The sequence below is a fragment of the Pseudomonas sp. H11T01 genome (assembly GCF_048515765.1).
Taxonomy (GTDB): Bacteria; Pseudomonadota; Gammaproteobacteria; order Pseudomonadales; family Pseudomonadaceae; genus Aquipseudomonas.
In genome coordinates this window covers 1-57,671 of the sequence record NZ_JBLYED010000006.1, presented here as the reverse complement: position 1 = coordinate 57,671, position 57,671 = coordinate 1, and the positions used below count along the sequence as shown (strand labels likewise).

Here is a 57,671-nt window from a genome sequence, read left to right as displayed (position 1 = left end):
GATGATGGCTTTGCCTTCAGCGGCCAGCCGACGGATCAGAAAGATGATTTCGGTCTTGGCACCGATGTCGATGCCGGCGGTTGGTTCGTCCAGAAGAAGTACTTTGACGTTGCTGAATAACCACTTCGCGATTGTTACTTTCTGAGCATTGCCGCCACTGAGTTCGCTGACGAGGATGTCAGGTGAACTGGCCTTGATTGATAATTGCTGGATAGCATCCCAGCCACGGTTGAGTTCACTCTGTTCGTCAGGAAGGCAATTGAACCTGGACACTGAACTGAGGGCAGGAAGGGAAGTGTTGCGCCAAATCTCAAAGTCTGGCACCAGGCCCTGCTTGATGCGATCTTCCGGCACCAGGCCAATGCCCGCTTTGACAGAAGCCCCAGTGCTGCGGCCAACTTCCCGACCATTGAGTATGACTTTGCCTGAGGCATGCGGGTCAGCCCCGAATGCTGCGTGGAGCAGTTCGCTTCGCCCTGAGCCGAGAAGGCCCGCTATCCCGATGACCTCGCCCGCAGCGACTTTAAGCGATGTCGGGTGCAGCTTGCCCGAGGACGAGACGTTCTGCAGTTCCAGCACGGTTCGGGATGAATCGACGCAACTGCTGCGCTGAGCCGTCGCACGCGCCTGTTTGGCAATCGGTTTGCCGACAATGGCTTCGGCCAAAAGATTTTCGTTCAGATCACAGGTTTCGGCGCGCATGGCTGCGACCCCGTCACGTAGGACCGTGACACAGTCTGTCAGCGCCATCACTTCGTCGAGGAAGTGCGAGACGAAGAGGATCGCCTTGTTTTCTACTTTTGACAGGCGGCGCACTGTGTCATAGACGATTTCACGCTCCTCTGTAGCCAGAGAGGCAGTTGGCTCGTCCATGACAATCAAGTCCGCACCTGTAGCGAAAGCCTGATAAATCGCTGCCATTTGGCGCTGACCAATGGAGAGGTCGCAGACCTTGCAATCGGCATCCAACCTGTACCCGACACGCTGACAAAGCTCATCAAAGCGTTCACGCATCGAGTTAGGGTAGCGCCACGTGCCGTTCTTTCCGAGAAAGACGTTCTCAATCACGGAGAGGGTGGGCACGAGCGGTATATGTTGATGGATGGTGGCTACGCCCATGTCGTTGGCCACCTTCGGACTCGCCCACGTGACTGGCTTGCCACGCCAGACAATTTCACCGCTCGTGGGAGCATTTGCGCCAGACAGGATCTTGATCAGGGTCGACTTGCCGGCACCGTTGGCACCCAGCAAACCGTGAACCTTGCCTCGCTCAATGTCGAGATCGACGCCGCGCAGTGCGACAGTCCCGTTTGGGTATTCTTTAGCAACCCCTTGGAGCCGCATGAGAAGCGTTTCTTGATGAGTCATCTCGATAATCCGTTTTTGTTCTTCGTTATCGGCTTATATAAAGCGGCCTACCACTTATCGGGGCAGTCGTTGAGCGTGTTCTTGGTGATCAATGGCAGGTCGTACGTCACGTACTTGCCCTTTGGCGTTTCCGGATGGGTTACAGACTCATAAAGAGACTTGAACAGAAGTTCACCGAGCAACTTCGGACGCACGCACACCGACGCATTGATTTCGCCAGCTGCGATCGCAGTCGCCCCGACCTTGGAGCCACCTCCTGTTGCCACCAGAGCGATTTTTGAACCTTGGGCAACCAAGGCTCGTGCGCAACCAATGGCCATGTCTTCGGCCTGGCTAAAGATGAGGTCGAGGTCTGGATGGGCAGTCAACATGTTCTGGCAAACGCGCTCGCCCTGTTCAGGCGTCCAGTCGGTGGGCTGAGACGCGACAATTTCATATTTTGCGCCAGCTTTTTTCAGGCCCGTCTTGAAGCCTTCCGTGAGCTGCTTGACCACCGCATAGCCAGGTACGCCCTCGACGACCGCAATTTTCGCGACGCGGTCTTTAGGCAAAAGTGTGGCTGAGTGCTCGCCGGCCACTTCGCCAGCGCGAATGTCGTCAGTGGTGACCAAGGCAGTGAGCTGTTCGTAAGGCTTGTTGATCGCCCGCAATTGCGGGTCACCTACCATTACCGCAATCGCAGCCACCGGGATCTCGTGGTCCACGATCTTGTCGACGAAAGATTGCGCCACCACAGAATCCAGGGGCAGAAAACCGATAGCGTCGACGCGCTGCGCGATCATATCGTCAAGTGCATTGCCCTGTTTCTCAACACTGCCGCGAGGATCGATGATGACGGCCTTGACACCGGCGGCTTTGGCTGCGGCTTCGAAACCTTTAGCGGTCGATACGTTGTAGGGGTACGCCAGATTCCCTGGAACGTAGCCGAAAGTCAGCTCGGCCGCGTTACTGACGGTGGCGGTTAATGCCAGGAAGGCGGGGAACATGTGTTTGAAAAGCGCACGAACAGCGTGATTTGAGTTCTTGCTGAAAATCTTGGTCGGCATTTGTAGCTCCTGAAACTTGTCGAAACGTTGTTGTTTTTGTGTTTTGCGTCAGGTCTTTCTTGGTTTTGCCTTGGTAAAGCACGCATTTTTTCACCCGCCTCAGAGGTCGACCGCCGTGACATGCATGACGATGTCCGGCAGGCCGGTGGCTTTGCGCGAATGCCAGCCTGACCGGTTGGGAGGTGGGCTTCTCGCAAGGCACATCTGAGTCGATTTGCGCTGCTCAAAATCAACATATCCCTGATTGTGGGATTAAGCAACTGATTTTGATGTGGTCCTTTCCGGTGCACGTACCACCGTTTGTGCGGGTGCAGTGCAGCGCCGGAAGGAAGCCACATTGGTGCGCTGGCGTGTCGCTGCAGTAGGTTGGCTCAGTACGTACGCCACTCAGGCCGGGCTTTTGTCCTGTCAAGCCTTTGGAGCGGGCGCGCAATTGTATTTTTGGCTCAGGCTGGCGCATTAACAGCGCGCGCTCCATGGCGACTTGCCGCTCCTGCGGGCGCGCTGAGAATGAATGGGTGACGATGGCAACAATCTGTAAAGAGTTCATCGGCGCACGGATTTCGACGGCAACTCCTGAAGGTCTTTAAATTAATTAATCCCATTTATTGACACAATTTTTATTGTTCGATAGGGTTCTGGGTGACTGCAGGGCGACGCCACGCTTCGTTCGGTTGCCCGCGCAGGTCGCATCGCTCTAGCGTTTTTCATCTAAAAATAAAGAAAGGGCAGGCAGAACATGCAAGAGCTAAAGGCGCATCGCCTCGCTGACGATTTCGTCTTCCTTGAGGCGCCTCGGTGGTACGACGGGCGCCTTTGGGTGCCAGACGTCTTTGACTCGATCCTCTACCAGGTCGACGCGGACGGGCGTCGGCATGTGCTAAAAGACAATCTGCCACCGCGGCCAAATAGTCTCGGTTTTCTGGCTGATGGAACCCCCCTCATCGTGTCATCCGTTGCTCGCCAGATATTGAAGCTGGTTGATGGGGAGTTGCTTGTGCACGCCGATCTCTCAGCGTGGGCTACTGGGGATTTGAATGATTTTGCTGTGGCCGAGAATGGCTGTCTCTACGTTGGCAATTTTGGCTATGACCTGTTCATGGGCGAAGCGAAGCGCGAGACCTCTCTGCATATCGTTGAGCTGGACGGCACCGTCAGCCACGGTAGTGATGGCGTCGAATTTCCCAATGGCGCGGTCATTATCGAGGGTGGACGAAAGCTGGTGGTTGCAGAAACCTGGCGCGGTCGGCTGACGGCATTCGACCGCGCACTGGATGGGTCTCTGTCCAATCGGCGGCTATTTGCCGACATTGCCGGAAGAGAGCCGGATGGCATGTGCGCCGATGCAGAAGGCGGCATCTGGGTTTGCTCGTTCAACACAGGCGAGGTGTTGCGCGTCCTCGAAGGCGGAGTGATCACACATCGTCTGCATTTCCCCGGCAGCGCCGTTGCTTGCGAGCTTGGCGGTAATGATGGCCATACCCTGTTTATCACCACCTACGACGGTACGATCCCTGACCAACAAGCGCGCAAGCGACTCGGAGCACTTAACCAAGTTCAGGTCGACATTCCTCGTGCCGGATCCTAAACAACGAAGCCAGATCGGCTGCGGATAACAACGGTTTGTCATGGTAGGGACATCCCATGGTTGAGCCCGGGCAGGCATCGCCTGTTCGCTGCTACCAGGTTTGAAAGAGCGAGGAATAGGGTCAATGCAGATTTATGATTACATCGTCATCGGTGCTGGTTCTTCAGGCTGTCCGGTTGCGCGCGGTTTGTCAGACGATCCCCTGAACAAGGTCCTGCTAATCGAGGCGGGTCCCGCCGCGGATCGTTTCTGGGTCAACACGCCAGCGGGAATGGGTAAACTGTATTTCAATAAGCTGTTGAACTGGAACTTCCGCACCTCGCCAATGGAAAAGCTCCAGGGGCGCGAGATGTACTGGCCTCGTGGCAAGTTGTTGGGCGGATCAAGCTCCATTAACGGCATGGTATTCATTCGCGGGCATCAGAAAGATTTTGATGGCTGGCGTGCTCTGGGTAATCCAGGCTGGGGCTATGACGATGTGTTGCCCTATTTCAAAAAGATGGAGCACTTCGAACGGGGTGGCGACGAATACCGAGGGGCGAGCGGACCCTTGTGGATCAGCGATCCGGTGGTCAAGGAAAAGAGCAGTTACGACTTTATAGAGGCCGCGAACCATATCGGTATCCCAGTAACCGAGGACATGAATGGCGCTCTGCACGACGGCGTAGGTTTCATGCAGCACAACATCCAGGACGGACAACGGATGTCGACTTACCGGGCGTTTATCGAGCCGGTCATTGATCGGCCTAATCTGACAGTTCGCACCGGCTGCGAGCTGCAACGTGTGTTGTTCGAGGGGCTTACAGCCGTCGGCGTAGAGGTGTTGAAGGGCGGTCGCCTGGAAAAGATCTACGCGGCGCGTGAAGTGATTTTGTCCGCCGGTTCGCTAAAGACGCCACAGATGCTGATGCTGTCGGGTGTCGGTCCACGGGATGAACTGGAAAGGCATGCAATCCCTGTTGTTCTGGATTCCCCGGGCGTAGGACAAAACCTGCAGGATCACTTCTATATTCACACGGGGTTCCGTTGCACCCCCGACAGCTCGTACAACGCCAACCTCGTGGGCCTGCGTAAATATTGGGAAGGCTTTCGTTATCTGATGACGCGCAAAGGTTATCTCGCCCTCGGCTCTTCCCAGGTAGCGGCGTTCGTTAAAAGCAGCCCGAAAGAGGACTACGCGGATCTCCAGATCAGCTTTCGGCCTATGACCTTTCAATATTTTGCCGACGGCACGGTCGATGTTGAAAAACACCCTGGGCTCGGTGTGTCGGTTTATCAGTTGCGCCCCAGCACTACAGGAACGGTAAAGCTGCGCTCGACCAACCCTTCGGATCCGGCAGATTACACCCCGAACTTCTTGAGCAGCGAATACGACGTGAATGCGGTGATCAGTGGCGTGCGTTGGATACGCAAAATCATGAACAGCGAGCCCATCAAGTCGCGCGTGGTCGCTGAAGAAATGCCGGGGCCTCAGGTTCGTACCGATGAAGAAATTTATAACTACCTGGTAGAAAGCGGTAACTCGGCCCACCACCAGGGCGGCACCTGCAAGATGGGTAACGACGCCATGGCGGTCGTTGATGAGCGGCTGCGTGTTCGGGGTATCGAGCGACTGCGCGTGGTTGATGCTTCGATCATGCCATTCATCACGTCGGGTAATACCAACGCGCCGTCCATCATGATCGGTGTGAAAGCTGCCGACTTGATTCGTGAAGATGCGCTGGCGCGCCGCACAAGCAGCGCTCTGGCCGAAACCAATTGAGCGAGTCGGCGAATACCGTGTCGCCACTTGCAGAGGAAAATACCATGTCCACTGACACCCAGAATCACGTTTGCGGCGACGCCACGCATCCACGCGTCGGCCTGTTCATCGACGGTGAATGGATCTTTGATCGACCGTCTTGTTTCGACGTTCGCAACCCGAGCACTGAAACCGTGCTCACTACCGTACCCGGCGCCAACGCCGATGACCTCAAGCGGGTATTGGCCGCTGCAGAGCGGGGGTTCAGGATCTGGCGAGCGACGCCACCGGTTGAGCGCAACCTTATTATCGCTCGCGCCATCGCGGGCGTGCGTGAGCGCGCTGAGGAAATCGCGCAGATCATTACCCGTGAGAACGGCAAGCTGATCGCCGATGCCCGGGCCGAGGTCGAACGCTCGGCAAGTTTCTTCGACTGGGACATGGCTCAGGCGTTACGTGCTTACGGCACCATTGTCCCGGGCGAAGCGCAGATGCAAAAGTTGATTTTGCGTCAACCGATCGGGCCGGTGGCGGCTTTCACGCCGTGGAATGTGCCCCTCAGCGCGCCCGGTCGAAAAATCAGCGGCGCTTTATGTTCGGGTTGCTCGATTATCCTCAAGGCGCCTGAGGAAACACCGGGGGCCGCCGTCGCCATGGTTCAATGCTTCGAGCAGGCGGGCTTGCCCAAGGGAGTCCTGAACCTGGTGTTCGGCAATCCTGCCGAGGTGTCGTCGACGCTCATTGATTCTCCAGTGACGCGTATGGTGACGTTGACTGGCTCGGTCGGCGTTGGCAAGCATCTCAGCCGCTTGGCGGGAGCCGCCATGAAACCGGTGCTGATGGAACTTGGTGGTCACGCGCCGGTGATCATCTGCGCGGGTGTGGATGCGACCGAAATCGGCAAGATGGCGCTCAAGAGCAAGATTCGTATCAATTCCCAGTGGTGCGCCGCGCCGGGGCGGTTCCTGGTTCACGAAAGTCTTTACGACGAATTTGTCGCGGGGTTCGTTGCTGCGGCGCAGCAGGTGCGTGTCGCTGACGGCATGGATGTCCAGGCCGATATGGGCCCCGTTACCAGCGGCAGACGTCTGGCGGCCATGCAGCATTTCGTCGATGACGCACTCGAGCGTGGTGGCAAGGCCGCCGTGGGTGGTCATCGCGTCGGTGATCGTGGTTACTTTTTCGCACCGACCCTGCTGGTCGATACCCCACTCGACTGCGAGATCATGCGCGAAGAGCCGTTTGGTCCGGTCGCGGTAGCCGTTCCTTTCAAGACCCTTGATGAAGCGATCGAAATTTCCAACAGCCTGTCCGTAGGCCTAGCCGCATTTGCTTTCACCAATACGCTGGAGGAAGCCGAGCAACTGAGTCGCGAGCTGGACTTGGGGGTTTTGTCGATCAACCATTTTGGTGCGCCGGATCCCGATACTCCGTTCGGCGGCATGAAAGACAGTGGCATCGGTAGAGAAGGGGGGCCGTGGAGTCTGGAATCCTACATGGTCAGTAAAACAGTGCTGCAGAAGACGGTCCGCGTGTGAGCGAGTGGCCCGGTGCGTGAGCAGCGCCCGGTGCCGTAGTCTTAATTGCAGTGACGGGAGACTGTCTTATGTCAGAACGAATGTTCAATTCCAATCCTGTGGCCATAAGTGCCGACATCGTCCATCACTTTTCCGCCCTGGCGGCCGGGATGCGTTATGAAGACTTGCCTGAGGCGGCGCGCGAAGCTGCGAAGAAAAGTATTCTCGATACCTTTGGAGTAATGCTTGCCGCCAGTGGGATGGAGCCTGCGGTACTGGGTGTTATCGAGGTGGTCAAGGAATCTGCAGGTACCCCACAAGCTACGATCCTGGGCTTTGGGGGGCGTGTCCCGGCGACGATGGCGGCCCTGGCCAATGGCGCGCTCGCGCACTGCCTGGACTATGACGATCAAACCCCTTGGGGGCAGCACGCGGCGAGTTCGATCATTCCAGCGGTGTTCGCATTGGCTGAGCGCAAGGGTGGCGTGACCGGCAAGGACATGATTGCTGCCGTGGCTGCAGGGCAGGATATCTTCGCGCGGCTGCGCTGCAATGTCGGCTGGAAGAAAGACTGGAACCTGTCCACGGTGATGGGGGTGTTTGCTGCAACCGCCGCCGCCGGGCGCGTGATGGGCTTCAGTGCGCAACAGACCGCCAATGCGCTGGGCATCGCCAGCATGCAGTGTTCGGGCATCATGGAAATGGTGTGCGGCACGGGTAGCGACTTACGCGGGTTGTATGCAGGTTTTTCGGCCAAAGGCGCGGTGTTGGCGACGCTGATGGCGGAAAAGGGCGTGCCCGGTATCGATCGTCTTTTTGAAGGCGGCTACGGTTTTTTCAACACCTATTTCGATGGCCGTTACGATCGGGAAAAGATCCTTGAGGACCTCGGCGTCGACTACAAGGGCAGCGTGACCTTGTACAAGCGCTGGCCCTCGGTGGGCACTGCGCACAGCCATATGAAAGCGGTCATCGACATTGTTTCGCAGAACGACCTCGCGCCTGAAGACATCGCTGAAATCCGCTTGTTTGTGGGCGACTATCACGCGCTCATGTGCGAGCCGCTGGAGGTGCGCAAGGCGCCTGCAACGCTGGCGGATGCAAAGTTCAGTCTGCCGTTTCTGGTTGCGGTTGCAGCCGTGCGTCGTGGCATGAGTGTGTCGGATTTCACCGAGTCGGGTCTCCACGATCCAGAAGTGCTGGCGACCGCCAACAAAATCTCCTTGATTGCCGATGCGTCTCTGGATTGGAAACTCGAGTTACCGCTAGGGCGTGTCGAGGTGCTGGCGACGGACGGTCGTCATTGGGAAAGTTTCGGTACCGCGATACCGGGTAATGCGGACAACCCCATGACGTGGGCGGATCTCTGCTTGAAGTTTGCCGAATGCGCTTCTGTGGCTGTTAATCCCTTGAGCCTGGGCACCATAGAAAAGGTCCAGCGGTTGGTCCAGACGCTGGAAGGCGTTGAGGATGTTGCCGAGTTGATACGCGCGCTGAAATAAAAGGTTTAGTGCCTTGACCCACGTGTTTTGTAAAACCACAAAAATGAGGTTTATATGACGGAAAGAGTGCATTGCGTGGCTGTGACACTGGCCAAGCCAGAACATCTTGAAGCGGTGAAAGCGGCGCTTGAAGCGTTGATCGAGCCTGTTCACCAGGAAAAAGGCATGATCCAGTATGAAATGTATTGTGATCGTACCGAGCCGAGGCGCTTCGTGTTCATTGAACAATGGGAAACCTACGAGGATTTCGAGGCCCATGTGCATGCGCCTCATGTGAAAGAGTTTCTAAGAAAAACCGAAGGGTTGATCGAGGAAAACTTCTTTCATCCATTGTCATTCCATAAGTAGGCCAGCACGTCTGACGAGCCATTGACTTGGAAGCCCGATGATGTGAAATCTTCATTCCGGGCTTTCATGGTTGAAATCTTTTGTCTTATTCATAATGTGAGATTTTAATTTTCTGTATCTGTCGGTTTCTTGCTCGATCCTACAATTTGAGACTATGATCGGAAATCAAACGTACGCACTGCCGTACGTAACGCAATCTTGGTTTTCACGGGTGCCGAAGGTATTCCAAGGGAATCTTCAACGTAGGGTAAGCGGGTAATGGACATAGAAGCGCTTCAGGGGGAAAACCCAGCCGTTGAAGACGAGAGAGAAGAGCACGCTCGCGACGGTGCGAGCAGCCTTACCAAAATGCTCAGCATTCTTGATCTCTTCAGTTCCAATCAGGCTGTGTTGTCGACCACAGCCATTATCGAAGCACTCGAAACCTCTCGTTCTACAGGGTATCGCTACATCAAAGCGCTGCATTCTGCAGGCTTGCTAAGCACAGTTGGCAATGGCAACTACGTACTCGGTTCGCGCATCATCGAGCTGGATTTGCAAATCAGAAATACTGACCCGTTGCTGCAAGCCAGCAAGGGTGTATTGGAGGAGTTGGTCGGAACGATCGGTCACTCGGCACTGTTATGCACGGCGTTTCGTGATTCGGTGCTATGCATTCGCGAGCATCGTGCGCCGCTGAGTCCTGAGAATCGTTTTTGCCGCGGGCAGCGCAGACCGCTGTTTCAAGGGGCGGTCTCTAAAGTCATCCTCGCCTATTTTCCCCATCATCGGCTTAAAAGCCTTTATAGCCGTGCGCAATTCGATATACAGCGAGCTGGGCTAGGGGACACTTGGGAGGAGTTCCGCAGCACGCTGAGCAAAATCAAAAAAGACGGTTATATCATCACCAAGGGCGAATTCAATCCGGGTGTCTATGGTGTGGCCGCACCTATTATCAATGACAGCAACATGGTTTTAGGCAGTATTGGCGTTGCCTGGGATGAAAAGGAGCGTCGTGACGTCGATGTCAAACGTGCGGTAGTTTCAGTCAAGCGCGCGGCGCGTGAGATCTCCAGTCGCCTCGCTCAGGCCGATGCATCTGGCACGGACTGATCAAAGAGAGTGATTTTCCGATCAGGCATTGCCTCTTGCGCGTTATTCCAAACGCTTTAATTCGGCTGCCTGGTCGGATCGTTAGCTCCCAAGTGTTTGTTTTTACGCCATCTGTCGGTTTACCGGCTTTCCACTGATCTTCTTTCCCATTTTTGAGAACACTCGTCAGCAGTGTTCCAACCTCTGCGTACCCGCTATTCAGCATGCCCACACGCATTCCTTTCTTGCCTGAGTCTGTTAGCTGAATTCTTCAGCAATGGATTCATTGCAGGTTTATTGTTGATTTATCCCACCATGCGAGATAGTTTTATTTTGTTGTGCGGCATTTCAGCACACCTTTGCGAAGGTGCAAACCAGCAGAAAGGAGAATGGCAGTTGAAGACCTACGCACATTGGATTGACGGAGCTCACCAAGAGCCGGCGGGGCGCGAGTGGATGGACACGCAAGACCCTTATCTGGGCGAGGCGTGGGCGAGAATTCCCTTGGGAGTGGCGGTTGACGCGGATGCCGCGGTGTCCTCGGCCAAGCGTGCGATGACGTCCGGGCCGTGGGCAAGCATGAGCGCAACCCAGCGCGGCAAAATCATGCGTCGTATCGCTGACCTGACCTTGGAGAATGCCGATCGCCTGGCCGAACTTGAGGTGCGCGATAACGGCAAGTTATTCGCAGAAATGCGCGGCGCAATCAGCAACGTGGCGGAGATCTGGTACTACTACGCCGGTCTCGCCGACAAGATTCAAGGTTCCGTGATGCCGATCGAGAAAGAGGGCATCGTTGCGATGACTACCCGGGAGCCGGTTGGGGTGGTGCTTGCGTTGACTGCCTGGAACGCTCCCTTGAATTTTCTGGCGCTCAAGTGTGCGCCAGCTTTGGCGGCGGGTTGTGCAGTCGTGGTCAAACCCTCGGAATTTTCCTCGGTCAGCTCGCTGGAGTTCGCAGCGCTGACCAAGCAAGCCGGCCTGCCGGACGGTGTTCTGAACGTGGTTACAGGTGTGGGCCTTGGCATCGGTGCTCCACTTGTCGGGCACCCGGACGTTGCGATGGTCACCTTCACCGGATCTGACGCAACGGGCGCCAAAGTTTACGAAGCCGCGGCTCGCCATATGAAGCGGGTGGCCCTGGAGCTGGGTGGTAAATCGCCCAATATCGTCTTCGAGGACGCCGATCTGGAGCTGGCTGCTGCCGGGGCGGTCTCCGGCATCTTCGGCGGCGGCGGCCAGATGTGCACGGCCGGCTCCCGGCTGTTGGTTCAAAATTCTATCCTGGACGCTTTCACCGAGCAGTTAATTGCCGGTGCGCGTTCGATCAAAGTGGGCAACCCGATGGACCCGGCCACCCAGATGGGGCCCATGTCCACTGCTCCGCAATATCAGAAAGTGCTCGATTACATCGAAATAGCCCAGGCAGAAGGTGCGCGCTGCGTGTTCGGCGGCAAGCCCGCCAGTGGACCAGGCATTCGCGGCGGTCAGTTCGTCGAACCGACGATTTTCACTCACGTCTCCAACTCGATGCGTATCGCCCAGGAAGAGGTGTTCGGTCCGGTGCTGTCTGTCATCGGTTTTGAAGACGAGGCTGAGGCTGTCTCCATTGCCAATGACATCGCCTATGGGCTGGCAGCCGGCGTGTGGACCCGTGACATCGGCCGCGTGTTTCGCATGGCCAAGGCGCTAGAGGTCGGAACAGTCTGGGGCAACACCTATCGCACCTACAGCTACACGATGCCCTTCGGCGGAATGAAAAAATCCGGCATAGGCCGGGAGATGGGCATCGAGGCGGTGAACGAATTCCTCGAAACCAAAAGTCTGATGATTTCCATCGCGGATGCGCGCCCGGCGAATAATTTCATTCCGCGTTGAGCCGGCAGATAACAGCGTGAGTGAGAGACGACGTAAGCGCTCATGATCGCGGGTCCTTACAGAACAAAAAGGGATAACAATAAGATGACCGATAAGGCTTTTCATCAATCCAACAGCGCTCGCCTGGACGGACGGCGGATCGTGATCAGCGGCGCCGCCTCGGGTATCGGGCGAGCAACGGCTGAGCGCTTTTTAGCGGAAAGGGCGACAGTTGCGTTGCTCGACAGGAATGGCGAGGCATTGACCGCGGCGTTCGAGGGCAGGGGTCTTTGTTTTGCTGTCGATATCAGCGACGAGGAGGCCGTAGCGCAAGTCACTAAGCAAGCCGCGAGGGATATGGGTGGTATCGACGGTGTCGTCAACGCCGCCGGGATCATGGGCAAGGGCTCCATCCTCGACGTGCCCGCCGTTGAGTGGCGCAAACAGATCGAGATCAACCTGGTCGGCACCTACATCGTATCGCGCAACTGCCTGCGCTGGATGACGGGTGAACCCTTCGCAACCATCGTCAATATCGCCTCAGCTGCTGGGCTGCTGCCGAATGCGCCGGGGCTTAGCGCCTACGCGGCTTCCAAAGGTGGGGTGGTCAACCTGACACGGTGCATGGCGGCGGAGTTGGCACCACAGATACGGGTCAACAGCGTCTGTCCCGGCATGGTCGATACCCCGATGGCGGATGGTTACCGGGGCAACGTCAGCAATTACGCACTCAAGCGACTGGCCGATCCATCGGAGATCGCGGCGGCAATCCTTTTTCTGACTTCTAAGGAGTCCTCCTACGTGACTGGTACAGCCTTGGCCGTGGACGGTGGTCGTTCTTTCCATTGAGAGGCGGCGATATCAGGGCACGTTGATTTCGGCGAACACCGTGCCCGTCATTTGGATCGATCATCAAGTGAGCGAAATATCCCTGGATGTCGTCTTTCGCGATGGAAGGCGGCTGTCTTACGGTCATCACAAGGATAATAAAAATGGCAGGTACAGACTCCTTTGGCCAAGTGGCCGACTCGTCCCCTCATTACGCAACACTGCTTGAAGACCAGCAACATATCAGCACGGCGAAGGGAGGCTTGTCGGCTGAAAAGGCCCGCCGAAAATCATTGATTCGAGGCGTGTTGGGTGTCTCTTTCGAGTATTACGATTTCGTGGTGTATGCGACATTTGCGCCCTATTTTTCCAAATTGTTTTTCCCCGAGGACAGCGCGCTTGCAGCGTCGCTTAATGTACTCGGTATTTTCGCCATCGGGTTTCTCGCGCGACCGGTTGGGGCGATGCTGGCCGGCAGACTGGCAGACCGTTTCGGGCGCAAGCCAATCATGTTATCGGCGTTGATGCTTGCCACCCTCGGCAGTCTGGTCATCGCCTGCGCCCCGACGGCGAGTTCCATTGGTGCCGCCGCAGCGTTTGTGCTTGTGGTAGCTCGGCTGATGCAAGGTCTTGCCCATGGCATGGAAAGTATTTCGGCTTTCGTCTATGTGGGGGAAATGGCTGATCCGAAATGGCGAACGCTGCAGAGCTGCGCTTATCCCATCGGACTGATTCTTGGCATCATCCAGGGAACGTTGTTCGGCGTAATCCTCAGCTCGGTTCTCAGCGCCGAAGACATGCAAGGGTGGGGCTGGCGCATCCCCTTCGCGATTGGCGTTCTTTATGGGCTTTTAACCTTGTTCCTGCGCCATGGGATGAATGAATCGTCCACGTTCGAAGATTCCAGGCAACAGGCACAGCTCGAAGATAACGGTTATTGGCGAACGATCTGGCAGTACAAAAAAACGGTACTGATTTTGTTTCTGATCTGGCCCGCCAATTATGTCGCTTCATACACCATGCTCGTAACCTTCGGCGACTACGCCATCAGCATGCTTGGGGCCAAACCTAAGGACGCTTATTGGGCGGTTCTGGTCGCGCAGGTCATGTACCTGTTCATGTTGCCCATCTGGGCTTATATCTCAGATCGACGGGGGCGGCGCTTCAACTACACGGTTGGATTTGGTGCGATTTTCCTGCTTGTTTACCCGCTCCAGCATTTTTTGCTGGGCCCAGGCTTTCTCCAGATACTGTTGCCCATGGCGATCGGCTTGTTCTTTTTCGCAGCGGTGGCCTCTACTGAAGTCGCCTTCATGAGCGAGTTGGTTCCCAACCGAGTTCGCGCCCAAGTGATCAGCATTCCTTCGTCTGTTTCGGCAGTCATATTCGGTGGAACCGCGCCCTACCTCAAGTCGTGGTTGACAGCCTATGTCTCGCCCGACGCCTTTATCTTCTACTTCATGGCGCTAGCGCTTATGGCGGTGTTGGCGGTGCGGTGTCTGGTTAAAGAAACCCGCGGGCGGGATTTGGCAAACTGAACGGATGGGTAAGTTCTTGGGACGGTGGTGTATGTCAAAGACGCCTACGTCCCTGTGTTTTTATTCATTCACATCCAAAGCATGCAGGCCCAAACACTCCACTCCAAAAATAAGTACAGAGGTGTTGTTCCATGCAGAAAGCGACTTTAGTAGCCCTTGCGATAGCGTTGAGTTCCAGACTGTCACTGGCCAATAATTCTGACAGCATACCCACGCTGAATTACCCGACCCTGGGTCAACAGCTCCACGCTATACCCGCAGCGGAAAAGGATTTGCCAACAGTTATCGCGCAGCCTTGGTTCAAAGTCTCAGACCAGGCCTGGCAATTGGAAGGACCCGCCTTCGACCGTCAAGGTAATTTGTTGTTTGTGGAAGTACTAGGCGGGCAAGTACTGAAAATAGACGCTCAGGGCCAGCTTCATGTGGTGGTGGCGAAAAACGTGCGTGGTTCCGCAGGCCTCGCCATACACAAGGATGGCCGCTTGTTTGTCGCGGGGTTGGGTAACTACATAGATACAGGCAATCTTACGGTCTACGACGCAGACGGTAAAAACCCTGAGGTGATTATTGGCGCGGATAAGGGGCTGCTGGTCGATGATCTGGTATTCGACGCGAACGGCGGCTTCTACTTTACCGACCTTAAAGGCACTTCTACCGAGCCCACTGGCGGCGTATATTACGTGCCAGCCGATCACAAAAGCATCGTGCCCATTCTGCCCAATATGGCGAACGCCAACGGCATAGCCCTGTCCCCAGACGGGAAGAGATTGTGGGTGACAGAGTTTGGTACGGGTTTGCTGCACCGTGTTGAGCTCAAAGACGCTCAGTCAATTGCGCCATTCGGAGCGGTGGTGGTTTACCGTTTCCATGGGCCATCGCCTGACTCGATGCGGGTCGACGCAGATGGCAACGTTTATGTCGCGCAATACAGCCAAGGACGTGTACTGGTGATCAATCCCAACGGGCTGCCGATCGGGCAGATTCTGCTTCCGGGTAGAGAGACAGGGCACTTCTTGTTTTCGACCAGCATGGCTCTCAAGCCAGGCACCCGGGAAGTGTATCTTGTGGCGAACGACGGTGGTCGGGGGCAGGGTTCCGTTATTTTCCGGGCGCGGGGGGTAGCGGACGCACTTAAGCTATTTTCCCATCAGTAATGAGGGTTCATGGGCTGGAAGCGGCCATGTTGGATGTCCGCTTCCAGTCCGCCTAGCGCCGAAGGGAATGGGTAAAAAGTAACTCAGCGATGCTTCAGCGTGGGATGAAATTGTTACCCGGACGTGCATCTGCAATCGAGATCATGAGACTTTTCGTCTCCAGGAACTCGTCGACAGCTTCGATCCCCATTTCGCGACCGATGCCTGAACGCTTCATGCCTCCAAACGGCATCATGTAGCTGTAAGTGCGGTAAGTGTTGCCCCAGACTGTTCCGACCTCCAGCGCTTTGGACATTCTGAACAAGCGTCCGGTATCACGAGTCCATACACCGGCAGCCAACCCGTAAGGGGTGTCGTTCGCGATCGCAATGGCTTCGGCTTCGTCGTTAAACGCAATGACGGACAAGACCGGCCCGAACACTTCTTCCTGGGCGATACGCATACCGTTTGAAACACCGACAAAGATTGTTGGCTCGATGAATTGGCCTCCTGTAAGGCCGGGTCCGGTTGCGGGCTTGCCACCCAGAATGCAATGCGCGCCTTCGCCCTGGGCGATCTCGATGTATTCCAATACTTTTCGGTATTGTGGTGCGGTGGACATCGGACCCATTTGGGTGGCCGGATCCATGGGGTTACCGAGCTTCACGGACCGAGCGCTTTCCAGTAACCGCTCGGTAAAGGTTTCAAGGATCGAGCCCTGTACCAACAGGCGTGAGCCGGCCGTGCACATTTGACCACCGCCACCGAAGATTCCTGATACGGCTCCGGCAACAGCCAGCTCCAGGTCAGCGTCCTCGAAGACGATATTGGGTGATTTACCACCCAGCTCCAGGGCGACCCGTTTCATATGGCGTGCAGCAGTTTCGCACACTTTTGTTCCGGTCAGATCGGATCCGGTGAAAGTGACCATCGCGACATCCGGATGCTCGACGAGGGGCGCGCCAATATCCGAACCAAGCCCGGTTACCACGTTGAGGACGCCATCCGGCAACCCTGCTTGCCTGGTCAGTTGCGCAAATTCAAGGGAGCTGATCGAAGAGTACTCGGAAGGCTTTACGACCGCAGCGCAGCCGGCTGCCAACGCTGGGGCACATTTGAGTGCCAGGAAGTTCAACGGGGCGTTCCAAGCTGTCAGTGCCAGTACGACCCCCACCGGCTCACGGGTGCTCATTGCGACGACGCCTGTCTTCTCGATCGGCATCACGGAGCCCTGGATTTTGTCGGCGAGCCCCGCATAGTAGTACCAGATATCAGCGACGTTTTTTATTGCCCCTCGCATCTCGGCGAACAGTTTGCCGTTGTCACGTACTTCGAGTTCAGCGAGCAGATCAATGTTTTCCAGCGTGATGTCGCCAAGACGTCGCATGATTTTGCCTCGTTCGGTTGCGCTCATGCTTGCCCATGGGCCCACCGTCATGGCGCGTTTGGCAGATGCGACCGCAGCATCAGCGTCGGCAGCAGAACCTAGAGGGATTTTTGCCCACGGCTCGCCGCTATAAGGATCGACGCTGTTCATCCATTGCATGCTGGTCGGATTTCGATAACTGCCGTCAATCCAATGCGCGTAAGTTTTCACGGAAATCTCCTAACTGAGTGACGTTTCAGGCTGTACGGTCGGGACATATTTCGTGCGCGTTCGGTTGATAAAAAGCACGATTGCCACTGCGCTCAAATTTATGCCGGCCAGGATCAGCAGGCCCACGGTGAAATCACCGGTGCGGTCGCGGAAAAAACCCATGATGGCGGGACCGGTGAAGCCTCCCAAGTTGGCTATCGCATTAATGGCGGCGATCGCGCCGGCAGCGAATTTCGTGGGGATCTGGCTGAAGCACAACGACCAGAATGGCGATATCGAAGCCCAACAGCCTATCGCTGCGCAGGAAAATGCCGCCATCCGGGCAAGCGGATCGCTCAACAACGCCGCCGCGACTAAGCCCAGCGTTGCGAGTACTATCGGGGCGGCGGTATGAAAACGACGTTCTAGCCTGGCATCGGATCGTTTTCCCCACCAGATCATGGCCATTGCGGCCAGGGCATAAGGCACGGCAGAAATTAATCCGGTCTGCAGATCGCCAAGGCCAAACTCCTTGATGATCCTGGGAAGGAAAAAGCTCACACCATAGGCACCTACGACGATCGCGAAGTTGGCCAGCCCTAGCAGCAGAACCCGTGCGCTGGTCAATGCCCTAAGCAGGCTGTCATGCGGCAAGGGAGGGCAGGCGTCGGCATCCTCTGCCAGACGTGCAGTGAGTGCTTGTTTCTCTTGGGGGGATAGCCAGGTTGCGTCGTTGGGGCGATCGGTCAAATAGCGGAGGATGACGAACGAGAGAATAATCGCCGGCAACGCCTCGAGAAAAAACATCCAGCGCCAGCCGGGAATACCGAGGGTTCCGTCGAGCTCCAGAAGCACGCCGGAGACCGGGCCCCCGAGTGATAGCGATATCGGGGCGGCGCACAGAAACGTTCCCATAACGCGAGCGCGATAACGGGCGGGGAACCAGAGCGTCACGAAGTAAGTGATTCCTGGGAAGAATCCTGCTTCTGCTGCACCTAATAACAGGCGCAGAGCATAGAACTCAGTATCCGTGGTTACGAAGGCCATGGCCCCGGACATAAGGCCCCAGGTAAACAGTATTCTTGCGATCCAGCGTCGTGCGCCATAACGGGCCAGCATCAAGTTGGAGGGTATTTCGAACAAAAAGTAAGTCAGGAAAAACAGCCCGGCACCCAGCCCAAACGCGGCGGCGGTGAGGCCGATGTCCTGGCTCATGTGAAGTGCGGCAAACCCAACATTTGCCCGGTCCAGATAAGCGACGAAATAGCAGATAATAATTAACGGCATCAGTCGCCGAAACGCTTTTTTTGCCGCAGTGTCATCGGCAGTTGTCATGGTGTTCTCCCTTATTATTATTCAGCGTTGTTCTGCGTAGCGCCTGGTGTCGTTGTGGCCTACTGAGGCTTGTTTGGGGCCGCGACTCACATGCAGACTCTCGCCAGGCTGACGGCACTCTCCCTGCGTTTCTTTTAAAGCAACGCAACCGGGAGGTGCCGGCCTTTGCCCTGCGTTACACCGGCGGGATGCAGGCTGTCTGTCCTCCGTCGACGCTGACCACCGCTCCTGTCATGAAGCTTGCGTCATCGGTCAGCAGGAATGCCGCGACTGCTGCGATCTCTTCTGGTTCGCCTTCGCGACCGATCGCGTGCGCTGCACGAATGCGCTTAGTCTTCTCGGGGTCTTCGAACATATAGGCGGTAAACGGAGTGCGGATCATCCCGGGCGCAATGGCATTGACGCGGATTCCAAAGCTTCCGAGTTCCGCACCCATGGTGCGGGTGATGCCGGAAACGCCAAACTTCGACGCGACATAGGGCAAACGATTCGGAACGCCGAGGATGCCGGCACCCGAGGAAATGTTGACGATTGCGCGCGGGCTCTTGTCGTCTCGGACAGCGCGAGCGAAGGCTTGGCACATCAAGAACGTGCCATCCAGATTCACCGCCATCACTCTCTTCCAGTTTTCCAGATCGCAGTCGAGAACGTTGCCGACACCTTTGATCCCGGCACAATTGATCAGCCCATGCAGGTTGCCCAACTTGTTTTGAGCTTCAGCGACAAATGTTTTTGCCTGCTCGGGATCAGAAACATCGAGTGCCGCTGCGTAAACCCGCCCGGGCTCATCGAACCGAGCGGCTATATCGTTGATTCGAGCCTGATCGATGTCCGCGATTGCAACGCTTGCACCTTCGTCGTACAAGCGTTGCACGCAAGCCGCGCCAATCCCGCTGGCCGCGCCCGTTATCAGAACTGCTCTGCCTTCGAACCGTTTCATGAATGCACCTCTTATTGTTGGATGAATGGCTAAGTTTCAACGTTGGGAAAAAAGCAGCCGAACGTGTCCGGCTGCCAAGGGGGGAGCCTTCGCGGTTAGCTCAGGGCGTTCAGTAACTTGGCGCAGTCGTCCAGGGACTCCAGGTTTCGTGCCATCTGCACGGCAGCATCGATGGCATCGGGTGCCACAGGATGTGCAGCGACCGAAGCGCAGTCCCGGAATTTTGAAATCAGTCGATCCCAGGACAACGGCGTTTCCGGGCTGCCCGGGACGTTGTCGCCTTTGCGCTGCAGCCGCCGGCCATCGCGCATGAGGATTTCCAGGCGGCCGTCGGGAATCGTCACTTTCCAGTCCAGATCACTGTCTTCAATCGGAACGATTTTTTGTGCTAACGCAAGCACCTCTGGGTCGGCCAACGCTGCCGAACTGAAGTCGCCGATTCGAATTTCCCCGCGTGCCAGGGCCAAGGCAACGCAGTAAGGAAGACTGAATTTCGCATCTACGAGGGTTTTCGGGGCGCGACGCACGTCGAGGGGAGTACACATGCGCATATGGAAATCGCCAACGTAGGCATAGATCTGCTCGATCTCGCTGGCCTTGAGAGAGTGTTCACGCATCATTTCAATCGCTGCATGAATATAGGTATGCACGTTGCCGACCGCAGGCCAGGCTTTGTAGATCATCGAAGCGCCAAAATAAGTCTTGCCCAGTTCTTCAACCATTTTGGCGCGATCATATTCGCCGCCGAAGTAGACGTTGAAAATGCCGGCCTTGCCTTCGAACAGATCGTTGATTCCAGTTATCCCTCGCTCCGCCATCAGAGCCGCAAGCACTGCGCCTTGGGCTGTGAAGCCTGCGTACATACCTCGCAGATCACTGCCGATACCGAAGATGACTTCCATTGTCCCGGCAGACTGCATGCTCGCAATACCGAGGGCATGAGCAAGTTGTTGCGTATTCAGCCCCAGAATGTGACCGGCAGCTGCGGCGGCGGAAAACACCCCGAGGACTGAGGAGAGGTTCCAATCCTGCTTCCAGCGCACGTTGCATCGCAGGCGGACGAAAAGGTCCTCGCCCAGGGCTACCGCAGTGATCAGGTCCTTGCCGCTGACACCGCCCTTATGCTGTGCAATGGCGAGAACCGCAGGCACCACTGAACTGTCAGGGTGCGCGCCCCACGGGGTTTGGTTGTCATAATCCAGGCAGTGGGCCATTACCCCGTTTGCGAAGGCGGCCATCGGGGCGGGAACTTTGCTGTTGAATCCCAGAACGGAGCAGTCCGGGCGTCCGCCACCGTTCAGTACGATATCGGCTACACCTTGGACTGCAGGCTCCATCCCGCTACCGGCAAGGATGACTCCCAAGGTGTCCAGAATGGATTTTTTGGCTGCCTCAATGGCTTCGCCAGGTAGATTTTCGTAGCGGGCATTAGCGACATGTCGCGCAATTTCATGGCTTAAATCGATCGTTGACATAGTGGCGCTTTCACTCGGGGAAATTGTTATTGGGGGCTTCCTTGAGCACCTGTCCAGCCCGTCCGTGGGTTTGGTGAGCACCTTCAATCTGCCGGTGACACTTCCAATCAACAAGCGATGAATTGCGGACTATCATTAAGCAAAACTGGATAATCACAGGGTCGCCCAATGCCGCATCCACGTTTCACCCCGCGCCAGCTGGCTGCGTTCGTTGCAGTGGCGCAGGCAAGAAGTTTTCGCAAAGCCGGCGAGCAGCTGAGTCTTTCAAGCTCTGCGGTCAGCCAGTTGGTAGGTGATCTGGAGTTGGCTGTAGAGCTTCGTTTATTTGATCGAACGACGCGCAGCGTCGTCCTTTCCCCGGCAGGTAGGGAGTTTCTCCCTTCGGCCATGAGCGTTCTCAAGCACATGCAATTGGCACAGAACTCTGCGGACGACATCTGCAACAGGGCTTCAGGTGTCGTTCGGATTGCGGCTCCACTAATCATGGCCAGTTCGGTCCTTCCTGCGCTGATCAAGGAGTACACCCGGACGCGGCCCAAGCTTGTAATTCGTATACGCGACGCACCAGTGGATGGCCTGGTGGATATGGTGAGCAATGCAGACGCCGATTTTGCTATTGGCGCCGATCAGCCCGTGGGAGATGACATTGTGCGGATGGATCTTTTCAAAAGTCCTTGGGTGCTGTGGTGCTCGGCGAGCCATCCGCTTGCCGGATATAAAAACATCCCGTGGAGTCAGTTAAGGCAGCAACCGCTTGTGGTCGCGGGTCGCGACTATGAACGCACCGTCGCGCTCACTCACGGTGGAGAGTTCGAGCAGGGACGAATCATTCCCGTGGACATTGTCGAGAACGTCAGCACGGCGTTGGGGATTGCAGCGCAGGGTATGGCAGCCACACTGGGCCCGGCATACGTGGGATTACTGGCCCAACTACTCGGTTTGACGATGCGGCCAATTGTTCAGCCGGAAGTCACCAGGCAGGTGTGTATTTACCATTCAAGCACACGTGCTATTTCTCCGGCAGCCCAAGGTTTTTGTGAGTTTTTGGAGGAGCAGCTCAGAGGCAACGACGAGCTTGGGGTAGGAGGCGTCTGGCGATTGAGGTGAAGCGTTTACGAGGCGAGCATGAGCCTTCGCGCATGACGAATTGGCAGGGCTGATATTCAGTCAGCGAAAGAATAGCCATCAGAGGGCGTCGGGCGCATAACGCGCCCGCGCTTTACCATAATGCCCAGACGCAATCGGCTTACAGGCCGCCCAGCGCCATGTATTTAATCTCGAGGTATTCCTCGATACCGTTATGGCCGCCTTCTCGACCCAGGCCACTTTCCTTGACGCCCCCAAAGGGTACTTCAGGCGTTGAGATCAAGCCTTCGTTGATGCCGACGATGCCGTACTCCAAGGCTTCCGCCACACGGAAGACGCGGCCCAGATCCCGGGCGTAAAAGTAGCTCGCCAGGCCGAACGGTGTGTCGTTGGCAAGGTCGATCGCTTCTTTTTCAGTCGAGAAGCGGAACAGCGGGGCGACAGGACCGAAGGTCTCGTCGCGGAAGATCAACGCATCTTTCGGGACATTGGCCAGCACGGTAGGTTGGAAGAAGTTGCCACCCCTTGCGTGCCGGGCGCCACCAGTGATGACCGATGCACCTTTGGCCAGGGCATCGTTGATGTGCTGCTCGACCTTAAGCACAGACGCCTGGTTGATCAGCGGTCCTTGGGTGGCTCCTTCTTCCATGCCGTCCGCCACGAACAAGGCCTCCACGGCCACTTTCAACTTTTCGGTGAAGGCATCGTAGACGCCATCTTGGACCAGAATGCGGTTGGCGCACACACAGGTTTGCCCGGTGTTACGGAATTTCGATGCCATGACGCCTTTGACCGCCTCATCCAGGTCCGCGTCATCGAAAACGATGAAGGGCGCGTTGCCTCCCAGTTCCATGGATGTTTTCTTGATGGTCTTGGCGCATTGCTCCAGCAGCACGCGGCCCACTTCGGTCGACCCGGTAAAAGACAGCTTGCGCACGATCGGATTGCCGGTCAGTTCGCCACCGGTCGCTCCTGAAGGGCCGGTGATGACATTGCAAACGCCCTTGGGCATGCCAGCGCGCTCGGCGAGTACTGCAATGGCCAGGGCAGAAAAGGGCGTCTGCGAGGCGGGACGAATAATCCCGGTGCAGCCTGCCGACCAACCTGGGCCAGCTTTACGAGTGATCATCGCCGACGGGAAGTTCCACGGTGTGATCGCAGCGAAAACCCCGATCGGCTCTTTGGTGATCAAGACACGTCGGCCCGGTACGTGCCCAGGCATGGTTTCGCCGTACACGCGGCGCCCTTGCTCGGCAAACCACTCCAGGAAACCAGCCGAATATTCGATTTCTCCCTTGGCTTCCGCCCATGGTTTGCCTTGCTCGGCGGTCATGATGGTAGCCAGGTCGTCTTTGTGGATCAGCATCAATTCGCCGATTCGACGAATGATCGCGCCACGCGCCTTTGCAGTCATGGCGCGCCAGGCAGGGAGAGCTGCTCCGGCGGCCTCGATTGCCCGGCGGGTTTCTTCTGCCCCCATTGATGGGACCGTGCCTACGAGCTCGCCGGTCGAGGGGTTGCGAACTTCGATTACAGCACCGCTATCAGCGGACACCCACTGACCGTTGATGTAGTTCTGGTTTCTCAGTAGCTCAGGGTCGTTGAGGGTGATCTTATTGTTTGCATTAGACATTGGAGTATCCCTTGAATAATTATTTGCAGTCCTACCCGACCGCGGCGCTGCTCGCGATGTGCTCACGGCACTAGTCGCTATCGAGACGGCGCGGCTATCGTCTTTAGAATTGCGGGAAGACCACACAAAGCAGCTCGGTCGGCTCGAGCGCGCGCATGGCGACGGGACCTTCGTTGGCCAGCAATTCAAAGCCGGTTTCGGGGCCATATTCATCATTGCCAACGGCGAGTTGGCCTTTGGTGAGGTAGAGGACTTGGAGTGAAGGGTGCTGGCCGGCGCCAAACACAGCGTTTGCGTCCAGTCGAATAAAACCGATGCGCATGTTCCGTTCAGTAAAGGTGCCAAGCCACTTGACCGAGACACCTTCCGAACCCTCTGGTAGCCAGTCAAAGGCATCGGAGTTCATTGCAATCACATCGGTATAGCGAGGCTCGGCGAACTGCAGCTTGCGCCCGGTCGCGTGTTCGAAGCAGGCATCGGAGCCGTCCATGCTTTGCTCGTTGCCATGCTCATCCTTCCAGTAATAAAGGCCTTTTCTGAACTCGCCTTTCTCGTTGAGGATCGCGTTTGTCGATTCACGCTGGGCGACGCTCAGGTAGCCAAAACCGCTGGCACCGCCAAGCTGCAGTACGAGCGTCTCAAGCCCCTCGGAACGATCCTGAGGGCCGTAAGGTACGCTTTCCGGAAAGTAACCCACCCAGCCTTCCTTGAGAAACTGGTTCTCGCCATACGGCAGGAGGCCTTTGATGACGTAGCGAATCTGATCGAAATTATGCCGATGGCGCGGTGTTCTCCAGCCCCCGGAACCCGCCCGGCCCATGTTCAAGTCGTAGTTGTTTGGCGAACCATCTTCCCCAAACAGCAGATGCTTTTGCGCGAGCTTGCCTTCACGCATGGTTCCAACCATTTCACTGTTCGTGTCTGCAGCCTTGCCTACTCGCATTTTTCATTCCTCGTTTAACTGAATGTTGGTCGTGGCTGGATTATTCAATCCTGTCAGCGGGATGTTTTTCGGCGCCCGTGTAGTGATGGGTATCCCAGGTCGATTTGCAACCACAGATTAAATATATCCCGCACTGTGAGATATCGTCAAATTTTGAATTGATCCAGATGACGAGCTGACGTTGTCCGCTTTTTTGTTGCCGTTTCACGGTTATGAGCAGCCTTATAAAGGGAATTTTGGCGGGAGAGGGCGTTATTGACCGGTTGCTGGGTAGCTCATTATGCATGTCGATTGTCTTGACAAATCCCACAATTCGACATAATTCTATTGGCAGGTTGGTGTTTTCATCGTTTTGCATCAGTCGTCGATGACCGGGGGCTTTGGGGCTAAGGCGGGCAGTTGCCGGTCAGGCCCCTTGATCAGAGGTTGAGGGCGAGCAGGATGTTTTGGGTTCTTCCAGGGCCAAGCGTGACTCACAACAACTTAAAAATAAGGTCCCCGTGACCTCACAAAAAACTCAATCCAGGAATAGACATGAGCGAATCATCCATTACCCACGCCCCCGCCGATTCCGGCGTTCCGCTGCAGGCGCGTGATTTCAGTGTGAAGGAACTGGTTGTGATCATCACCGGTGCGGGCCAGGGCATTGGTCGCGAACTGGCCCGGCAGTACGCAGCGTCGGGCGCCTTTCCGGTCATCGCTGATCTGAATCTCGACAAGGCCGCTTCGGTCGTGCAAGAAATTGAAGTCGCGGGTGGTCAGGCCCTGGCGGTACAAGTCGACGTGGGTGACAAGGCCTCGGTTGACGCCATGGTCGCGCAGGTCCTGAAGGTTCATGGGCGTATCGATGTCTTGATCAACAACGCATCGATTTTTGCAGCCTTGGAGAAATGCGCGTTCGATCAGATCCCCTATCAGCAATGGCAGAAGGTCCTGCACGTCAACATCACAGGCACCTATCTGTGCGTATGTGCCGTTGCTCAGGCCATGCGTGACGCAAAATTCGGCCGAATCATCAATATTTCCTCGGACGCCGTACCCCGCGGCACGATGAATTACCTGCACTACGTCACGTCGAAATCGGCGCTGATCGGCATGACCAACTCGCTTGCCCGAGAGCTCGGACCGCATGGCATCACCGTGAACTGCATTCGCCCCGGTAGCGTTGCCACGGAAGTGGAGCGGGTCGCCAATCCGACTGTCGAGCTGCGTCAGCGCGCGGCTGCGTTGCAGTGCATTCCCCGTGGAATGCTGCCCACCGACCTCGTCGGAATCATGTTGTTCCTGGCTACCCCGGCGGCGTCGTTCATCACCGGTCAGACCATCGCCTGCGATGGTGGCTATACCCACAGCAGCTGATTCCAGACGCCCGCCGCATAACAGTAGGAGGCACCAGCAAGATGAAGGATTACGCCAAGTTCTATATCGACGGTGAATGGGTAGAGTCTGCAACGACCCATCGGCAGGAGCTGATTGACCCGACCACTGAAGAGGTTTTTGCGACAGTCGCAATGGCGACCGTTGAAGAGGTGGATACCGCGGTCGCCGCGGCTCGACGTGCATTCAAAAGCTACTCGCAGTCTTCCCTTGATGAGCGTTACGACCTCATCACCCGGATCATCGAAGCCTACGAACGGCGTGTCGATGATTTTGTCCAGGCCATTGCGCAGGAGGTAGGCATTCCTCGCAGCGCTCGGGCTCAGGTCATGGGGCCGATCGAGCATATGAAGGTCGCTCGCGACCTGCTGAAAACCTACGAGTTCGAGGCACGGATCGGCAACACGATCGTTCGCCGCGAACCCCAGGGGGTGTGCGCACTGATCTCACCTTGGAACTGGCCGATCCAGACGACCGTCATCAAGCTGATCTATGCGCTGGCCGCCGGTTGCACGGTCGTGTCCAAGTCCAGCATCAACTCACCGGTCAGCGCCATTCTGCTGGCGGAGGTGTTGGATAGCGCGGGCGTACCCAAGGGCGTTTTCAACATGCTCAATGGCTCGGGTCGTGTGATCGGCGAGGCGATGTCGAGTCACCCCGATGTCGACATGATTTCCTTCACGGGCTCGACTGGCGCAGGTGCTCAGGTAGGCGAAGCGGCGGCGCGTACGATCAAGCGCGTATGCCTGGAACTGGGCGGGAAGTCGGCCAATATTGTGCTTCGGGACGCCGATCTGGAAAAGGCCGCACGTTGGAACGTTCAGCGCTGCTTCTTCAACACGGGGCAATCCTGCCACGCCCCGAGTCGCATGCTGGTGCATGAAAGCCAAGTGGAGCAGATCATTCCTTTCCTGGCCGACGAAGCAAACCAGTTCCGTCTCGGAGACCCGCGTGATCCCGCCACGACGATGGGCCCGATTGTCAGCCAAGCGCAATTCAAGAGCATTCAGCGTCACATCCAGACGGGCATCGATGAAGGCGCACGTTTGATCGTTGGCGGACTGGGACGCCCCGAAGGCCTTGAGCGCGGCTTTTTCACCCGTCCTACCGTGTTCGTCGATGTGACGCCGGACATGAGTATTTGCCGCGAAGAGATTTTCGGGCCGGTCCTGGTGGTGGTGCCTTATTCCTCCGAGGCGCAGGCACTGGAAATTGCCAATGACTCGCCTTATGGGTTGGGTGGCTATGTATTTGGCGAGGACCGACGCAAGGCGTATGAATTCGCCAGCGGCCTGCGTGCCGGGCGTGTTTGCTTCAACGGCGCGGCGACTAACTCTTTGACGCCAATGGGAGGTTACAAGCAATCAGGCATTGGCCGCTCGATGGGTGTGTTTGGGTTGGAAGAGTACCTGGAAATCAAGTCGGTCTATGGCTTTGAAGATGAAGCCGCAACGCTGCCATCGTTGAAGGCCTGATACCCATATTCCACCCAAGGCCAGGACGCTTCTGCGACAGGCCTTGGGCAATGGTGCGGTGCTTACTCATGAATCTTTTCAGAGAATAAAAAACATGAATGCTTCGAATGCGTCACTCAGGAACGGGGTCAAAGAAAAGCTCGCCAGGGGCGAGACGGTCTATTCGATGACCTCTCGGCTTGTCAGAACCTTTGATATCGCCAGCATTGCCTACACGGCAGGTTTCGATTCGATCTACATCGACATGGAACACAGCAGCTATTCCCTGGAGGCTGCTGGGCAAGTATGCATGGCGTGTATCGGCCTGGACGTGACTCCATTCGTGCGCGTGCCTAGCCCAGACCCGCACTTCATCGCACGCGTGCTTGATTCAGGCGCCTTGGGAATCATTGTCCCGAGCGTGCAGTCGGCGGAAGATGCCAGGGCAATCGTACGAGCGGCCAAGCATGCCCCGCTGGGCGAACGGTCGGTGGCCGGTGCCCCCCCGCAGTTCCACTATCGATCCCTGCCCGCCGTAGACGCTACCCAGCAACTCGACGACGCGACGATGATTATTGCCATGATCGAGTCGCTGGAAGGTCTTGATGCGGTCGAGGAAATCGCTGCGGTGGAGGGCGTCGACATCCTGCTGGTGGGGGCCAACGACCTTAGCAGCGCTCTCGGTGTCTCTGGCGAGATGGACCATGAACTGGTGCGTAACGCCTACAGGCGCGTATTGAATGCGTGCCTGGCGAACAATAAGGTTCTCGGCGTAGGGGGGTTGGGCAGCCGGCCCGATTTGATCAAAGAGCTCGTGGCATTGGGCGCGCGATACGTGTCAACCGGCAACGACATCTCATTTCTTCTCGCAGCGGCGATACAGAAACGACAACAGTTTGCATAACTCGGCTGATCTGCGGCTAAGCCTCAACAATTATCGGTACTGCACGAGCGCAGGATGACTCAAGGCGTCCTTGCGAGGCGCCTTGATTCGTCCGTCGGGAGTGCGTGCAGAGGAGCTGAAGAATGAAAGTTTGCGTTTACGGAGCCGGCGCTGTCGGCGGGCATATTGCAGCGAGACTTGCTGAGGGTGGGGCCGAGGTTTCCCTGGTCGCCCGGGGTGAGCATTTGGCTGCCATCCGCGCAAATGGATTGCGCGTGGAAACAAAAGACGGCGTTTTCGTGAGTCGGCCAGTGGCCACTGATGATCCCTCGTCGCTGGGGCAACAGGACGTCGTGATCGTATCGGTCAAGGCGCCAGCGCTTCCCGGGATCGTGGCGGGTATCAAGCCTTTATTGGGTGATGACACGTTGGTGTTGTTTGCCTTGAATGGCATTCCCTGGTGGTACCTTCAAGGGCAGAGCGGCCTGCTCGAAGGCGCATCACTTCCACGGATCGATCCGCAATCGCTGTTGACGAATGCAATTGGCCCGGAGCGCGTCGTGGGCGCGGTCGCTTATACCGCTTGCACCGTTACCGCGCCGGGTGTGATCAAGGCTGAAAATCCACGTAACCGGCTCATTCTCGGGCGCCCGGATGGGAAACCGGATGCGCGTCTGGATACCTTGGCTGCGTGTTTGAGGGCCGGGGGGCTGGAGATTGAAGTCACCGACAGGATACGGGACGCCATCTGGACCAAGCTGGTCATCAATTTGACGGGCGGGGCCCTGGCCATTCTGACCGGTTCGACGATGAAGCAAGCCCTGGCCAGCCCGACGATTGCGAAAGCCGCCCAGGCGATGGCTAAGGAGGCCGCCTTGATTGCACGTGAACTAGGGTGCGATCCCGGAGAGGTCGAGGAGGGGCTTGGTCGATTGTCCGTTTCGACGCATAAGCAAAGCATTCTGCAAGACCTTGAGCTGGGCAGATCGATGGAAGTCGACACGATACTCAGAGCGCCATTGGAGCTCGCACGGCTCGCCGGTGTCGAGACACCGGCGCTTGATCTGGTGATCGACCTGGCAGTGCAGCGAGCGCGAGCCGCCGCTCTCTACGACAACTAAGTCCAACAAAGCCCGCGTCGATGGCTGGCGCGGCACACCCATGCCTGCAGGAATCTTTCATCGATTGATTGATCAGCCTGATTCATAGCAGCAATCGCTGCGGGCGCGGTGTTTTCGAACGATCACCTGATACTTTGTTTTATCAGTGTGCGCACTTTTTCAAGACCGCGCGGTGGCATCGCTTACTCAAGAAAATCTACGTCGAACAGGGCCCTCCTTGCGGTTCACTGTTGCGCATCTCCATGAACAGGACATCCATGAAAATACGCGCACGCCCGATGCTTATAGTGTTTGCGGCTGTTATCACCATGCTTGTCAGCGGTGTGTATGTTTTTTTTCAAGCGCCTTTGTTTGGACGATTGCCCGAAGGCGACCGGCTCGCGCGTATCGAACGTTCACCCCATTACGCCAATGGAGTGTTTCGCAATCAGATCGCCACACCGCTGCACACCGCCGGCAGCACAGAGCTTTCAATCTGGATGGACAGTTTTTTTGGCGAGAAAGGTAAGCCGCGGCCCAACAGTGTGTTGCCTTCGGTAAAAACCGACCTCAAGGCGTTGGATATCGCTCAAGATCTGGTGGTCTGGCTCGGACACTCTTCGTACTTCGTCCAGCTCGCCGGCAAGAGAATTCTGATCGATCCGGTCTTCAGCACTAATGCGGCACCGATTCCCTTGGCAAACGAGGCCTTTGCAGGCACCAGCCTCTACTCTGCAGACGATGTGCCGCAAATTGATCTGCTATTGATCACCCATGATCACTACGATCACCTTGATTACCCGACCATCACGGCGCTCAGATCCAAAGTCAATCACGTGGTCACAGGGTTAGGGGTAGGGGCGCACTTTGAAGCCTGGGGCTACGCAAAAGCGCAGCTGAGTGAAGCCGACTGGTATGAATCGGTCTCCATTGATAGTGACTTGACCCTCTACGTGACGCCTGCACGACATTTTTCGGGGCGAACGCTCACTAGGGATAAATCGCTCTGGGTTGGCTATGCACTGGTGTCAGCGCAACGGCGAATTTTCTTTAGCGGAGACTCTGGATACGACACTCACTTCGCCGAGGTCGGTCGACGGTACGGCCCCTTTGACTGGGTCGCACTGGATACCGGGCAGTACGACCCGCGATGGGCGAATGTCCACATGAATCCCGAGCAGGCTGCCCAAGCCGCCGAGGATCTTCGTGCGAGGGCTTTCACACCAGGACATGTCGGCAGGTTCAGCATTGCGCCCCACGATTGGGATGATCCCTTCAAGCGCGTAACGGCTGCGAGTGAAGGTCGTGATTATGCCCTGTTGACCCCTGTCATTGGTCGCACCGTCTTTCTTGATGGTCGGCCTCAAACATTTCAACACTGGTGGCAAACGCTCAAGTAGCCGTGAGTCGCCTGACCATTTTTTCTGATGTTTTCAGTCGAGGAATATTTGCAATGGAACTCAACGTAAACGGCACTCTGTACGAGGTTGAGGCAGATGCGGACACACCGTTGTTGTGGGTGATTCGTGACGATATTGGGCTGACCGGGACCAAGTACGGTTGCGGCCTGGCGCAATGCGGCGCCTGTTCGGTGATGGTCGACGGCATACTGGTTCGCTCATGCGTTACGCCGGTTGAAGGCGTCAAGGGCAAGCAAATACGCACGATTGAAGCCATTGAAGACGACGAGTTGGGCAAGCGCGTAGTGACTGCCTGGGTCAAGCATCAAGTCGCCCAGTGTGGCTACTGCCAGTCGGGCCAGGTGATGGCCGCGACTGCATTGTTGCAGCGCATTCCCAAACCTTCTCAAAGCGACATTGCTGCGGCGATGACCAATCTCTGCCGTTGCGGCACTTACAACGCGATCAAGTCCGCCGTCGATGAGCTTGCCGGTTCCTGAGACAGCGCCATCCGATTGCGCCGCAATGCCTGAAGTCTTTGGAAGGGGCTGGACAGGTCTCCTGTCAGGTTGAGCTTTGAATGCAAGCAGAAGGGAACACCATGTCAAAACTGGATGATTCAATCGCCGAGCACGGCGTACTAATCGATGGGCAATCTGTGAACGTCTCCCGTCGGCGCTTTTTGCAGGCATCCGCAGGAGTCGCAGCGGGGGCGCTGGTTATCAGCTTCGGAATTCCCCTTGGCTCGGTACGCGCCGCTGAAAACGCCCAGGCATTAACGCCCGGAACACGTGTGCCGGCATTTCTGGAGATTCGCCCGGATAACACAGTGCGCCTGCAGAGTCCCTTTATTGAGGGCGGGCAGGGCATCTTCACGGGTATGGCCCAGGTCGTGGGTGAGGAACTCGATGTAGATCCAGCCAGTTTTCTGGTGGAGAACGCACCGCCCGGGAATGACTTCAAAGTCATGGAAGGTGGCATGCGCTTCACGGGCGGTAGCCGTTCCATGCGCGCGAGCTACATGACCATGCGCCGACTGGGCGCATCGGCGCGCCTGATGCTATTGCAGGCCGCGTCATCCCACTGGAAGGTGCCTCTGGCGCAGTTGACTACTGAACCAGGGCGGGTCATTCATGCCGCTTCCAATCGATCAATCAGTTACGGTGAACTCGCGCCGCTAACGCTCGATTTGCCCATTCCCGATCCGCAAACCGTTACTCTGCGCGACCCTGCCACATTCCGCTGGATCGGTAAGCCGGTCCAGCGAATAGACGTCTACGACAAATCCACTGGCAAGGCGCAATACACTATCGATACTCGCGTCGAGGGCATGCTTCATGCTGCGGTGCAGCATGCGCCAAGGCTGGGCCTGCAGGTGGGCGTCGTGCGCAATGAGGAGCAGATTCGCAATCTCAAGGGCGTGGATTCGGTACACCGTCTTGAGGGTGCGGTCGCTGTCGTCGCGCAACGCTGGTGGGTTGCCAAGCGTGCCGTCGAAGCCTTGCAAGTGGAATGGCTGGAGCCCTCCGGCGATTCCAGTGTGCGCTACATGCCGGCTGATTTCGACACGCACGCCTACTCGGAGCAATTGAGCAAAACCACCGGGGCAGGGGACGAGGCCGAACGTGCGGGCGACCTGCAGCAAGGCCTCGCCGGTGCTAAAAAAGTCATCACCGCGACCTACCATACCCAGTACCTCAACCACGCCCAATTGGAGCCGCCGTCGGCCTTGGCGCGCTTCGACGCTCAAGGCAAACTCGATCTGTGGCTGCCGAACCAGGCCCCCGATCTGTTTTTGGCGGATGTCGCCAAAATCACCGGCCTTGACCCTGCCGCAATCACTCTCCACTCACCATTGTTGGGTGGTTTTTTCGGTCGGCACTTTTTATACCCGCATGCATCGCCTTACCCTCAAGCGATCCAATTGGCCAAATCCACAGGCCGTCCGATCAAGGTGATCTGGAGTCGTGAGGAAGAATTCTTGCGCGATGTGCTTCGGCCTTCAGCGGTAGTGCGTTTTCGCGGCGGATTGGATGAACAAGGCATGCCCGTGGCTCTGGAGGCGATCAGCGCCACGGAAGGGCCCACCGAGGGCATTGCAAACAAGCAAGGGGAAAAGATCGACCCTACTGCCGTCGAGGGGCTGACCGGTAAAAAATACGCCATCCCCCATCGTCGGATCGCCCAACTGTACTCGCAGACCCCGATCATGCTGGGCTACTGGCGTTCGGTAGGGAATTCCATCAACGATTTTCTTTATGAAGCGTTTTTGGATGAACTGGCGGATGCCGGCGGCCAGGACCCCTTTGAATTAAGGGCCAAATTGTTACGGGATGACAAGCGGCTGAGCAACTTGCTGCAAGCAGTGGCCGAGCTGTCTGGCGGCTGGAAGCGTGGGCCATTCACAGCTGAAGATGGTACCAAGCGAGCCAGGGGCGTCGCGATGGCGTCCCCGTTTGGTACGGAAACCGCAGTGATCGCTGAGGTCTCCATCAGCAACGGAGGCGTGAAAGTTCACGACATCTGGCAGGCCATCGATCCGGGGAGCATCGTCAATCCCGCCATCATCGAGGCCCAGGTCAACTCCGCCGTGGCGCTTGGCTTGTCTCAGACCCTGATCGAACAAGCCATCTACAAAGGCGGCACGCCGGTGGCGCGCAATTACGACCTCTACCGCATTCTCACACCCGAGATGATGGCCAGGGTCCATGTTCGCGTGGTGGAAAGTGGTGCGCCAATGGGCGGAATCGGTGAGCCACCTCTGCCAGCGGTAGCGCCGGCGGTTGCCAACGCCGTCTCGCGACTGACCGGCCAACGAATTCGCAGCATGCCTCTATCGCAGTACCGCTTCGACACCTGATGAGGAATGGTTCGTGAATAAAACTATAAAGTATCTGCTGCCAGCAGGCATCGTCGTGGCGGCTGGCTTGGGCTGGTTCGTCAATCGCACGCCATCTTCATCTTTTGCAGATGAGACAGCTGCACCATCGACAGATGCACAGCTTGTCCAACGCGGTGAATATGTTGCCAGGCTGAGCGATTGCGTGGCCTGCCACAGCACGCCCAAAAGCGCGCCGTTTGCCGGTGGCCTGGAAATGGCGACCCCGATGGGGTCGATCTATGCCACCAACATTACCCCGGACAAACAAACCGGTATCGGCAACTACAGCCTGGCCGATTTTGATCGCGCGGTGCGCAGCGGAGTCGCGGCCGATGGTCACCGGCTGTACCCCGCTATGCCATACCCATCCTATGCCAAGCTCAGCGACGATGACGTGCGGGCGCTTTATGCGTTCTTCATGGCCGGCGTCAAGCCGGCGCAACAGCAGAACCAGCAAAGCCACATCCCTTGGCCGCTCAACATGCGCTGGCCGCTCGCTTTGTGGAATGCGGCGTTTGTCGATGACGGTGCCTATCAGGCCAAGCCGTCAGAGGATGCGCTTTGGAACCGCGGCGCCTACATTGTCCAAGGCGCGGGGCATTGTGGCAGCTGCCATACCCCACGCAGTTTGACAATGAACGAAAAATCGCTGGATGAAGGCAGTCCCACTTTTCTCAGCGGTTCGCTGCTCGACGGCTGGTACGCGCCGAGTCTGCGCCAGGATCCGAACACTGGATTGGGTCGCTGGAGTGAGCAGGAGATCGTTGACTACCTGAAAACTGGACGTAACGCTCACAGCGTTGTCGTGGGCACCATGGCGGAAGTCTTCAACAACTCGACGCAATACATGTCCGACCCGGATCTGAAAGCTATTGCGCATTACCTGGTGTCGTTGCTGGGCGACCCAAAACGTGACGGGCCGCCATGGAAGCCAGCGACCAAACAGACGGCTGAACAAACTCCATTGTCGACACCTGGGGCAGCCAACTATATGGCCAAGTGCAGCAGTTGCCACGGCAGTGACGGCAGTGACGGCAGCGGGCAGGCGCCGTGGATACCTCCTTTGGCAGGCGCATCTTCATCGATGGTGAAGGAAAGTGCTACGAGCATTAATGCCACCTTGAACGGCTCCGAGCGTGTTGTTGCCAACGGCATTCCGGATTCGTATCGCATGCCCCCGTACCGCAACCAACTCTCTGATCAGGAAGTCGCCGATGTACTGACATTCGTTCGCACGTCTTGGGGCAATCAGGGAGGGGCGGTGAAGGCTGACGAGGTGAAGGGGCTGCGTGAGCGAACCAATCCGGCCAGCAGCAACCCGATCATCCTGCAGATGCGTTGAGAGAGTATGGCGAAGACTTGGCCAAGGCCCTCGCCATAAACAAGGAGTGAGTGGGCTATGAGTTATGAGTTTGTGTTCATTCGTTCGATTGTGTTGACGATCGTCATAGGCTTATTTCTTCTGGTCACAGGTCGCGCAGCGCGCAAGCGAGCTTGCATCTTGGCGTTCTGGGTGTTCGCCGTCGTCGTACACCTCATTTGGTGGCGTCTACCCGAACTCAAGGGCGGGTGGAGCGAAGCTGGACGCTGGCTGGTCAGTGCGTGGGTGGGTGCGGTGCTGACGGCGGTGGTCCTGATTCTGCCTGTCGGGCTGTTTCTGATTGTGCGTCGTCTGCTAGGGCGACGCTCGACCACCGGCATGCGCGTGCCTCTGATTTTCGTCGCAGCTTCACTGATCGTTGGGATTGGTGTGAGCTTCGGCACCGTGGGGGGAGCAGTGGTTCGTGAAGAGGTGGTCCATGTGGATGGTCTGCCCGAAGGCTTGGACGGACTGCGGATTGCTAACATAGGTGATGTCCACATCGGACATTTCATCGTGCCCGAGGACTTTGCCCAGGCGATTGACATCGTCAATTTGCGTAAGGTGGACTTGCTGGCAATTACTGGCGATCTCATCGACGATCTCAGTCAGCTGGAGCCGACGCTGGATGCTTTGGAGAGAAGTAACGCACTGCCAGTGCTCTCCATCCTGGGCAATCATGACAAGTACCCCAACGAAGCCGCCGTAGTCGCCGCCTTGCGTGCGCGCAACCCTCGTATCCAGGTACTCATCAACAACAGTGTTGTAGTGCACCCGTGCGGCGTGCCGGTGCGCATCGCCGGCGTAGATTACCCGCTCGCCTCGGATGGACGTCACATGCTTCCACGGGACGAGCAGGATGCTGCCATGCGCAGGTTCGCAGACCTCGCGTTCGCCGAGGCGTCGCCTGGCGATACGCTCATTGCGCTGTCACACCACCCCGAGTTCTTTCCCATCGCTGCCTCGCGTGGTGCTGTATTGACCCTGTCCAGCCATACGCACGGTGGACAGGTACGATTCTTCGGGCGGCCAGTGATCGTCGCTTACGACTATATGCATGGGATCTATCGCGACGGGGCAACCTCTCTCGACGTCACTTCCGGACTGGGCCACTGGCTACCCTTGCGCATCGGTGTGCCACGGGAAATTTCGATCATTACGCTGCGGCGTGCATGATCCAAGTAGGACTCGAGTGTTAACTGAACCGCGGGACTAGCAGGGGAATTGGTCAGCCATCAGAGAGGCGGGCGCCACTCTCGGCGCCGGGGAACGTTCAGGGGACGTTGTGACCAGCCGCTCGGATAAGCCCGTACCATTCGGGGCGGGTGAGCGGGATATTTGAGCCCGCGGCTGCCTCGACGAGGCGCTCAGGTCTCGTGGTACCCAGTACTACTTGGATGCCGGCGGGATGACGGGTGATCCAGGCTGTAGCGATCGCGGTCGGAGTGACGTCGTACTGCGCAGCGAGTCGTTTGAGTTCAGCGTTAAGTACCGGATAGTCGGGAGAGTCGAAGAACACCCCATCCTGAAATGTTTTCTGAAACGGAGACCACGCCTGCAGCGTGATCTTGTTGATCCGCGCGTAGTCGACGATGCCGCCACCGTCACGAGTGATTGAGTCGTCGAATCCGGTCATGTTCGACGACAGGCCTTGGGCGACGATCGTCGAATGCGTCACCGAGAGCTGGACCTGGTTGGCCAGGATCGGTTGGGTCACGGCGGTCTTGAGCAGATCGATTTGACGGGGCGTATGGTTGGAAACTCCGAATGCTCGGACCTTTCCTGTGGACTCCAGATGGTCGAATGCGCGGGCGACTTCTTCCGGCTCCACGAGTGCGTCGGGACGGTGCAGCAATAGCACATCCAGATAGTCGGTACCCAGCGCTTTCAGCGACCTCTCGGCCGACGCCACGATGTGCTCGTAGGACTGATCGTAGTGCCACGGGTCGTCCACGATACTGGTCTTGGACTGGAGGAAGATCTGCTCGCGCTCAGCGCTGCTGAGTCGCAGCGCCTCGCCGAACCGGCGTTCGCACAGATGCGGGCCACCGCCGGGATGGTTGAATCCGTAGAGGTCGGCGTGATCAAAAAAATTGACGCCCGATTCGCGCGCCGTGGTGTAGAGCGCGCGGATCTGGTCATCGGTGCTGCCGGCGATGCGCATCATGCCCGCGACGACGTTGGGAACCCGAGTGTCGGTTGATCCTAGTAGTACGGTCTTCATGAGAGCTCCTTATCAGGGCAGTGGTGGGCTGGACAGGCCCGGATTGGTGTAGGACCTTGAGTGGTTGCAATTCCTCACCAAGGCTGGTTCGCGGGCCCAACCGTGAACTCGTTGATGGTCGTGTCATCAGGCTGGTCGATTGCGAAGGCGACAACGTTGGCGATCCGGTCTGGAGAAATGCCGTACTTGTCATAGATGTCCTGCATCTGGTCTAGCGCCTGCTTATCGCTGATTGTCGCCAATAGTTCAGTGTTGACTGCGGCCGGGTAGATCGTCGCGGTGCGAATGTTATTGCCCTCCATGGCGGACTCCATGCGCAAGACTTCCATGAAGTCGCGCACGAACCACTTCGTCCCGCCGTAAACGGCACCGCCCGGATAGGCCTTGAGCCCCGCCACCGACGAGGTGGTGATGACGTGACCGGACTTCTGTGCCAGGAACTCGGGCAGCACGGCCGATACGCCATTCAAAACACCTTTCACGTTGACATCGATCATCTGGTGCCAGTCTTCGGTCTTCAGGGTGGACAGCGGCGAGTTCGGCATCAGTCCCGCATTCAGGAAAATGACGTCCACACGGCCGAATTTTTCTTTGGCCAATTGGACGATGCGGTCGTTTTCGTCTTGTTTCGTTACGTCCAGCGTGTGATAGGTCACCTGGCCGCCGTTCTGGCGAATTTCGTCTGCGATCTGCTTGAGTTTGTCTTCGCGTCGTGCGCCGAGCACGATTTTGGCGCCTTTGCTAGCGAGCAGCTTGGCGGTTGCCTCGCCGATTCCGGACGACGCGCCGGTGATGATGACAACTTTGTCTTTGATCATGATGTCTCTCCAGGTTCAAGCTGCGAGGGAAACGCAGCAGATGACGAAACGGTACTTAAGGTCGATCTTGAGCGCCTGTTCATAGGTGTCAGAAGGGCTATGTCTGGCTTCTCAGGATCAGGTGTTTTCATAGAATCATGCTGTCAGCGCACGCTAGTTCCGAGAGAACACTACGCTTACATCACCACGACCCAGCGCCTGGGCCAGGCCAGTCGGATCGTCCACGCGGCCCAGACGGGTGTAGGAGTAAGTTGAATCGAAGGTCTGATAAAAGATGACCACGGTGCGCGATCCCCAAAGCATAAGGTCTCCATTGCGGATCGTGCCGGGCCGGCTCTCACTGGTGGGCAGCGCGTCAGGCAGTTCTTTCTTCTTCTCGTTGCCGTTGAGTTCCTCCATGTCCAGCGTCAGCGGCAGCGTGGCGGCGAATGCGCGAGTGGCCTCGTTGTCGGCCAAGGTGATGGCGAAGCGGCGTTCGCCGACGGTCATCCACATGCGTAGTTCTTCCGATCTCCTGGGGGGTTGATTGGCATCGGGCGCGACGGCTGCGGGCTGCGCAGTGCTGGCCGCGTGGGCGTGATGGCCGCCGCAAAGAGCAAATAGAAGCAGCGGTATTCCAAGCTGTTGCATGGCCCGCCGACGCCAGGAATGACTGCGGCTTGCAGTGCCAAGAGAAGTGAGAGGGCCGCCCGTGCCGACGTCAACGTTTTCGCTATCCATATTGTTCTCCTTGCAATGCGGAAAATGAATCGGTCGCCTTGCAGCGCATGCGCGTGAATCCGGAGGTTTCGAGCGCGATCCGCGCAGCGACATGGCGAAGACGCCGCTCAGTGAACGGTCTATCGCCAGTTTTGGTTGCGGTCCCCACAGGGGAAAGTCAAAGGTGTTGAGTGGCATGAGTCCACACCGTAGGGCGCGCCATCCCATTCAGTCGCATCCAGGCGCATTGTCCGCCTGGATGCGACTGCCTCAAGACGTCAAGCGGCGCGTGCCGCCGGGGCCAGGTGTTGCGTGAAGAAGGTCGTCAGTTTGTCGAAAGGAATCACGTCCACACGGTCGTACAGATCGGTGTGATTGGCCTGTGGAATGATCATCAGCTCCTTCGGCTGCGCCGCGGCCGCGTAAGCGGTTTCGCTGAAGTAGCGCGAGTGGGCGTTTTCACCATGGATGAACAAGACTGGGCGCGGAGAAATTTCCGCGATGTAGGTCAGGATCGGCATGTTCATGAACGAAAGCGGTGTAGTGATCGTCCATGAGTTGCCCGAGTTGACTGCGCGCGGATGGTACCCACGCGACGTGCTGTAATAATCGTGGTAATCGACCAGGAACTGCGCTTCACCACCCTTCAGTTCGTTGTAGGGCGGCTGGTAAGCAGGGGCACCATTTTCCGCGTCGACCCAACGTTGTGCGCCCAGTTGTTCGAGCCCTTGCGTGCGCTGTTCGAGGGTCACGCTGTCGTTGTAGCCCTTGGACATGACGCGGGTCATGTCGTACATGGTGCTGGCAACAACCGCCTTGACGCGCTTGTCCAAGGCCACAGCATTCAGGGCCAAGCCGCCCCAACCGCAGATGCCAATGACGCCAATCCGTTCACGATCAACGGAGGTTTGCAGGCCAAGAGCATCAACTGCGGCGCTTACATCCTCGGTGTTGATGTCTGGCGAGGCGACGTTACGCGGCTCACCGCCGCTTTCCCCTGTGTAGGACGGATCGAAGGCCAGCGTGACAAAACCACGCTCGGCCATGGTTTGCGCATAGAGTCCGGAGGACTGCTCCTTCACTGCGCCGAATGGGCCACAGACGACGAGAGCCGCCAGCGTTCCACTGGTGTTCTTCGGTTGGTACAGGTCGCCCGCCAGGGGGATGCCATAGCGGTTCGTGAAGGTGATCTTCTTATGGTCCACCTTGTCGCTCTTGGCGAAGGTTTTGTCCCATTCCTGTGTCAATTGCATGTGCTTGCCTTACATGTAGTTGAGATTGCTCTGCCAACCTGAATGCCCGACATAGTTCATCGGCGTAGGCGCCATGGCTTTCACAACCATGAAAATGCTCCTTCGCAAAATGACGTTGTCGGTCGGTGATTAGCTCTACCAACTACTGTATGCCTGCCACTGCCCCAAAACATCGTATGAAATTGCAAGCATCTATGCACGCTATTGGATAATCGCGTCCCATGATCCAAGCGGTTCGGAATGGAAACCTACCCACGAAGAGTTAAACTCGGATTGGGTGACCGGTGAATCCATCAGAGCTTCGGGTGGTGTGTGTGGCGTTGGCTGATAAACACGTCGATTGAATCGAGAGGTGTGGGACTAGTTTGGAATTTTCTTCTTGCCCTTGATGCCCATCAAAAACAAGTCCAGAATTAAGTCTTTTCCTGCTTCGGAAAGAAAATAAACCCCTTAGATTTCAATGAGTAGGACACTGGATACGAGTCTCGTTTCCCGCTCCAAATATTGCGCTGCAGAGTTCCACTGAATTCTGTAAGTGACTGAAATCAGGACCTTCGGGTCCTTTTTTCGTTCCGGCGGGAACCACTGAAATCCAGCACTATCCAGTGTTTTTAAGTCCCGATTTAAGTCCCGAATGGGAGGCTTGAATTTGGACGCGCACTGAATCGGTTTTTTGCTGGAGCAGCTTGGCTAGCGAGATGAGCATCTGGCCCTGACTCTGTTCAGGAGCTCGCGATGGCACTCTCGGATACGACCGTTCGGCAAGCCCGAATTACCGGTAATGATTACTCGCTAGGCGACACGGATGGGCTTGCGCTCAATGTGACGGCCCACGGCGGAAAAATCTGGCGTTTCCCCTATGAGCACCGTAAACAGCAACGCCGTGCTGTTCGTAGCGCGGCAGAGCATACCTTCGAGGCGGTGTTCAATCAGTGGGTCGAGTTCCGCCGGCTGAGCCTGAAGGAAGGCCGCCAGAGCACACTCTCGCAAGTCTTGAGATCTTCAATAAAGACATCCTGCCTTCACTTGGTGGGCGGTCCATCTACGATATCAATCGTCACGATTTGCTGGATTTGCTGAGCAGGATCGAACAGCGCAAGGCCTTAACGACAGCCGAAAAATGTCGGACCTGGTTCAATCAATTGTTCCGATATGCGCTGGTGAAGGTAGAGGGGCTGGAACACAATCCGGCTTCAGACCTCGATGTTGTCGCACTCCCCAAGCCCCCGGTTGCACACAATCCATTTTTACGTATGGACGAGCTACCCGCATTGATGGCTGTACTTCGCGGCTCTCGGGGGACAAGCCAAACACGGTTTGGCCTTCGACTTCTGTTGCTGACCGGCGTCCGCACGGGCGAGCTGCGCTTGGCGACACCCGATCAGTTCGATCTGGAGCGGCGGCTATGGATCATTCCGCCAGAGGTCGTGAAGCAACTCCAGATAGTGATGCGTAAACCAGGGAAGCAGGCTCAAGACATACCTCCTTATATCGTCCCGTTGTCGGTACAGGCGCTTGAAATAGTGCGTCACTTGCTGGACCAGGTTCTCCCTGCACAACGTTACTTATTCGCGCACCGGAGCGACCTGACTAAGCGCATTAGCGAAAACACCCTGAATGGAGCGCTGCGCCGAATGGGTTATGCCGACCAACTTACCGGTCATGGTATGAGGGCTACGATCTCGACGGCGCTGAACGAGATCGGATATCCGAAGGTGTGGGTGGACGCCCAGCTTTCTCATGCAGATCCAGACAAGGTGAGTGCGGCCTACAATCACGCGGAATACGTCGAGCAGCGCCGGACCATGATGCAGGACTGGGCGAATAGATTGGACCTTTGGGGGCAGGGGCAGCCGAAGGCAGCCAGCTCTCCGCTCACGATCCGTTTAGAGGGTGCAGCTTCGCTGCCCTCGCTGGAAAACGCTAACGCAAATGCTGTTCTGTTCAGCGGCAACTTTTCGGCAGCGACCGTCCCGGCGTCCAAGGTGTTAGTCCGCAGCGAGCCGGCCCTCATCGTGCCCCACCAGTTGCCTGTCATACCCGTTCCAATCCGGACTGAAAAGCCGCGCAAATCTCACGTGTCCGACATCCAACGCCAGCGCACCGAGATGCTAGCCACCTATGAGGATTCGAGTAACTTGCCGCTGCTGGTTTTCGCCAGGCTGGCAGGCAAATCTCGCGATCAGATCAATCGCGATATCAAGGCTCGGCGCCTGCTGTCCCTGAGCCTGGGTAATCGCGGTCAGCGCATTCCCGATTGGCAGCTTGATCCATTGCGGCACAAGTTGGTTCTCGCGGTCCTGATTCGGTCTCCGGATGCGGATGCATGGAGGCTTTATGGCGCTCTTTGTAAACCTCATGAGCGACTAAAAGGTCGTTCGCCAATCGATGGGCTCAATATGGATAATTTCGAGTTTACCGCGCGGATTGTCTGCAGGGGGGGCCTGGGCTCGAACTGATATTCCATCTTCGAGTGCTGGCGGGGCTTGCCACTGATTTTACTGCGTTCGGCGAGTCCCTCGTTGTCACCCGGGTGCTCGTTGGTGGGAGGGCGTGAAACGGTCGAGGTACTGCAGAAGGTCAAAATGTCCCAAAGAACATTTCATCAAGGCTCTACCTGGGCTTTACAGGCAGCAGGATCGTAAATTTGCCCCCGGTTTTGCCCCCTGTCGCACGCGATGGATGGGAAATCGCGATCCGGGATTTCTTACTAGTCTGGTTGGCCTTTCCACAGTCAACGCCCCATTCGTATCAGCGCGTATTCTTGAGGGTGGCTAGAAATTTTTCCATTGTCACCAAATTGGATGTTCCTGCACCTGCTCTGGCTTTCATCTTACGCCTCTTTGGGGGGCACTGCCGTTCACGGTTCAGCCTAGGACCGTGGTGTTCTCAAAGTAAGTCGGGTGCAGCAGGGTATAGGAACTGGTGTCGGTCGTTGAGCACTTGAAATGGGGGTGCTAGGGGTCGAGTGTTCGAATCACTCCGTTCCGACCATATTTTTCAATGATTTATCCCAATCTTTTCAGGTTGGGCTTTTTCATGCCTACAAAATTACTCCCACATTTACTCCCACGGATATCTTGGATCTTGGTAGCGCTGCCATCTGAGAGGCGTATTTGTGTAGCTCTCGGCTTGAAGAGACATTCGCTGTCCTCCTCTCCCGGCTGCAAGGCGGACTGTGTAGATGGACATGCAACAGGACGCTTCCAGGCCTCGCCTCACAGTGCGGTCGGCTCGACGCTCAACAGTCCCGGTAGTCCTCCGGGTACTCGATCCCATGCAGGAACCACAAACTCTTGGCTTTGCTGTCGTTGGGCGCTTGGTTGAAGATCAAGGCGGGGCATTCTTCGTCCGCCTTGTCGGTTAACTTGGCCAGCAAGGCGACGTTACGGCGCTGTTGCTTTGAAAGGTTCATTTTCCAAGATTCCGTTGGTCGAAAATGAATTTTCATCCTGGATATGGGCGCAAGTATGGGCTGACATATTTTTCGAAATCTTTATACGACAAAACCCTGAATACTCAGGGCTTTGTCGTATAAAGATGGCGATTGCATCTCTTATTGTTTACGCCAGGATTGCCGGAGCCTAGCGTGAACTCACCTCAGGCTTCACCGCCCAAGCTGGCCGCTTTCAAAACACTCCTGATCAGTGTTCGGGAGCTCACCATAACTTCCATGTGTAATCGACGTTCAGCCGCAGCTCATTGTCATCCCGATGGCTGGCCTGGGCGGTGAAGTCGTTGCGGTACCAGGCGTTGCGCACGCGCAGGGCCAAGCCCTTCAGGGGAGTGCCCTGCAGCACGTAGGAAACCTCGATATCCTTCTCGCTCTCTTTCAGGTTGGAGCCTCCCAACTTGGCCAGCTCGATATTGTCGCCGCTCACGTAGCGCAGCATACCGTTGAGCCCTGGCAAGCCGATGGCTACGAAATTGTAGTCATAACGCACCTGCCAACTGCGCTCCTTGGGGTTAAGAAACTCGGAGCTGAGCGTGCCTTCGGTGATGACTAAAGGCTCGGTGCCGAACAGGTAGGGCATGGCGGTCTTGCCGGTCAGTTGCATGTAGCCGGCACCGAATTTGTGGGCGCCCAACGCATACGTCAGCATCAGTGCCGCATTGCGGTTGTCCACGGGGCCAGCCTTGGCCGCGCCGTCCTCGCCAGTGGCGAACAGGCGAAAATCGCTTTTCAGACTGCCAGGCCCCATTGGCCGATTGTCGACAACGCCGTAGAAGTCCTTGCGGTACAGGTCAGCGAGTTCGGCGTGGTAGTACTTCAGTGTCAGTTGTGGTGACCAGGCGTAGTCGCCGCCGAGGAAGGTAAAACGGTCGGACTCGGCGGCGCCATTGAAGCGTCCGTTGGGCGAGGCCACCGACATTTTCTGGTAATTGGTGGAGTCGCGCAGGTTGATGCGATCGAGCCAGCCGACATGCAGGGTCAGGTTGTCGATTTCCTGGGACTTGAGGTATGCGCCGCGGAAGGTCTGCGGCAGCAAGCGGGTAGGGCTGGCAAAGGCAATCGGCAGGAAGGTGCTGATAGTGCCCAGCTGCAATTCGCTTTTCGACGCCCGGACCTTGCCCGTCAGGCCCAACTCCGAATATTCATTGGCCGGCTCGCGGGTGGTGGGGTTGTACGGCAGCAGGCCGGTCCCCGTGCGATCAGGCGAAGAGTCAAGGCGCACACCGAGTAAACCTTGGGCGTCCAGGCCGAAGCCGACTGGCCCCTCGGTATAGCCCGAGCGCATATTGAGGATGAAGCCTTGTGCCCACTCGCGGGCTGCAGCCTGCGGCGTGGCGTTCACATAGTTGCGATCGAAGTAATAGTTTCGCATCACCAGATCGGCGTGACTGTCGTCGACGAAACCGCTGGCACAAGCCTGGCCAATGGACAAAACGCAGGTGCAGGCGCTGAGCGCTCCAAGAGAATTCCTGAGCATGGCAGTGTTCACTTTTATTGTTGTAGGGGTAAACCCGCGCCATCGCGGAGCGGGGAGTACGGGTAGGAAGTCAGTCGGCTTGGGAGCCGTTGCGGCGTATCGACAGGTAAAACATCGCCAGCGCCGCGATAACAATCCCTGGTGCCGAGGCCAACATCACGCCGGTCGTGCCGGTCCCCAGAGCAAGCATCTTGCCGGCCACCAACGGGCCGCTCATTGCACCCAGGCGGCCGATGGCGACTGCGCTACCAACGCCGGTGGCGCGCACCGACGGGCGATAAAAATGCGGTGCCAGGGCATACAGCACGCACTGCCCGCCAGTGGCGAAAAAACCGGCGACGAAACCGGCGGCCAGCATGCTCTCCCACTGACTGGCCAGGCCCAGAGCGGTCAACGACGCGAGAATGCCAACGTAGATCAGCGCGGACAGTGCCCACGCCGGGAGGCGATCCATCGCCCAGCCCAGCAGCAACGTGCCGATTGCCGCGCCAAACTGCAGCGCCAGCATCACCCAACTGGCCTGGCGAGCGCTGAAACCCTGGCCAACCAACAAGCTGGGCAACCAGTTGATCAGGATGTACACCACCATCAGCGTAAAGAAGTAGCTGACCCATATCATTGCAGTTGGAAGTGCGGCACCTTGGCGGAACAAGCCCTGGACCACACCGACAGGCGCCGTGTCCTTGATGCTGCGAAACACCGCCGACTCCGGCAAATAAAATCCCAGCAGTGGCACGATCAACAGCGGCACGACGCCACCGACGTAGAACACCACCTTCCAGCCACCGACCAGGTCGGCGATGCCAATGCTGGCCGCTAAAGCGGCCCCCAATGGCACACCGCAATACATCAGGCTCACGGCAGTGCCACGCAAGCGCGGGCCAGCCACTTCACTTGTCAGGGCGATCAGGTTGGGCAAAGCAGCACCCAGGCCCACGCCCGTGAGGCAGCGCGCAACCAGCAGACTGTTGAAATCCCAGGCCATAGTGGTGACCAGCGAGAACAACCCGAACAGGGCTACCGACGCCATCAGCACGCGTTTGCGGCCGATGCGGTCAGCCAATAATCCTCCGAGGAAGGCACCGGGCAGCAGGCCGAAAATCCCGGCGCTGAAGACCCACCCCATGTGTAACTTATCCAGTTGAAAAGCGGCCGCCATCCCTTGTGCGGCGATCCCCGAGGCTTGCAGGTCAAGGCCTTCCATCAGGGCGACGAGGAAACACAGACTGATGGTCCGTGTCATGTGCAGCGGTGCTGTCAGGTTGAGCGATGTCATGGGCAATACCCGTTTTATTGTTGTAATGGGCAAAACAGAGCCGACCGGCCGCTGCGTGGGCGACCAGTCGGTGTGGTGCTTGGTATCAGCGCTTGAGCAGGTCCAGCGCCACATCAACGATCATGTCTTCCTGGCCGCCCACCATGCGCCGGTTGCCCAGCTCCACGAGGATGTCGAGAGTCTTGAGGCCGTACTTGGCAGCGGCGATTTCGGCGTGACGCAGGAAGCTCGAGTAGACACCTGCATAACCCAGTGCCAGGGTTTCACGGTCGACCCGCACCGGCCGGTCTTGCAGCGGACGGACGATGTCATCGGCGGCATCGAGCAAGGTGTAGAGGTCGGTGCCGTGATTCCAGCCCAGGCGCTCGGCGGCGGCGATGAACACTTCCAGCGGCGCGTTACCGGCACCAGCCCCCATGCCGGCGAGGCTGGCATCGATACGGTCGCAACCTTCTTCGACGGCGGTAATCGAATTGGCCACGCCGAGCGACAGGTTGTGGTGGGCGTGCATGCCAGTCTCGGTTTCTGGTTTGAGCACCGCTTTGAAGGCGCGGAATCGATCCCGCACATCCCGCATGTTCATCGCCCCGCCGGAGTCGGCCATGTACACGCAGGTCGCGCCATAACTCTCCATCAACTTGGCCTGGGCGGCCAACTGCTCGGCTGGAATCATATGGCTCATCATCAGGAAGCCGACGGTGTCCATACCCAGCTCGCGGGCGTATTCGATGTGCTGTTTCGACACATCCGCCTCGGTGCAATGGGTGGCGATGCGCACCACCCGCGCCCCGGCGTTGTAGGCCGCTTTGAGGTCATGCACCGTGCCGATGCCGGGCAAAAGCAACGTAGTGATTTTCGCGTGACTGATCACGTCAGCAGCGGCTTCGATCCATTCCAGATCGGTATGCGCGGCGAAGCCGTAGTTGAAACTCGAGCCTTGCAGACCGTCACCGTGGGCGACTTCGATCGAGTCGACCTTGGCCTTGTCCAGCGCACGAGCGATGTCCTGCACGTTCTGGATCGAGTACTGATGACGGACAGCGTGGCTGCCATCGCGCAGGGTGACGTCGGAGATGTAGAGTTTTTTGCCGTTCATGATGATCTCCTCAGGCTTGTTGCATCGACTGCGCCATGCGCTCGGCGGTGGCCAAGGCCGCGGAGGTCATGATGTCGAGGTTGCCGGCGTAGGCTGGCAGGTAGTGAGCGGCGCCTTCGACTTCGAGGAACACCGAGGTCTTCAGGCCGGAGAATTTACCCAGGCCTGGGATGTTCAGCGGCGCGTCTTCGGGAATCACGTCGAACTGCACCTTCTGCTTCAGGCGATAGCCCGGCACATAGGCCTGCACGGCGGCCGCCATCTCGACAATCGAGGCTTCGACCAGCGCCTGGTCCGCCGCCTCGGACAACACGAACACCGTGTCGCGCATCATCAGCGGTGGCTCGGCCGGGTTCATCACGATGATCGCCTTGCCCTTGGCTGCGCCGCCGATCACCTCAATGGCCTTGGAGGTGGTTTCGGTGAACTCGTCGATGTTGGCGCGGGTGCCGGGACCGGCGGATTTGCTCGCAATGGAGGCGACGATTTCGGCGTAATGCACCTTGGCCACGCGCGACACCGCCGCCACCATCGGAATCGTCGCCTGGCCACCGCAAGTGACCATGTTGACGTTGAGCTGAGCGAGGTTCTGCTCCAGATTGACTACCGGCACGCAGTACGGGCCGATGGCCGCAGGCGTCAGGTCGATCAGGCGGATGCCAGGTTTGATTGAGCGCAGGAACGCATCGTTCTTGACGTGGGCACCGGCCGAGGTCGCGTCGAAGACGAAGTCGATGTCATTGAACACATCCATGCGGCTCAGGCCTTCAACACCTTCGTGGGTCACGGCCACGCCCATGCGCTGGGCGCGGGCCAGACCGTCGGAGGCCGGGTCGATGCCGACCATGACCGCCATTTCCAGGTGTTTGGCGTTACGCAGGATCTTGATCATCAAGTCGGTGCCGATGTTGCCGGAACCGATGATGGCGACTTTGAGTTTGTTCATTGTTGTTGCCTCATTTGCACGCAAGTCGCCGATCACTCGGCGCTGAACTGAACACCGACTCGACCGATGCCTTCGATCTCGGCCTCGAATCGATCGCCCGCCGCCACCGCCACCATCGGCCCGAGTGCCCCGGTCAGAATGATGTCGCCGGCCCGCAAGGGATCGCCCAGACGCGCCATGGTTCGGGCCAGCCACACGGCGGCATTGAGTGGATGACCGAGGCATTCGGCGCCGCTGCCGCTGGAGGCTTCTTCGCCATTGCGGGTCATGCGCATGCCGGCCTGTCGCAGGTCCACGCCATCGAGACGGCGGACCGGGCCGCCAAGCACGAAACAGCCGCTGGAGGCGTTGTCGGCCACGGTATCGACGAAGCGGATGTTCCAGCCCTGCACGCGACTGCCGACGATTTCCAGCGCCGGCAAGACCCAACCGACTGCCGCCATGACGTCGGCAAACGTGGTGTCTGCACGGGGCAGATCGCGTTCCAGAATCAGCGCGATTTCGGCTTCGATCTTCGGTTGCAGCACACGGCTCAATGGCACGGTTTCGTTATCGCCGTAACACATGTCGGCGAACAGCGTGCCGAAGTCCGGCTGATCGACGCCCAGTTGTTGTTGCACCTTGGGGTTGGTCAGGCCGATCTTGCGTCCGACCACGCGCCGGCCACCGGCCACGCCGTGGGCGACGTTGAGCCGCTGGATGGTGTAGGCGGCCTCGGCATTGTCTTCGCCGATTTGCTCACGCAATGGCGCGATGGCTTCGTTGCGCGCTTCGGCCTGGCGCAGATCGGCGGCGAGCTGCTCCAGCGTGTCTTGAATAGGCATCATGTTGGCCTCGGTCATCAGTGGGTCAGGAAGTCCAGGACCATGCGGTTGTAGGTCTCGGCGTGTTCCCACTGGGCCCAGTGGCCGCAGCGGTTGAACACGTGCAGTTGTGCGTCGGGCAGGCCAGCCAGCAGGCGCAAACCGGTGTCCATGGGCACGAAGCGGTCTTCGCGGCCCCAGACGATCAGGGTCTGGGCTTTGATTTCGTGCAGGCGGTGGCTGAAATCCGGGAATTGCTTGGGATTGAGGGTGCTGCTCTTGACGAAGTTTTCCAGGTGATCGCGGCGCGCGAGGATGTTGTCCAGGCGCGTCTGGAACAGTTCGTCGGTCATGCTGCTGGCATCGAAAACGAAGACGTTCATCATCTTCTTCAGGTTCTCGATGGTCGGTTCGCGGTACAACGCGCCAATCAGTTTGATGCCTTCGGTCGGCTGCGGGACGAAGGCGCTTGGGCCACCGGTGCCACCTCCCATCAATACCAGTTTGCCGACACGTTCCGGGTAGGCGAGGGCGAAGGCCACGGTGCTGTGGCCACCCATGGAGTTGCCGATGATGTGCACAAGGTTGAGGTCCAGTGCATCGACCAGCCCCTTAAGAGCCTTTGCGTTGAGGTCCGAACGTGAACCACTGCAAACGATCGGGTCACTTTTGCTCCAGCCCGGGCAGTCCATCAGGATCACGCGGTAACCGGCAGACACTAACGGCTCGATGTTGCGGTGGAAGTTGGCCCAGCCGCTGGCGCCAGGGCCGGAACCGTGGAGCATGACCACGGTTTCGGCGCTCGGGTTTTCAGGGTTGTGGCCAATGTCGTTGTAATGCAGTTGCAGATCCAGTTCGCCTTCTTTGATATGCACAAAGCGGCTGGTGGATGCTTCGGTGAATGCAGTGGCAGTCATGGCAGTTCCTTGGAATCAGTGGTTGTTGTTCAGCGGCCGGGCGCCAAGGGCAGCGAAGCCTGCGATCCACTCGGGAATCGGGCGGTAGTAACGGCCTTCGCTCTGATAAGGGCCGAAGGCGGACAACGCAGCGAACGCGGCGATCCAGGTTTTCACTTCGTGGGTGGACTTGCCGGCCAGGGCCGACAGCTCGTCATTACCCAGCGAATCGAGGTCGCTCAGGCGACCCTGTTCCAGGCTGTCGAGAAACTGCTGATCCCACATCGGGTTGAGCGGGTGCAGGCTGTTTTGGTCTTCGACGAAGTCGCGGGCTGCCTGAATGACCCGCTGCTGACGCGCCTGGCGTTCAACAGCCGGCAATTGGCGACCGCTGCCCAACAGGCGGTCGGCCATCCGCGCATCGACCCTGGCCAACTCCGGCACCGGGGGTTGATGGGACAAACCACCGGAGGCCAGAAACAGCACGCGCTTGTTCAGCGACATCGCCCAGTGACCGATGGCTTCCCCGAGCAGACGGGCACGTTTGAAACCGGGCAATGGCACGGCGACCGAGTTGATGAACACCGGAATCACCGGGCAGCCTTGCAGACCACCGAGCAGCAGTTCCAGCGGCTGGGCGAATGCGTGGTCGACTTGCATGCGGTAGGACACCGCGGTATCGACACCGGCATCCAGCACGCTTTGGGCACAGGCTTCAGCCAGTGCCTTGGGCACGTCCAGCGCACCGGCAGCCGTGTCGAAATCGCCAATGGCGTCGGCGGCCATGCCAATGCAGAAGGCCGGCATCACGTCGTAGAAAAAGCCGTTGTAGTGGTCGGGGCCGAACAGCACGATCAGCTCCGGGTCGAAGCGGGCGATGCGCTCGCGGGCCTCGGCGATCATTGCATCGACCTCGGCCAGCACCTCAGGCGTCGGGTCGACGTAGCCCACCAGTGGTGTGTGCGACATACAGTGCAGATATGCGCTCATCTCAAGCCACCTTGCTGGCAACAATCGTCGCGGCAGGTTGTGGCAGTGCCTTGAGCGCCAAGGCCAATTGATCGCAGGCCTGGCCGACGGTTTGCGGGATGGCCAGCCCGGCGAGGAAACGGTCCGGACGCACCAGGGCGATGGACGCCGAACCGCGGGCGAACCAGTCCTTGAGGCGACCGGTGCTGTCACCGACGCGGATCACACCTGAACTGACGTCACTGGCGGCCTTGAGCTGAACGTCCGGCAGCACCTGGATAAACCGGGTACCCAGCGCTTGCCATTGCTCGATCTGCGCGGCCGTCAGACCCCAGGTCGGGTCGCAGCCCCAGGCGATGATAGCGAAGTGCTCGCCGATCACTTCATCGAGCAACACCGTATCTCCGGCTTCGGTCAGAACCCGAGGCTGGATGAACATCTTACCCACCGGTGAGGACTTTTCGCTCGGTACGATCAAGGCGCCCTGGCTGTATTGCGGCATTGGCTTGAAGCGCATTTCCAGGAAGTAGCGTTTGACCGGCGGCACGTAATTGAGCAACCACGACACGCCGTCACGCAGGGTGCCTTGCCAGCGCTTTGGTGGCGCCAGCACGTGGCCGGCGAGCACGGACAGGTCAATCATCGCCTTGGCATGGTCGCGACGCTCCTGTTCGTAGCTGTCGAGCAGGCTGTCGGCGGCCAGGCCTTTGATCACCAGTGACAGTTTCCACGCCAGGTTGGAGGCGTCACGCATGCCACTGTTGTAACCCTGGCCTTGCCAGACCGGCATGATGTGGGCGGCATCGCCGGCCAGCAGCACCCGGCCCTGACGGAATTGGCCGGCCAGGCGCGCGTTGTGGGTGTAGACGCGGCTGCGGATCAGCTCGATGTTGTCCGGGTTCGGCAGTACTTTGCCCAACAGCTTGCGCATGTTTTCCGGTTTGCTCAGCTCGACCTCCGTCTCGCCGGGCATGACCATGAATTCGAACCGACGCACGCCATGGGGCAGGGCGGCGGAAACGTAAGGGCGTACCGGGTCGCAGCACAGGTAAACATGCGGCGTGCTTAGTGGGTCATTGGCTATGTCGACGACGATCCATTGATTCGGCGCGGTCTTGCCTTCGAAGCTAATGTTCAGGTTGCGGCGCACCAGACTGTTGCCGCCGTCGCAACCGATCAGGTAGCGGGCGTGCAGGCGTTCGCTGCGGCCGTTCTGATCCTTGAGGTTGAGCACCACAGCGCTGGCGCTTTGTTCGAAACTGTCGAGCTCACGGCTGAACAGCACTTTGACGTTGTCAAAACGCTGCAAGCCTTCGAACAGTACGCGGTCGGCCAGGGGCTGAATGAAGGCATTGCGACGCGACCAACCGAACTCGTCGGTTTTCGGCTGGATATCGGCAAAGCAACGACCCTTTGGCGTCAGGAAGCGCATGGCATGCCACGGGGTGGTGTGCGGCAGCACGGCGTCGGCCAGTCGGACCGCCTGGAAGGTACGCAGGCTTTCGTCGTCCAGGCCGATGGCGCGGGGATAGTCGATCAGGCTGTCGAGCTTTTCCACCAGGGTAACGTTCACGCCACATTGCCCCAGGTAATTGGCAATCATCAAGCCGACAGGGCCGGCGCCGACAATGGCAACGTCGGTGGTCAGTTCCAATGTGGAAGGAGTGGGTGCAGAACTCATGGGTATCTCCGTACAGCGCTTTTGGATTTCTTGTTGGGCGCAGTATGGAAATCACGAGGCTGGTGGACAACGACAACCCTTGCTAGTGTGCACTAGGTGCACATTATTGATTTACAACAAAAATGGAGTAATCCATGAGCGAAACAGAATACAAGGCCGTGCGCGGACTGATGCGCGGTCTGGCTCTGATCAACAGTTTGAACCGCTTCGACGGCGGGGCCAGTACGGCGCAACTGGCCGAGCAGAGCGGCCTGCATCGCACCACGGTTCGGCGCTTGCTGGAGACCTTGCAGGCCGAGGGGTATGTGCGGCGCAGCGAGTCGGACGACAGCTATCAGCTGACCCTGAAAGTACGAGAACTCAGTGAAGGCTTTCGCGATGAGCAATGGATTTCTTCGATTGCCGCACCGCTGCTCGGCGAGTTACTCCAGGAGGTCGTCTGGCCGACCGACCTGTGCACTTTGGACGGCGATGCCATGGTGATTCGCGAGACCACGCATCGCTTCAGTCGCTTGTCGTTTCACCGTTCAATGGTCGGACGCCGCTTACCTTTGCTAATGACCGCCACCGGGCGCGCGTACTTTGCCTACTGTCGACCTGCGGAGCGAGAAGAGTTGATTGAGTTGATGATCAGTCGCGAAGACGAACAATCGGCGTTTGCCGCGGATAGCCGGTTTGTCGAGCGATTAGTGGAGCACACACTCAGCAAGGGTTATGGCGAAAATAACGCCCATTGGGGAGAGGAACGCAAGATCGCTGCCATTGCGATCCCGGTCATGCACGAGGAGCAGGTGATGGGCTGCCTGAATTTGGTCTACATCGCAAAGGCCATGCCCGTTGAGGAGGCTGTTCGACGCTACCTGCCGGCGATGCGCAGCGTGGTGGAAAAAATTGAGGGTCAGTTCAGGTAAGTTTGTCTGCAAGGCTAGTGCGAGCAACACATCCAGCTCGCCATTGGTAGTGACGAGCACTTAGGAGTCGATATCTGACACGCCTTGATGATTCCTGACGCCGACAATCGGGTGAATTCCTGACACCTTTGAAGCGGCGCGGAGATCGACGATGGCTATCAGTGTTTTTGACTTGTTCAAGATTGGTGTTGGCCCCTCCAGCTCCCATACTGTCGGCCCGATGCGTGCCGGGGCTCTGTTTGTCGAGGCCTTGCGCGAACGGGAAATGCTGGCGCAAGTGCAGCGTATCGAAGTGCGGTTGTATGGTTCGCTGTCGGCCACGGGTATCGGCCATGGCACCGATAAAGCGGTGATCATGGGGTTGATGGGGGAGTGGCCGGATAAAGTCGACCCGCTGCTGATCGAGCCACGCTTGCTGGATCTGCGCGAGACGCAATACCTGCTATTGGCCGCCGAGTTCCGTGTGCCTTTTATCTGGCAGCGGGACATGCGACTGCTGGATGAAAACCTGTCATACCATCCCAACGCCATGACCTTGAGCGCATTTGCCGAGGATCAACCGCTGTTGTGCGAAACCTACTACTCCATCGGCGGTGGCTTTGTCGTAGATCAACAGCAAGCCGCCAGTGGCCAGCTCGATCGGGATCAGAGCGAACTGCCCTACGACTTCGGCACGGCCGCGCAGATGTTGAGTCAGTGCAAGGCCCATGGGCTACGTATTTCCCAGCTGATGCTGGCGAATGAGCGGGTATGGCGCAGCGAAGAAGACATCCGCCACGGGCTGGCGCAGATCTGGCAGGCGATGCGCACTTGCGTGGACGCGGGCCTGCGGCATGAAGGTGTCTTGCCCGGAGGATTGAATGTGCAGCGCCGCGCGGCGCGTCTGCACCGCAGCCTGCTGGAAATCGGCAAACCCAATGTCATCGGATCGACCTTGAGCGCTATGGAGTGGGTGAATCTGTTCGCCCTGGCAGTCAATGAAGAAAACGCTGCCGGCGGGCGCATGGTGACCGCCCCCACGAACGGAGCGGCAGGGATTATTCCGGCGGTATTGCAGTACTACATGAAGTTCTGCCCCGAGGCCAAGGACAGCGACGTCGTGGACTATTTCCTCGCTGCTGCCGCGGTGGGCATTCTGTGCAAACGCAACGCTTCGATTTCCGGAGCGGAAGTGGGGTGTCAGGGCGAAGTCGGCTCGGCTTGCGCAATGGCTGCTGCGGGCTTGGCGGAAATCCTCGGAGCCAGTCCCGAGCAAGTGGAAAACGCTGCGGAAATTGGCCTTGAACACAACCTCGGACTGACCTGCGATCCCGTCGGGGGCCTGGTGCAGGTACCGTGCATTGAGCGCAACGCCATCGCGGCGGTGAAAGCGATCAATGCTGCGCAAATGGCTTTGCGCGGTGACGGCACACATTTCATTTCTCTTGACCGGGTCATCCGCACCATGCGCGATACCGGTGCCGACATGCATGACAAATACAAAGAGACCTCCCGTGGCGGGCTGGCGGTCAGCTCCATCGAGTGCTGAGTTACCTTGACCAACGGGGGAGTGGAACATGCTGCAACTGACCGAATCTGGCCGGCCACAACCGCCGGTGCTGCGTATTGGTTTCTGGTTGATGGAAGCCTTCGATTTGTATGCCCTTGCCAATGCGCTGGAGCCATTGTGCCAAGCCAATCAGTTGGCGGGGTGCAATGTTTGCCAATGGCAAATGCTTAGCCTGGACGGACAGCAACTGAACGCCAGCAACGGCATCGCAACCGCCACTGCACGACTGGATCAGGCACAAATGTTCGATGTATTAATCCTCTGCGGTGGAGATAACCTGCATCTTCAAACTGAATATCCAGACTTGCTCCAGCAGCTGAACCACTGGGCGAGGCAACCGATCAGCCTGGGGGCGTTGGGTAAGGCCGGTTGGCTGCTGGCGCAGATTGGCGCGCTGGATGGTTTCCGCTGCAGCTTGCCGGAGCCCACCCCATCACTGACCTTTGCTGCTTTGCGCGAGTTGACGCCGGTAGCAGCACCGTTCTGTGTCGATCGCCAACGTCTGACCTGCGTCGGCCCGCAGGCCGTTCAAGGGTTGATGCACGAGCTTCTCGCCCGGACCCACGGTCGTGGTCTGATACTGCGGATGGAAAAACATGCAGCACGCCAGGCCCGGCCGCTACTTCCCCTGCATGACGCCCCGGAAAAGCTTCAAGCAACACTGGCATTGATGAACGAGCATTTGCGCCGAACGCTGGGTATCGACGAACTGGCCGACACCATGGGCATTTCCCGGCGACATCTGGAACGGCTGTTCAAGCGCAGTCTGGGTTGTTCGCCGTCCCGACACTACCTGGACTTGCGGCTGCAACAGGCGCGCCAGTTGTTGCGGGCCGGTGAACATGCTTTGTCAGATGTCGCCGGGGAGTGCGGTTTCGTCTCGGTGCAACATTTCTTCCGCTGCTATCGCCAATACTTCGGAGCACACCCTCGCGATCATATGGGCGCGAGCTTGCTCACGAAGGCGCAGAATCAGCGGGTAGCAATGGTGAGTGCAGCGGCCACATCGCGAGCAAGCGCGCTCGCGCACTGACTGCGTTATCCTTTGCCAATGCCCCCGCCAAGCGGCTTTTACCGCGCTTGCCGGGGGCATTTTTGTTTCTGCCGGGGGGCTCGGGGACCACATTCGCAAACAGCGGGTATGACCAACTACAGGTCGGATTCGCGCAAAAAACCTCATCTTGCATCTGTTCGAATGATCTTCAGCGGCCCGCCAGATTGGCGCCTTCTGTTGCTCAATCAATGACAAGGATAAATGACATGCAAATGCCGAAAACCATCCAGATCAAGAACGGCGAAAAAGTGAACCCGACGTTCTCGGCTCAGGAATATGCCAACCGCCAGTCCAAATTGCGGGCTTATCTGGCGCAGAACAATATCGACGCGGCAGTCTTCACGTCTTATCACAACATCAACTACTACAGCGATTTCCTGTACTGCTCCTTCGGGCGTCAGTACGCGCTGGTCGTGACCCAGGACAGCGCCGTGACCATCAGCGCCAACATTGATGGCGGTCAGCCATGGCGCCGTACCGTCGGCACTGAAAACATCGTCTACACCGACTGGCAGCGCGACAATTACTTCGTCGCGATCCAGCAGGCCTTGCCCAAGGCCGGGCGCATCGGCATCGAATTCGACCATCTGAACTTGCTCAATCGCGACAAACTCGCCAGCCGCTATCCGCAGGCTGAGCTGGTGGATATCGCCGCACCGTGCATGCGTATGCGCATGATCAAGTCCGCCGAAGAACACGCGATCATCCGTCATGGCGCGCGCATCGCGGACATCGGCGGTGCGGCCATAGTCGAAGCCTTGCGTGATCAGGTGCCAGAATACGAAGTAGCCCTGCATGCCACTCAGGCGATGGTGCGCGAAATTGCCCGCACTTTCCCGGATTCCGAACTGATGGACACCTGGACCTGGTTCCAGTCCGGTATCAACACCGATGGTGCACATAACCCGGTCACGTCGCGCAAGGTCAACAAGGGTGACATCCTCAGCCTTAACTGCTTCCCGATGATTGCCGGTTACTACACCGCACTGGAACGTACATTGTTCCTGGATCACTGCTCCGACGAGCATCTGCGTTTATGGGAGGTTAACGTCAAAGTGCACGAGGCCGGGTTGAAGTTGATCAAACCAGGCATGCGCTGCTGCGATATCGCGCTGCAATTGAACGAGATCTTCCTGGAACACGATCTGCTGCAATACCGCACCTTCGGCTACGGCCACTCCTTCGGTACGCTGAGCCATTACTACGGGCGCGAAGCCGGGCTGGAATTGCGCGAAGACATCGACACGGTGCTGGAGCCAGGGATGGTGGTGTCCATTGAACCGATGATCATGCTGCCCGAGGGCCTTCCGGGTGCCGGCGGGTATCGTGAACACGACATCCTGATTGTCAACGAACAGGGTGGGGAAAACATCACCAAGTTCCCGTATGGCCCGGAACACAACATCATCAAAAAGTAGGACCCTGCGCCGCACAGTGAACCTGTGCGGCGTTTTGCTTGTGCGCCAGGCATGGCGCGTTGCGCGTAAGCGCAACCAGTTTGGCTGTGGTGGCCACGCTGGTGACTTGGAGGTGAAAGTCCTCTACACACCCGGCAAGGGGAAGTGTTAGCCAGAGGCAAGGGTGT

45 protein-coding genes and 1 pseudogene (1 of these 46 running past the window's edge) are annotated in these 57,671 nt (G+C 57.8%); 25 read left to right on the top strand and 21 right to left on the bottom strand.

Annotated elements, in window-relative coordinates; translation table 11 throughout:
• Both ACN1C3_RS09715 and ACN1C3_RS09710 read right to left on the bottom strand, forming a co-directional pair.
• Window positions 1–1,368, bottom strand: partial view of a sugar ABC transporter ATP-binding protein gene (locus ACN1C3_RS09715; RefSeq protein WP_419115605.1) — the 5' portion only. The gene continues 165 nt to the left of window position 1, outside the view; only the first 1,368 of its 1,533 coding nucleotides appear in the window; it begins with the start codon at window positions 1,366–1,368; its stop codon lies off the left edge, out of view.
• 47 nt (window positions 1,369–1,415) lie between these two features.
• The gene (locus tag ACN1C3_RS09710) at window positions 1,416–2,414 is read right to left on the bottom strand and encodes a sugar ABC transporter substrate-binding protein (RefSeq protein WP_419115604.1); all 999 of its coding nucleotides are present in this window, start codon (window positions 2,412–2,414) and stop codon (window positions 1,416–1,418) included.
• 739 nt (window positions 2,415–3,153) lie between these two features.
• Here ACN1C3_RS09710 and ACN1C3_RS09705 point away from each other — a divergent pair.
• From ACN1C3_RS09705 to ACN1C3_RS09660, 10 genes are all read left to right on the top strand, one after another.
• Window positions 3,154–4,002 carry an SMP-30/gluconolactonase/LRE family protein gene (locus tag ACN1C3_RS09705; protein ID WP_419115603.1) on the top strand — a complete coding sequence of 283 codons (849 nt, stop codon included), beginning with the start codon at window positions 3,154–3,156 and terminating at the stop codon, window positions 4,000–4,002.
• Between the two features lie 124 nt (window positions 4,003–4,126).
• A complete protein-coding gene (locus ACN1C3_RS09700) occupies window positions 4,127–5,764 on the top strand; it encodes a GMC family oxidoreductase (protein WP_419115602.1) in 1,638 nt (545 codons plus the stop codon).
• 44 nt (window positions 5,765–5,808) lie between these two features.
• A complete protein-coding gene (locus ACN1C3_RS09695) occupies window positions 5,809–7,281 on the top strand; it encodes an NAD-dependent succinate-semialdehyde dehydrogenase (protein ID WP_419115601.1) in 1,473 nt (490 codons plus the stop codon).
• Window positions 7,282–7,349: 68 nt separating this feature from the next.
• Window positions 7,350–8,762: an MmgE/PrpD family protein gene (locus ACN1C3_RS09690; protein WP_419115600.1), complete on the top strand. Its 1,413-nt coding sequence runs from the start codon at window positions 7,350–7,352 to the stop codon at window positions 8,760–8,762.
• Between the two features lie 75 nt (window positions 8,763–8,837).
• Window positions 8,838–9,110 (top strand): putative quinol monooxygenase, encoded by a 273-nt coding sequence (locus tag ACN1C3_RS09685; RefSeq protein WP_236431559.1) that lies wholly within the window; start codon window positions 8,838–8,840, stop codon window positions 9,108–9,110.
• Between the two features lie 258 nt (window positions 9,111–9,368).
• Complete coding sequence (locus ACN1C3_RS09680; RefSeq protein WP_419115599.1) at window positions 9,369–10,202, top strand: IclR family transcriptional regulator; 834 nt, start codon at window positions 9,369–9,371, stop codon at window positions 10,200–10,202.
• Between the two features lie 279 nt (window positions 10,203–10,481).
• The gene (locus tag ACN1C3_RS09675) at window positions 10,482–12,059 is read left to right on the top strand and encodes an aldehyde dehydrogenase (RefSeq protein ID WP_419115598.1); all 1,578 of its coding nucleotides are present in this window, start codon (window positions 10,482–10,484) and stop codon (window positions 12,057–12,059) included.
• Window positions 12,060–12,143: 84 nt separating this feature from the next.
• Window positions 12,144–12,887 carry an SDR family NAD(P)-dependent oxidoreductase gene (locus ACN1C3_RS09670; RefSeq protein ID WP_419115597.1) on the top strand — a complete coding sequence of 248 codons (744 nt, stop codon included), beginning with the start codon at window positions 12,144–12,146 and terminating at the stop codon, window positions 12,885–12,887.
• Window positions 12,888–13,030: 143 nt separating this feature from the next.
• On the top strand, window positions 13,031–14,404 hold the full coding sequence (locus ACN1C3_RS09665; RefSeq protein WP_419115596.1) for an MFS transporter: 1,374 nt from the start codon (window positions 13,031–13,033) through the stop codon (window positions 14,402–14,404).
• Window positions 14,405–14,535: 131 nt separating this feature from the next.
• Window positions 14,536–15,558 carry an SMP-30/gluconolactonase/LRE family protein gene (locus ACN1C3_RS09660; RefSeq protein ID WP_419115595.1) on the top strand — a complete coding sequence of 341 codons (1,023 nt, stop codon included), beginning with the start codon at window positions 14,536–14,538 and terminating at the stop codon, window positions 15,556–15,558.
• A gap of 94 nt (window positions 15,559–15,652) precedes the next feature.
• On the opposite strand, the gene ACN1C3_RS09655 is transcribed toward ACN1C3_RS09660, so the two are convergent.
• The 4 genes from ACN1C3_RS09655 to ACN1C3_RS09640 form a co-directional block, all read right to left on the bottom strand.
• Entirely contained in the window at window positions 15,653–17,134 is a 1,482-nt protein-coding gene (locus ACN1C3_RS09655) for an aldehyde dehydrogenase (RefSeq protein WP_419115594.1), read from the bottom strand.
• A gap of 9 nt (window positions 17,135–17,143) precedes the next feature.
• Window positions 17,144–18,448 carry an MFS transporter gene (locus ACN1C3_RS09650; protein WP_419115593.1) on the bottom strand — a complete coding sequence of 435 codons (1,305 nt, stop codon included), beginning with the start codon at window positions 18,446–18,448 and terminating at the stop codon, window positions 17,144–17,146.
• 175 nt (window positions 18,449–18,623) lie between these two features.
• Window positions 18,624–19,388: an SDR family NAD(P)-dependent oxidoreductase gene (locus ACN1C3_RS09645; protein WP_419115592.1), complete on the bottom strand. Its 765-nt coding sequence runs from the start codon at window positions 19,386–19,388 to the stop codon at window positions 18,624–18,626.
• Window positions 19,389–19,483: 95 nt separating this feature from the next.
• Window positions 19,484–20,863: an MmgE/PrpD family protein gene (locus ACN1C3_RS09640; protein WP_419115591.1), complete on the bottom strand. Its 1,380-nt coding sequence runs from the start codon at window positions 20,861–20,863 to the stop codon at window positions 19,484–19,486.
• Window positions 20,864–21,031: 168 nt separating this feature from the next.
• On the opposite strand from ACN1C3_RS09640, the gene ACN1C3_RS09635 reads away from it, so the two are divergent.
• Complete coding sequence (locus ACN1C3_RS09635; RefSeq protein ID WP_419115590.1) at window positions 21,032–21,970, top strand: LysR family transcriptional regulator; 939 nt, start codon at window positions 21,032–21,034, stop codon at window positions 21,968–21,970.
• 139 nt (window positions 21,971–22,109) lie between these two features.
• Here the strand turns inward: ACN1C3_RS09635 and ACN1C3_RS09630 are convergent, their stop codons facing one another.
• Together ACN1C3_RS09630 and ACN1C3_RS09625 are read right to left on the bottom strand one after the other, a co-directional pair.
• Window positions 22,110–23,561: an NAD-dependent succinate-semialdehyde dehydrogenase gene (locus tag ACN1C3_RS09630; RefSeq protein WP_419115827.1), complete on the bottom strand. Its 1,452-nt coding sequence runs from the start codon at window positions 23,559–23,561 to the stop codon at window positions 22,110–22,112.
• Window positions 23,562–23,685: 124 nt separating this feature from the next.
• A complete protein-coding gene (locus ACN1C3_RS09625) occupies window positions 23,686–24,477 on the bottom strand; it encodes a hypothetical protein (RefSeq protein WP_419115589.1) in 792 nt (263 codons plus the stop codon).
• A 582-nt stretch (window positions 24,478–25,059) separates the two neighbouring features.
• Between ACN1C3_RS09625 and ACN1C3_RS09620 the strand changes: the two genes are divergently transcribed.
• The 9 genes from ACN1C3_RS09620 to ACN1C3_RS09580 all read left to right on the top strand — a co-directional run bounded on the left by ACN1C3_RS09620 (window position 25,060) and on the right by ACN1C3_RS09580 (window position 36,156).
• Complete coding sequence (locus ACN1C3_RS09620) at window positions 25,060–25,884, top strand: SDR family NAD(P)-dependent oxidoreductase (protein ID WP_419115588.1); 825 nt, start codon at window positions 25,060–25,062, stop codon at window positions 25,882–25,884.
• Between the two features lie 41 nt (window positions 25,885–25,925).
• The gene (locus ACN1C3_RS09615; RefSeq protein ID WP_419115587.1) at window positions 25,926–27,377 is read left to right on the top strand and encodes an aldehyde dehydrogenase family protein; all 1,452 of its coding nucleotides are present in this window, start codon (window positions 25,926–25,928) and stop codon (window positions 27,375–27,377) included.
• Window positions 27,378–27,471: 94 nt separating this feature from the next.
• Entirely contained in the window at window positions 27,472–28,260 is a 789-nt protein-coding gene (locus tag ACN1C3_RS09610) for an HpcH/HpaI aldolase family protein (RefSeq protein WP_419115586.1), read from the top strand.
• Between the two features lie 122 nt (window positions 28,261–28,382).
• Entirely contained in the window at window positions 28,383–29,360 is a 978-nt protein-coding gene (locus tag ACN1C3_RS09605) for a ketopantoate reductase family protein (RefSeq protein WP_419115585.1), read from the top strand.
• 257 nt (window positions 29,361–29,617) lie between these two features.
• Window positions 29,618–30,739, top strand: coding sequence for an MBL fold metallo-hydrolase (locus ACN1C3_RS09600; protein ID WP_419115584.1), 1,122 nt, complete (start codon window positions 29,618–29,620; stop codon window positions 30,737–30,739).
• A 53-nt stretch (window positions 30,740–30,792) separates the two neighbouring features.
• Window positions 30,793–31,239: a (2Fe-2S)-binding protein gene (locus ACN1C3_RS09595; RefSeq protein ID WP_419115583.1), complete on the top strand. Its 447-nt coding sequence runs from the start codon at window positions 30,793–30,795 to the stop codon at window positions 31,237–31,239.
• Window positions 31,240–31,340: 101 nt separating this feature from the next.
• A complete protein-coding gene (locus tag ACN1C3_RS09590) occupies window positions 31,341–33,599 on the top strand; it encodes a molybdopterin cofactor-binding domain-containing protein (RefSeq protein WP_419115582.1) in 2,259 nt (752 codons plus the stop codon).
• A gap of 13 nt (window positions 33,600–33,612) precedes the next feature.
• On the top strand, window positions 33,613–34,962 hold the full coding sequence (locus ACN1C3_RS09585; RefSeq protein ID WP_419115581.1) for a c-type cytochrome: 1,350 nt from the start codon (window positions 33,613–33,615) through the stop codon (window positions 34,960–34,962).
• Window positions 34,963–35,019: 57 nt separating this feature from the next.
• Window positions 35,020–36,156, top strand: a complete 1,137-nt coding sequence (locus ACN1C3_RS09580; protein ID WP_419115580.1) for a metallophosphoesterase — start codon at window positions 35,020–35,022, stop codon at window positions 36,154–36,156.
• A gap of 97 nt (window positions 36,157–36,253) precedes the next feature.
• Here the strand turns inward: ACN1C3_RS09580 and ACN1C3_RS09575 are convergent, their stop codons facing one another.
• The 4 genes from ACN1C3_RS09575 to ACN1C3_RS09560 form a co-directional block, all read right to left on the bottom strand.
• The gene (locus ACN1C3_RS09575) at window positions 36,254–37,204 is read right to left on the bottom strand and encodes an aldo/keto reductase (RefSeq protein WP_419115579.1); all 951 of its coding nucleotides are present in this window, start codon (window positions 37,202–37,204) and stop codon (window positions 36,254–36,256) included.
• 74 nt (window positions 37,205–37,278) lie between these two features.
• Window positions 37,279–38,022 carry an SDR family oxidoreductase gene (locus tag ACN1C3_RS09570; RefSeq protein WP_419115578.1) on the bottom strand — a complete coding sequence of 248 codons (744 nt, stop codon included), beginning with the start codon at window positions 38,020–38,022 and terminating at the stop codon, window positions 37,279–37,281.
• Between the two features lie 153 nt (window positions 38,023–38,175).
• Window positions 38,176–38,919 (bottom strand): cyclophilin-like fold protein, encoded by a 744-nt coding sequence (locus tag ACN1C3_RS09565; RefSeq protein WP_419115577.1) that lies wholly within the window; start codon window positions 38,917–38,919, stop codon window positions 38,176–38,178.
• Between the two features lie 80 nt (window positions 38,920–38,999).
• Entirely contained in the window at window positions 39,000–39,974 is a 975-nt protein-coding gene (locus ACN1C3_RS09560; RefSeq protein WP_419115576.1) for an alpha/beta hydrolase, read from the bottom strand.
• A gap of 735 nt (window positions 39,975–40,709) precedes the next feature.
• Between ACN1C3_RS09560 and ACN1C3_RS09555 the strand changes: the two are divergent.
• Window positions 40,710–42,433 (top strand): annotated as a pseudogene (locus ACN1C3_RS09555) (tyrosine-type recombinase/integrase).
• 782 nt (window positions 42,434–43,215) lie between these two features.
• Here the strand turns inward: ACN1C3_RS09555 and ACN1C3_RS09550 are convergent.
• The 9 genes from ACN1C3_RS09550 to ACN1C3_RS09510 all read right to left on the bottom strand — a co-directional run bounded on the left by ACN1C3_RS09550 (window position 43,216) and on the right by ACN1C3_RS09510 (window position 52,572).
• Window positions 43,216–43,389: a hypothetical protein gene (locus tag ACN1C3_RS09550; RefSeq protein ID WP_419115575.1), complete on the bottom strand. Its 174-nt coding sequence runs from the start codon at window positions 43,387–43,389 to the stop codon at window positions 43,216–43,218.
• 244 nt (window positions 43,390–43,633) lie between these two features.
• Window positions 43,634–44,905 (bottom strand): OprD family porin, encoded by a 1,272-nt coding sequence (locus ACN1C3_RS09545; RefSeq protein ID WP_419115574.1) that lies wholly within the window; start codon window positions 44,903–44,905, stop codon window positions 43,634–43,636.
• Window positions 44,906–44,975: 70 nt separating this feature from the next.
• Window positions 44,976–46,181: a 3-(3-hydroxy-phenyl)propionate transporter MhpT gene (mhpT, locus tag ACN1C3_RS09540; protein ID WP_419115573.1), complete on the bottom strand. Its 1,206-nt coding sequence runs from the start codon at window positions 46,179–46,181 to the stop codon at window positions 44,976–44,978.
• 85 nt (window positions 46,182–46,266) lie between these two features.
• Window positions 46,267–47,277 carry a 4-hydroxy-2-oxovalerate aldolase gene (gene dmpG, locus ACN1C3_RS09535; RefSeq protein WP_419115572.1) on the bottom strand — a complete coding sequence of 337 codons (1,011 nt, stop codon included), beginning with the start codon at window positions 47,275–47,277 and terminating at the stop codon, window positions 46,267–46,269.
• A gap of 10 nt (window positions 47,278–47,287) precedes the next feature.
• The gene (locus ACN1C3_RS09530) at window positions 47,288–48,223 is read right to left on the bottom strand and encodes an acetaldehyde dehydrogenase (acetylating) (RefSeq protein WP_419115571.1); all 936 of its coding nucleotides are present in this window, start codon (window positions 48,221–48,223) and stop codon (window positions 47,288–47,290) included.
• A gap of 32 nt (window positions 48,224–48,255) precedes the next feature.
• Entirely contained in the window at window positions 48,256–49,050 is a 795-nt protein-coding gene (gene mhpD, locus ACN1C3_RS09525) for a 2-keto-4-pentenoate hydratase (protein WP_419115570.1), read from the bottom strand.
• Between the two features lie 14 nt (window positions 49,051–49,064).
• On the bottom strand, window positions 49,065–49,943 hold the full coding sequence (locus tag ACN1C3_RS09520) for an alpha/beta fold hydrolase (protein ID WP_419115569.1): 879 nt from the start codon (window positions 49,941–49,943) through the stop codon (window positions 49,065–49,067).
• A 15-nt stretch (window positions 49,944–49,958) separates the two neighbouring features.
• Window positions 49,959–50,912: a 3-carboxyethylcatechol 2,3-dioxygenase gene (gene mhpB, locus ACN1C3_RS09515; RefSeq protein ID WP_419115568.1), complete on the bottom strand. Its 954-nt coding sequence runs from the start codon at window positions 50,910–50,912 to the stop codon at window positions 49,959–49,961.
• 1 nt (window position 50,913) lies between these two features.
• Entirely contained in the window at window positions 50,914–52,572 is a 1,659-nt protein-coding gene (locus ACN1C3_RS09510; protein ID WP_419115567.1) for a bifunctional 3-(3-hydroxy-phenyl)propionate/3-hydroxycinnamic acid hydroxylase, read from the bottom strand.
• A 134-nt stretch (window positions 52,573–52,706) separates the two neighbouring features.
• Here ACN1C3_RS09510 and ACN1C3_RS09505 point away from each other — a divergent pair, with 134 nt between their 5' ends.
• The 4 genes from ACN1C3_RS09505 to ACN1C3_RS09490 all read left to right on the top strand — a co-directional run bounded on the left by ACN1C3_RS09505 (window position 52,707) and on the right by ACN1C3_RS09490 (window position 57,504).
• Window positions 52,707–53,483, top strand: coding sequence for a DNA-binding transcriptional regulator (locus ACN1C3_RS09505; protein ID WP_419115566.1), 777 nt, complete (start codon window positions 52,707–52,709; stop codon window positions 53,481–53,483).
• A 151-nt stretch (window positions 53,484–53,634) separates the two neighbouring features.
• Window positions 53,635–55,011 (top strand): L-serine ammonia-lyase, encoded by a 1,377-nt coding sequence (locus ACN1C3_RS09500; RefSeq protein ID WP_419115565.1) that lies wholly within the window; start codon window positions 53,635–53,637, stop codon window positions 55,009–55,011.
• A gap of 28 nt (window positions 55,012–55,039) precedes the next feature.
• Entirely contained in the window at window positions 55,040–56,065 is a 1,026-nt protein-coding gene (locus ACN1C3_RS09495; RefSeq protein ID WP_419115564.1) for a GlxA family transcriptional regulator, read from the top strand.
• Window positions 56,066–56,292: 227 nt separating this feature from the next.
• Window positions 56,293–57,504: a M24 family metallopeptidase gene (locus tag ACN1C3_RS09490; protein WP_419115563.1), complete on the top strand. Its 1,212-nt coding sequence runs from the start codon at window positions 56,293–56,295 to the stop codon at window positions 57,502–57,504.
• Window positions 57,505–57,671 lie beyond the last annotated feature (167 nt).

Coding starts and splice junctions, on each gene's coding strand:
- ACN1C3_RS09710 (WP_419115604.1), bottom strand. CDS start 2,414: ATGCCGACCAAGATTTTCAGCAAGAACTCAAATCACGCTGTTCGTGCG.
- ACN1C3_RS09705 (WP_419115603.1), top strand. CDS start 3,154: ATGCAAGAGCTAAAGGCGCATCGCCTCGCTGACGATTTCGTCTTCCTT.
- ACN1C3_RS09700 (WP_419115602.1), top strand. CDS start 4,127: ATGCAGATTTATGATTACATCGTCATCGGTGCTGGTTCTTCAGGCTGT.
- ACN1C3_RS09695 (WP_419115601.1), top strand. CDS start 5,809: ATGTCCACTGACACCCAGAATCACGTTTGCGGCGACGCCACGCATCCA.
- ACN1C3_RS09690 (WP_419115600.1), top strand. CDS start 7,350: ATGTCAGAACGAATGTTCAATTCCAATCCTGTGGCCATAAGTGCCGAC.
- ACN1C3_RS09680 (WP_419115599.1), top strand. CDS start 9,369: ATGGACATAGAAGCGCTTCAGGGGGAAAACCCAGCCGTTGAAGACGAG.
- ACN1C3_RS09670 (WP_419115597.1), top strand. CDS start 12,144: ATGACCGATAAGGCTTTTCATCAATCCAACAGCGCTCGCCTGGACGGA.
- ACN1C3_RS09665 (WP_419115596.1), top strand. CDS start 13,031: ATGGCAGGTACAGACTCCTTTGGCCAAGTGGCCGACTCGTCCCCTCAT.
- ACN1C3_RS09660 (WP_419115595.1), top strand. CDS start 14,536: ATGCAGAAAGCGACTTTAGTAGCCCTTGCGATAGCGTTGAGTTCCAGA.
- ACN1C3_RS09650 (WP_419115593.1), bottom strand. CDS start 18,448: ATGACAACTGCCGATGACACTGCGGCAAAAAAAGCGTTTCGGCGACTG.
- ACN1C3_RS09645 (WP_419115592.1), bottom strand. CDS start 19,388: ATGAAACGGTTCGAAGGCAGAGCAGTTCTGATAACGGGCGCGGCCAGC.
- ACN1C3_RS09640 (WP_419115591.1), bottom strand. CDS start 20,863: ATGTCAACGATCGATTTAAGCCATGAAATTGCGCGACATGTCGCTAAT.
- ACN1C3_RS09635 (WP_419115590.1), top strand. CDS start 21,032: ATGCCGCATCCACGTTTCACCCCGCGCCAGCTGGCTGCGTTCGTTGCA.
- ACN1C3_RS09625 (WP_419115589.1), bottom strand. CDS start 24,477: ATGCGTGAAGGCAAGCTCGCGCAAAAGCATCTGCTGTTTGGGGAAGAT.
- ACN1C3_RS09620 (WP_419115588.1), top strand. CDS start 25,060: ATGAGCGAATCATCCATTACCCACGCCCCCGCCGATTCCGGCGTTCCG.
- ACN1C3_RS09615 (WP_419115587.1), top strand. CDS start 25,926: ATGAAGGATTACGCCAAGTTCTATATCGACGGTGAATGGGTAGAGTCT.
- ACN1C3_RS09610 (WP_419115586.1), top strand. CDS start 27,472: ATGAATGCTTCGAATGCGTCACTCAGGAACGGGGTCAAAGAAAAGCTC.
- ACN1C3_RS09605 (WP_419115585.1), top strand. CDS start 28,383: ATGAAAGTTTGCGTTTACGGAGCCGGCGCTGTCGGCGGGCATATTGCA.
- ACN1C3_RS09600 (WP_419115584.1), top strand. CDS start 29,618: ATGAAAATACGCGCACGCCCGATGCTTATAGTGTTTGCGGCTGTTATC.
- ACN1C3_RS09595 (WP_419115583.1), top strand. CDS start 30,793: ATGGAACTCAACGTAAACGGCACTCTGTACGAGGTTGAGGCAGATGCG.
- ACN1C3_RS09590 (WP_419115582.1), top strand. CDS start 31,341: ATGTCAAAACTGGATGATTCAATCGCCGAGCACGGCGTACTAATCGAT.
- ACN1C3_RS09580 (WP_419115580.1), top strand. CDS start 35,020: ATGAGTTATGAGTTTGTGTTCATTCGTTCGATTGTGTTGACGATCGTC.
- ACN1C3_RS09575 (WP_419115579.1), bottom strand. CDS start 37,204: ATGAAGACCGTACTACTAGGATCAACCGACACTCGGGTTCCCAACGTC.
- ACN1C3_RS09570 (WP_419115578.1), bottom strand. CDS start 38,022: ATGATCAAAGACAAAGTTGTCATCATCACCGGCGCGTCGTCCGGAATC.
- ACN1C3_RS09565 (WP_419115577.1), bottom strand. CDS start 38,919: ATGCCACTCAACACCTTTGACTTTCCCCTGTGGGGACCGCAACCAAAA.
- ACN1C3_RS09560 (WP_419115576.1), bottom strand. CDS start 39,974: ATGCAATTGACACAGGAATGGGACAAAACCTTCGCCAAGAGCGACAAG.
- ACN1C3_RS09550 (WP_419115575.1), bottom strand. CDS start 43,389: ATGAACCTTTCAAAGCAACAGCGCCGTAACGTCGCCTTGCTGGCCAAG.
- ACN1C3_RS09545 (WP_419115574.1), bottom strand. CDS start 44,905: ATGCTCAGGAATTCTCTTGGAGCGCTCAGCGCCTGCACCTGCGTTTTG.
- mhpT (WP_419115573.1), bottom strand. CDS start 46,181: ATGACATCGCTCAACCTGACAGCACCGCTGCACATGACACGGACCATC.
- dmpG (WP_419115572.1), bottom strand. CDS start 47,277: ATGAACGGCAAAAAACTCTACATCTCCGACGTCACCCTGCGCGATGGC.
- ACN1C3_RS09530 (WP_419115571.1), bottom strand. CDS start 48,223: ATGAACAAACTCAAAGTCGCCATCATCGGTTCCGGCAACATCGGCACC.
- mhpD (WP_419115570.1), bottom strand. CDS start 49,050: ATGATGCCTATTCAAGACACGCTGGAGCAGCTCGCCGCCGATCTGCGC.
- ACN1C3_RS09520 (WP_419115569.1), bottom strand. CDS start 49,943: ATGACTGCCACTGCATTCACCGAAGCATCCACCAGCCGCTTTGTGCAT.
- mhpB (WP_419115568.1), bottom strand. CDS start 50,912: ATGAGCGCATATCTGCACTGTATGTCGCACACACCACTGGTGGGCTAC.
- ACN1C3_RS09510 (WP_419115567.1), bottom strand. CDS start 52,572: ATGAGTTCTGCACCCACTCCTTCCACATTGGAACTGACCACCGACGTT.
- ACN1C3_RS09505 (WP_419115566.1), top strand. CDS start 52,707: ATGAGCGAAACAGAATACAAGGCCGTGCGCGGACTGATGCGCGGTCTG.
- ACN1C3_RS09500 (WP_419115565.1), top strand. CDS start 53,635: ATGGCTATCAGTGTTTTTGACTTGTTCAAGATTGGTGTTGGCCCCTCC.
- ACN1C3_RS09495 (WP_419115564.1), top strand. CDS start 55,040: ATGCTGCAACTGACCGAATCTGGCCGGCCACAACCGCCGGTGCTGCGT.
- ACN1C3_RS09490 (WP_419115563.1), top strand. CDS start 56,293: ATGCAAATGCCGAAAACCATCCAGATCAAGAACGGCGAAAAAGTGAAC.